Genomic DNA, 57,671 nt, shown 5'->3' with positions numbered 1-57,671 from the left:
ATTAAACGTTATTATTAATAGCAATAATTCCGGTAGTTTATTAGAGGTTTTATCCTCCGGTGCAGCCGAAGAAGCATTAGGAAGAATTAATAATATTTTTGACGCAAATCCAGATTTACTTGAACTATTAACCCAACCGGATGATTTAATTAAAATAGGGATTAATCCAGCTAATATTCAGGTAATTAAAGACTTTTTAAGTGACCCAGGAGTCGCTGCGTCGATGGGTTTACCTGTTTCCTTAGCAGAAGCATTAAGTAACCCTGATTCAACGGTTTTTGATCAATTTTTACTGAATGCTGATCAAGCTCATTATCTATTACCAATTAATGCTAAACAGCCCGTTGTTGGCATTATTGATTTTAACCAAAATCAGCATAATCAGAAAGTTAACGAGATTTTTAACAGTATTAATCCCCTGGTAAAACCCCAAAACTACACCGTTAAAAATAATGATTGGGCAACGGAATTAGTTAAGTATGTCAATCAGTTAAAATCCCAAGGAAAGACCCAAGGAATTGTTAATTTAAGTCTTGATTTATCCCAATTAGATGATATTGGTGTAACAACTCGTTATGAATTAACCAAACAGGAACAACAGGCAATTCAATATGCCAAAGATCACAACGTTTTATTGGTTGTGGCATCAGGAAATACCGGGGGTGTGATGTCAGCTTTAGGAGAAGCTAGTCAGACTTTTGATAATATTATTACCGTTGGATCTATTGATCAATTTGAAGGAAAAACCGACTATTCTGCCTATGGAAAAGGGTTAACAGTAGTTGCCCCTGGTGGAGAATGGCAGGATGATCAAACTGCTTTTGTGGGGACATCCCGTTCTACGGCTTATGTGACTGCTGCTGCGTCTTTAGTTTGGGCTGCAAATCCCGATTTAAGTTGGCAACAAGTTAAAGATTTACTAATAGAAACTAGCCGAGATATTAACAGCGAAGGATGGGATCAACAAACCGGATATGGTGTTATTGATATTAAAGAAGCCATTCGGCGATCGCTAATTACAGAACCCAAAACAACCGAAACTCAAGCCCCTGTTACAGTAATTCCTTTCAGTGGTGAAGGACGAGTTAAAACCCTCGCCAGAGCCGCCGGAGATAACACAGAACAGGCGATTTCTGATTTAGAAACAACTCAAGAAACCCTGGTAAATCAGTGGCAAACCTTATTAGATTTAGGCAACCCAGAACTCACTTTAACTAATTTAGATGCAGAAGTTAAAGCGCAAATTGCCAGTGCTTTTGAACAGTATCAACAAGTTAATACCGATGCTGCTATTTCTGCCGCCCAAGCCCAACAATGGACAGAAGCTTTAGCCTTAGCAACCCAACATTATCAAATTGAAGCCACTCGACTGCAAACTCTCTTACAACAGCAGAAAGAATTACAAAATCAATTAGCAGCTTTGGGGCAACAAAAGTCAGCATTAGAGACAGAAACTCAACAAATGTTGGCTGATATTCAAAAGCAAATTGGAGTAGCAGAATCAGACTTAGCGAAGGCAAAAGCTAAATTAACAAATCCCTTTGCTGATGTGGATGATAATTTACAAATTAATCCTCAACCTTGGCAAAATGCCGCAAATAATGAACAACAATCAGCCTCTAATTTCCGTCAACAGGCAAATGTTCAAAACGCAGCAGCACAAAATTATAATCGTGCGGCAAATAGCATTAATCCGACTCGCTGGCAAGTCGTAGGATCTACAAGTCGTCGTTGCGGGGGAACACAAGAAATTTGGGGATGGGGGAGCGATCCTAATTTATTAAAACAGAAAACTCAATTGCAATTACAAGGGCAAATTTCTGGTCAAAATGTCCAAGTTTTCCAACAGTTAGCTCAACAAGCAGATCAACAAAACGCGGCTTTAAATCAATATGCACAATTCCTTGACAATCAACAAAATCTGAATTTAGGAAATGGCAATACTAATGATGCGAATACTGTTTTACAACTTCTGCAAAAACAGTTATCTGATCAAGAAAATATTGCTAACAATTATCAAAAATTGGCGAATTTAGCCGAGACGAGACGAGCGCAAAATCAAAACAATGCTGATTGGAATAATAGTCAAATAAACCGTTGGCAACAGGTAGGAACTCGACGCACAGGACGCTCTGGAAGCAAGACGGAACCTGTGTATGGATGGGTGCATTATCCTGAACATATTGCTCCCCGCGATCAATCGCAACAATTAGCAAATCAAGCAGCACAGGAACGGGATGTTTATAAACAGTTAGCTTCTCAATCTCAGCAACAAGTCACTGCGCTGCGAGAACAGGTGCGTAAACTTTCAAAAACAGAAATAGTAAAAGATTGGCCTGTTTTGCAACAGGGAATTGAGTATGAAATTACGGCGGATGAACTACGTTTGCAAGCGGAAAAAGATTTATTGGCGTTACATACACCTGTACAACAGCAAAAGTTAGAAACGCTGAATCTACAAATTTACCAAGCGGAAGAACAATTAAAAACGCTGGCAAATCAGAAAATTCCAACGCAACAACAGGCGACGGATTTAACAGAAAATCGCTTGAAAGAAACGCAGACAGAAGTAGAAGCAATTCAAACAGAACGCGCTTCGGCACAAAAGGATTTACAGAATTTCCTAGAAACTGCTGGTTTCTTATTACCTTATCGGGAACGACTCACCGCTATTAAGAAAACAGTGCAACAATTGGAAACTGAAAAACTAGAAGTTGCTCTAAAAATTCAACAGTTAAATGAGGAAAATGCTAAACTTCAACCGTTGAATGTTGAAAACCCCATACCTCCCAATATTGGTGGTGTTTTAAAAAATGAAAATCCGATAATAGACAATGTTGATGATGTTTTACAAAATGAAAATAATGCCAAATATAGAAAAATTTTAAGTCAACAAATTGACTACTGGACGAATCATTTAGAAACTCTAAATCAAGAATTAGATTGGTCAAAATTACAGGAAGATCAGTTAGCTTTAGCGATCGCGGATTCTCCTGAAAGATTAGCAATTTCTGGCTTAATTAAGGAATTGGAAACCGCACCTAATTCAATTAATCCAGAAGCGAAAATCGAAACTCTCAAATCCTATGAAGGCAGTGGTGCGAATTTCTTAGAAGGTTTTGATAATTTGCCTCAACGTCTTGCTGATGCTAAAGCTGAAGACACTCAGACTCAAACAGATTTAGATAAGCTGAATCTGGAATATCGAGAATTGGGTTTACAGAAAGCTAATTTGCAAGATAATCTGATTCCGGCGAAAGAGGGAGAAATTGTTGCGAAGGAGCAACAAATTACGGTTACGGAAAGTGCGATCACACAAACTCAAGACACTTTAAATAACCTGGAAAATCAGCTAACAGAAATCCAAGATTCTTTAGCGCAAAAATCGGTAGAAATTCAGCAACAACAGGGGGTAATTGCTGCTACTCAATCTGAGATTACTAATATTCAAAATCAAGTTGTTGCCAAAAATTCTGAGATTCAGCAACAGCAGTCTGTAGCGCAAGGTAATCAGAATCAAATTAATCAAGCTAATGCTGCTGTTAACTGGTTGGAACAGCAGCGACAAGCGCATCAATCTTATGCTAATTACTGGAATAGTCAGATTGGTGTATTTAATGAAGCTACTTATCTAGCATATAATCCTGATGTTGCCAGGGCTGTAGCTGAACGTTGGTGGGGGAAAAACTCCAGTGGTTGGTATCACTACATGATCCACGGTCGATTTGAAGGACGTCTTCCTAATCCGCAAGCGGCTGCTAATCGTAATGCTGCACAATCTTATGCTAATTCCTACGCACAACAACGAGATGCAGCACAAGTTAATGCAGTACAACTAACTGCTACTTTACGGCCTCAAATTGCGGTAAATCAGCAACAAATTGCTACTTTACAACAACAGAAGCAGTCTTTAACTCAGCAACAACAGGCATTAAATTCTCAACTTGCTAACGAGCAAACTCAACTCCAACAACTGCAACAAGAACAGCAAGCGATTACTCAGCAAGTTAATAATCTGCAATCTCAAATTAACCAAACTCAGAATCAATTAAACGGTTTAAACACTCAACTTGGCAATCAACAACAGCAGCGAGAGAATTTAATTGTACAACTGGCACAACTGAATCAACAAAAATCCGATCTCGAACAAAAGCTAATTGAGAAATATCGGGAGATTGAACTTACTGATAAATACTTTGAGCAAGTAGAAGCAGAAGTAAATCGTCTGCAAAGTCGCTTAGATCTGCTCAACAAAGCGGGAGTTTTAGAGCAAAAATATCAGCAAAATTGGCAGTCTTGGCAAGACGCAACTCAGGCACTAGCAACAGCAACTCAAGCGTTGTTAGATATTCGTAAAGATGGACAACTAGAACGCAATAGCCTAGCACTTTTACAACAAGAATTGAATGAGAATCAGGCAAATTTAGATCGGGAAAAATCTATCCAAAAATCGATTACCGATACCCAACAATCTCTGGAATTTACTAAACTGCAATTAGGGAATCAAAAATTACTGCTACAAAGCTTAATTGACTGTGATAATCCATTAGCTGCCTCCGAGCGAGATTATCTCAATCAAGCCGCCGCACATCAACAAAAAATATGGTATTGGAATGGCAGTTCCTACGTTTATAATAGCGCCGAAGCTAAGGCTTATCGTGCTAGTTTGCAGCAAGCTTCGTTTGTTGCAGATCAGCGTAATCTTGTATGGCAACAAAGACAAGAAACTTCGACAAAAATTAACGAACTTAATCAAAAGATATCTCAGCAACAATCCGAACTGGATCAGAAACAATCTGAACTGACTGCTTTGGGTTCAAAGATTCTCTATTCTCCCTATTCTTTTATAGTACATGAAAGTACTCTTGGATTAAAACGGCTACAAGTTCAAGAAAATACACAGACGCAAATTATCCAAGAGGCAACCACTAAGGCGCAAAATTTAGCGACTGAACTATCGCAAACTGCTCAATTACATTCCACAGCTTTGCGGCAATTGATTGGTTTTGGGATTCTCGCTTCTGAATCTGATGTTGATTTCTTTACTACACAATTAGAGCCACAAGTCAATACCCAATTAGAACATTTAAAAAATGTGAGGAATGACTTAGGAAATGCAATTAATAGCCAAAATCAACAGATTGCTAATTGGGAGAAAACATTAGCTAATACTCAAGATGATGTGAGTAAGCAAGCACTGACAAATCTGATTAATCAAACTAAGACACAATCAAGCAATTTGGAAGCTTTGAAAACATCAAATCAGAGTAATGCTAATGAGTTAAAAGACTTGTTGAATCAGGCAACAGAAGCATTGACACCTTTGCGTCAAAAGCAAGAGTTAGAGATTCGCAAAAAACTTCAGAGTAATGATGGACGATTGGAATCTTTGCAGTCTCAATTAAATTCTGAAAATGCGGCAGATGCGGCGATTAATTCTGGTACGGTTTTAGATCATGTATTATTGGCAGACCAAATTAATCAAGATTTGCGTCTGGGTGCAACGAATTGGACGGAGCAATTCTTAGCAGAAAATCAACAGACTAAGGAATTAGTTACACAGCAACAGGATTTATCTAATTCGGTTGATGAATTGATTGCCTATATTAATAATAATTTGGCCGAACCGGATGGGAATTATAATCGCGCTCAGGCTAATTTAGAAGATGGAATTATGACCCTTGGTGCGGTTGAAATTCGCGCTGATGAATTGGATACTGCTTTTACTTCTACCGAGGATGCAATTGAAAGAATTAAGTTGCGGATTGAGCAAGATGCTAAATTGTGGGAAGAAATTGCTCCGATTGCGATTCGATATGGTGCTGAGTCGCAACAACTTGCCGAATTTACTAACTTAGCTCAAAAACTGCAAGTCGCTAAAGAGAAATTTGATAAAAAACAGCCAGACGCGATCGCATTTGCCACTCAGGAAGTCTTACCAATTGCCCAATCTTTAATTGATCAAACTAATGGTAATCCAGCTTTAGAAACTTATGTCGAAAAAGTCAAAAAATTATTGGCAAAATTCAATGATTTAGCAACAAAACAAGCTGCTAGTGAAGCGAAAGCTGCCGAAGTGCGTCAAGAATGGGAAGATGCAACTAATTATGACGATACGCCCATCAATCAGATTAATTTCGGCAACAAATTAGTAGAATCCCGTCGCGGTCAAGATAACCTAATTTATGTTCGTAACTCCACTGATGGTGGTCAAACTTGGACACAGTGGTTACATACAGGTGGCGGCACTAATTTCGATAGCATCAAGACGGCAGTTGTTGATAATAAACTATTCCAATCAGTACGCGGTACAGACGGTCAAGTTTGGCTCCGCTCTAGTAGCGATGGGGTCAAATGGGCTAATTGGTTCCCTATTGGCGGTTCTATTAATGGCGACTACTCAATGGATGTTGTCGGGAAAAACTTAGTATTTAGCCTTCGCAATTCCGATAATAAAATCTACTCTCGTACTGCGGTTAATGGTACGCAATGGCAGAAGAATTGGGAGCCCGTTGGTTCTACCATGAGCGATATCGTTCAAGATGTAGTTGATGGCAAATTCATTCAGTCCTATCGAGGCTTTGATAACCAGATTTATGTGCGCCAATCTGCTGATGGTGTTAACTGGGAAACTTGGGAACAGATTGATACTGCTATTGCTAAATCTGACTGGCGACAACAGTATTTACAAAACCTACAACAGTCTGATATTCATAACTTAAATCCGGTCACTCGTACTCAATACAAAGACAAGCTAGTAGAAGCAGTACGCGGTAAAGATAACCTGATCTACGGTCGTTATTCTAGCGATGGCGGTAAGACTTGGAGTAATTGGCAATATACCAACGGCGGCATTAATAGTGATGTCCAAATGGTAGTCGCTAATAATGCCCTAATTCAAGTTGCGCGAGGAACTGATAATACTCTCTATGTTCGCCAATCTGCTGATGGGGTTAACTGGAATAAATGGTCAGCCATTACCAGTGGTGTTGATATTGCTAGTGATTTTTCAGTCGATAGTATTGATAACAAAGTGGTATTCAGTGCCCGTGGCTCTAACGGCAAATTCTACAGTCGTACCTTCATCCCTAACGTGCGTTGGACTAACTGGGAAGTGAGTCCACTTAATACGATCAATCCCATTGAACAAAAATTGGTTGACGGTAAGATAATACAGTCTTACAAAGGAGTTGACGATCGCACTTATGTTCGCTATTCCACTGATGGCTTGAAATGGAACAATTGGCAAACTTTGGAAAATGCGATCAATAAAGCCGAAATTAATCAGCAATATTTGGGAGAATTGCAACAAAATAGCGATCAAAATCCTAACCCCGTCACTCGGACTCAATACAAAGACAAGCTAGTAGAAGCAGTACGCGGTAAAAATAACTTGATGTATGGTCGTTATTCGACTGACGGCGGTAAGACTTGGAGTAATTGGCAATACACCAACATTGGCATTAACAGTGATGTCCAAATGGTAGTTGCTAATAATGCCCTAATTCAAGTTGCGCGAGGAACTGATAATACTCTCTATGTTCGCCAATCTGCTAATGGGGTTAACTGGAATAACTGGTCAGCCATTACAAGTGGTGTTGATATTGCTAGTGATTTTTCAGTCGATAATATTGATAACAAAGTGGTATTCAGCGCCCGTGGCTCTAACGGCAAATTCTACAGTCGTACCCTCATCCCTAACGTGCGTTGGACTGATTGGCAAGCGAGTCCTGTTAACACCCTTGACGGCATTTCCCAAGAAGTTGTTGATGGGAAAGTAGTGCAGACATACCAAGGTATTAAGGGTCAAATTTATACCCGTTCCACAGGGGATGGATTGAAGTGGACTGCTTGGGAAAATCACGATGCGATCGCGAAACAATATCAGCAAGAAAAAGAAGCACAACTGCCACTCATAACGCAAGAAACTAGCCTTGCTGCACGTCCGTTATTCCTAGCAGAAAACTCAGAAAATGGTACGGCAATTGACCTATTAAAAGCAGCAACATTAGAAGGTCGCACTTCCAATCAGGAAATTTCTAATCTATTAAATGCAACTCGGGCGGATGTTCTTCTCAATGCAGATTCCGTAGAAGGACGCAACCCTCTGCAAGCGCTATTTGATAAATCGAAAGCAGCCCAAGCCTCTCACGAAGCCCAAGGTCATGCACTTTTAGCGCAAGCCAATTGGTATCAACAACAAGCAGCATATCACTGGGCTGTGAGTCGTAAAAATGGCCCTACTTGGACAGAACAGCGTTGGGTTAAAGGTCGCTCTGGGAGAGGTCATTGGGAAACTGTAACCCACGTTGACTATGACTGGATTGTCTGGCAAAAATATTCACAAATATTCCCTCAATTACGCGCACAGGGATATGCACATTTAGTCGAAGCTGACAAATGGCGCAAGGAAAAAGAACGTATTGAACCTCTGAAAAATCAGTGGGTTGCTGCTAACGATGCGGCGAATACTGCGGAACCTCCTATTGATGAAGCGCGTAATTTCTTTGCCGAATTAGAAGCAGCGCGAGAGTCAATTCCAGGGGATCAAGTTCAACTTGCGAGTTTAGAAAACCTCCTTCCAGAGATTCAGAAACTCTTAGAAGAAGCTGAGGCTGAAGCCGCTGCTCAAAATGCTAAAGTACAGCAAGAATGGGCAGAATATGATACTAATTCTGAGGAGTATCGCGCTGCTATTGCTGACATTTTGCAACGGCGCGGTGAACTGAATACAAAAGCCATTGAAACACAGCAACAATTAGCTGATACTGAAGCTAATGTTGAACGTCAAACTGTAGCTTTAAGTGACGAATTAGAAAGCACTAAACTGCTGACTACGAACCTTGAACAGCAACGTCAGTCGATTGAAAATCAGATTATTACTTTGCAGAATCAAGGTGTAACTGGGGAAGAATTAGATAATTTCAATACTAATTTAGTTCAAATTAATCAATCCTTGAAATTGCTGAATAATAAAGCAGCAGTTCTCACGGCAGAGCAAACTGCTCTCACTCAAAAACGCACGATGTTGACGGCACAAAATGAGGTGATTTTAGCAGAACAGCGATTGCTGGATGCTTATATTAATGACCCGGATGCCGATTACAGCAATTTGCAACAACAATTAGATGATGCTCGTGCTGCTTTGGCGGAAGCGCAACGATTGGCGGAACAAGCAGAAGCGGCTAGTCAGGCTCTTACGGCTTCTTTGCAACAGTTGAAAACCGATTTATTGGCGCAAAATGATCAACATTTGAGGGCTGCTAGAGAACATCAAACAATTTTAAAAGCGTTAGTTGAGGCTACCCAATCGAATGCTAATTACACTTTACAAGCTGCACAAAAACAGCAAGAAGTCAATACTTTAGAGTTCCAAATTATTCAGCGTTTGCAGACAGCAACGGCGGCTGGAAATCAAGAAGCTAAGGCTTTATTGGATGTTGCACAGCGCAATGATATGGCTACGGCTGCGGAGCTTTATTACCGAGATTACAAAGATTTAGCAGGCGATCGCGGTGGTTGTGCTGGCGGTGCTGGTAATGCAAACGATCAGATTTTAGCAGATCGCTATTATGTCGAAATGCTGAATAATCGCGAGTTACAACGTCGCGCCCAAGCTCAAGCTGATGCCTTTGGTGCGGCGAGAAAAACCGCAGAAGCGCAGATGAAAACACTGCAAACACAACAAGAAACAGCCCAACAGTTATTAAATGATTTGAATGCGAAGGTTGCTGAAACTCAGGAGCAACGGGATAATAAAACCCAGGAATTAGCTATTGCCCAAGCCCGTTTAGATGGGATTACTCGCATCCGTGAACAAACGGAGCAAACTTTTATCCAGTTAGTCACTCTGGAAAAATTGAACCTTGCCCAAGCACAATTAGAGCAAGAAATTGCTCAAAATCGGCAAGCGGATATTGACCAAGCGGTGCAAGATCGTCTGGAGCGCGATCGCTTAGAATTGGAACGTAAACGGTTAGAAACTACTGCCAAAATTGAACAACTCAAACAACTGCAAGCTGAGGATGATTTACGACAATCTTTAAATAATGTTCGCGGCGATTTAGGGTTAGCAACCCTAGATCCAACGGAAGATCCCATGCAGTTACAAACTCAATTGGCTGGACTACTTACTTCGCTGAAAGATTTGGAAACTCAGCAACCGGATTTACCTGATAATGTGAAGGCTTTGTTAGCAGAAGCGCGGGGTGATATTAACTTAGCATTGCAAGGGAAAGAAGCGGCGAATATTCAAGAAACTCTGCTAAGTGCAATGGATGGGATGATTGGGCAAATTGAGTCGTATAAGAGTGAGATTAATCGCATTGATTTAGAGGAACAATGGGATAATCAGCTATTGCAAACTGCACAGTCAGATTTGCAAGGTGCTTCTCAACAATTCTTGAAAGAATTGCAGCGGGCGGAGGAATTATCTGGTGAGAAACAGATTATCAATCCGTTGTATGAGGAAGTGTTGAATAAAATCGCTTTAGCTGAACAAGCGGTTGAGATTTCTAGTGATTTGGCGAAGCAAGGAAAGGAAATGCTTGACCAAATTATTGAGCAGCGCATCGAACAACGGAAAATCCGTAAAAAGATGTTCTGGAATAAGATTTTGGGCATTGTCTCAACTGTTTTGTCGCTCCTTGGTACGGTTCTGACTTTTGTACCTGGTGCTAATTTGATAGGTTTGGCTTTGGGTGCGCTCGGTGGTGCTATTAATGTCGTGCAAGCTGCTATTAATGGCGACTGGATGGGGGCGATCTTTAGTGCAGTAATGGCTGGGGCAAGTTTTATTGGTGGTGCGATCGGAAATGGGATCAAAGCAGGTCAGGCAATGGTTATGGGTATGACTAAAGCCGTTGCTCAAAAAGTTTTCACCACTATAAAAGCCTTCCAATCTTTAGCTTCAGGTGCTTTCAATGGCGTGCGAAATCTCTTGTCTGGTGACAAGATTATGGGTTTCCTGCAAATCATGGGTGGACTTGCTGGTGCTGCTACCAGTGGCATTTCTGGCTTCGTTCAAGGTGGATTAAGTGGCCTGAGTGACGTTGGAAAATTTGGCTACAAAGTATTAGAGTCCCTATCTAAAGCTCCCACTTTAATTTATGGAGGGATTAAAGCGATTCAATCAGGAGATTGGGTTGGCGGCATTGGTAACATCATTAAAGGTGTTGTTTCGTTAGGGAAAACTTGGACAAATGATTTTAATGATGGTAGTGAATCTCCTGGGGAGAAAATTGCTAATATTTTAGAGAACATCAGTTCTGTTGGGATTGGTGTGAGCAAGTTTATCACTGGTGGTTTAGAGGGATTGTTAGCTGGTTTAGGGGATATTTTGGATGGGTTGGGGGATGATATTCAGCAGTGGGTTGATAATTTAGTTGCTGGTGGTGAATGTAATTGTCCGTGTCCATGTCCTGAAGAAGATATTGCCGAGTCAGCAGAGATAATTGTTGATGAGATTATTGGGCTAGATTTATCTCCTGCTGAAATAGCAAAGCGGCTTGAAGGTCTTGATCCTGCCTTACAAGCTAAAGTGATAGACGATCTCCATCTCCCAGTAAAGGATCAAATAAGCGTCATTAATCAACTTCCGCTTGCTCAACAGGCTGAGATAGCTCCTCTGCTTCCAAAAGAAACCCAACAAGAACTAGCTGATCGATTTCAAGAAGCAGTTGATAGAGTTACAGAAATTATTGAAAATAAGCATAACTACAATGACTCTACTTCTACAAGCTATCAAGTTGGAATTGGAGCCAATGGAGAACCAATTCTATCGGGTCAAATTAATGAAACTTCTTCTCCTACACAATGGGATGTTTTCTTAGAAATAGTTAATAGGTCTGTTCATGAACAAGAGCTATTGGGACAAATTGGGCAAGAGTTTAAAGATAATTTTCAAGATCCCAAAAAACTGGCAACTCTTGTTGTTAGCGGTGTAGTAGGTTTTGGAACTGGAATAGGTATTGCTAGTGTTGTAGCTGCTATACATACTCAGCCTGAGCTTCTTTGGCTTGCACCTTGGGTAGATCGAACATTATTAACAGTAGGAGGATCTTTCTTTGCTAGCCACCTACAGTTTATAGGTACAGCATGGCAAGAGGCAGGCAGTATTGCTAACGATGCAAGCAAGGAGAATGCTTCAGAAGAAATTATAAATACAAAAATTAATACTGCATCTCTCAACTTTACACAGGCTGGTACTCGGTTTGTTGGCTCTGAGTTGCCAAATATGATTGTTGGAGTTGTTGCGGGGTATGGTGGCTCCGCTAGTGCTTCGTTTAGCTACAAGTGGGGTGGCATTCTCCGACCTGGAACAGCATTAACATTCAAAAACTACGAATACTATAGAAGAGTTTCCAATGAACCTATCACCTTGTATCGAGTTTATGGTGGAGATGCAGGACGCTTTGGTGGTTACTGGTCTAGGAGTCAACCGTTGAATACTCAACAAACTATTCGCGATCTTGCTTTACTTCCAGACTGGGGAAATACTGCAACTAGAGTTATCAAGATTGAACTTCCACCGGACACTCCTTTTTACGAAGGAGTTGCAGCCCCTCAAGGATCATTACCAGGAGGAGGCAATCAAATTTGGGTGGAAAAAGTTGATCCTATGTGGGTTAAAGAGTTTTATCCTCTAAAATGAGAAACTTTTGAACCTACACAAAGAGCGATCGCCCTTCCCCAACCCCACACTCATATCTCATCAAAAACTCAGAGGTAATTATGTCTTCTCAAAACATCCTGCAACAAATCAAAAACTCCCACTCCCTTTTACCAGCGAGTCGCGATCCGCCTTTGCACCCTACGCGATCGCCCTTACCAAAAAATTCAACAAACAGAAACCTGTGCGATGCTATAATTAGAAGATCGATCACCATCAGAACCCCTTACTATAGGACAAGCTCCAACCATAAAATAGAGCCATGTCCACCTCTGACCAAATAATCCACTCACGCTATGCCGATGGTACACCAGTATTTGAGGAACAAGAGCCAAATCGCTTACCGAGTGGTAACAAACCCCTACCCGATATCAACGCTACCGGCCCACATTCACAACTGCGATGGGACATAATTAACAATAGAATCTATCAGGCTCGTGAATTTGATGCTAACGGCTATCCAATCCGCGATATTGACTTCACCATCCCACCTATAGAAACGGCAACTCACGTCCCAATCATGCGCCACCCCCTCATCAACACCTGTGGCAACTCAACGATCCTCAAATCGGCCCGCGATCGGGTTTTAAAACACAAGGTGGCGGCGGTTCTCCCCTAGATTTACCCTAAAAATCGGAGTCAAAACCATGCAAGGCATTACTATTACCGACCAAACCACTGATGGTTTCTTAGCTGTAAACCTGATAGATATCTTACAAGCGATCGCACCCTCTGTTTTAACCAGCCAGTGGCAAATTTCCCACCTAGAATGTCTAGGAACAACAGCAGAAAAACTCCATCAAATCGCCGATACTCAGCAATGGATTTCCGGCGCATTATTGTTACAATTAGCAGCAGGAATTACCCAAGTAATTGACGGCAAATTTCAAGGCAACCGTTTAAATGAAAATCAGCCTTGGTTAACTATCACCGCAGTAGATAGTACAGCTTATGATATTGAAAGCTTAGATGAAAATATCCTTGCTCAAATGCGACAGAAGTTTCAGCAAGTTAGCGAATTGCCAATACTGTTAACTGCCTAATAGGTGCGATCGCCCTTAGCAAAAAATTCAACAAACAGAAACTTTTGCGATCGCCCTTTCCCAAAACCACACGCCCCCTCTGTTTCTGTAAGTTAAACAGAGTGCGATCGCTCCTTTCCCACTTTGACAAAACTATAGCAATTGTAATAGGATAAAGGCTAACTAAATTTAGGGTAATAGCTCATGCCCCAGATTCTCAGAGCCACATACCGTAATGGTACATTCATCTTAAATAATCCCTGCGATCTGACTGAAGGTACAGAAGTGGAATTATTAATCCAATCATCTTATATAACAACAGTCCCTCGGCGTATTGGTTGGGATGAAAAACTTGCGATCATGGCACAAAAAAAAGATGACCAGCTACTTGATGGTGTTAGCACTACCAATTGGGAAATTGAAGAATGGCAATGGTAGTGAATCGGTTCGACGTTTTTTTAGTTAATCTCGATCCCACTGTTGGCAGTGAAATTCAGAAAACTCGACCTTGTGTAGTAATTTCTCCTGATGAGATGAATCATCATATTGCTACAGTCATCGTGGCACCGATGACCACTAAAGGTCAACCTTACCCAACCAGAGTTACTTGTCAGTTTCAAGGGAAAGAAGGATAAATAGTTCTCGACCAAATTAGAACGGTCGATCGAACTAGATTAGTCAAACAGCTAGGACAAATTAGCCTAGATGAACAGCAAGCTGTTTTAAAGATTTTAGCCGAAATGTTTGCTGAGTAGCTCAGCAAACAGACTTTCTCTAAGAAACCGGGTTTCTAAGGGCTGTGTGTGGTAGCTGTAAAAAAGGAGTCTTGTCTTAGTGACGATCGCATATTGACTATTGTCCGCCAAAAATAACAAGCGATCGCCCTTGGCAAAAAATTCAACAAACAGAAACCTTTGCGATATTTGTGATTTCGATGATTTTTGTAGGGCATTATTGTGATGCGATCGCTGTTCTTTAAAGATACGCGATCGCCCTTGGCACGCCGCGAGTCGTCTGCGATGCCAATGGTTATGTAGGGGCAAATGGCAATTTGCCCTCTTATACTTTAGACATTATGCGAGTGGTACATGGTTCACGCAATTCAAAAACATCACACAAACCTGTCATAATTACGGTTACAATCTTGGATCATCCCCTACCCCCTGAATATATCAAAACCCTGGCCATCGCTCGTGGTGTCTCCCAAGCTGAACTGGAGGCGCTACAGTTGGCTGTGGCCGGTTACTCAACGGCCGAAATCGCCCAACAGTTAGAACTGAGTGCGATCGCCGTTCGTAAGCGACTGGGCGAAGTTTATCGCAAATTCAATATTAAAGGCAATGGCCCTGGAAAGTTAGCCCAGTTGAAACACCAACTGATCCTAGAATTTCAATCTACGGTCACCGTCCCTTCATATCAAAGCCAACCCTATCCAGCTTCTAAAATTGACTGGGAACACGCCCCCGACCTCGGTGAATCTTTGGGACGCACGGGCGAGTTAGAACAGTTACAACAGTGGGTAATTAGCGATCGCAACCGTTTAGTTGCGATTGTCGGAATGGCGCAAATTGGCAAAACGGCACTGACAATTAAATTAATCCAACAAATTCACCCTGACTTTGATCTCGTAATTTGGCGTTGTCTGCGTTATGCTCCCCCCTTCGATCAAATTTTGACCGATTTAATTCAAACTCTCTCCGGTGATCAAACCTCCGTTGAAACAGGTGTCAATGGCATTTTTCAATTGATTGAATGTTTTCGCAAACGTCGGTGTTTAATCGTGTTTGATGAAATCGAAAACCTATTTGAAAAAGGACAATTGGCGGGAACTTACCAAGATGATGCTCAAGAATATGGTGAACTATTCCGACAAGTTAGTGAACTCGCTCATTCGAGTTGTTTAATCTTATTAAGTCAAGAAGAACCTCCAGAAATATCACTTCAAGCTGGAATAAATCAGCCTGTAAAAGTTTTACCATTGCCGGGGTTATTAGAAGAAGATGGAAAACAATTAGTTTGTGGGATTCTACCAAATTCTATCTCACAAGAGCAGAAAATTATTCAATTAGTTCAATCCTGTGATGGTCACCCCTTACTATTACGATTAGTAGCCCAAAAAGTTCAAGAGTTATTTAACGAAAATTTAGAAGAATTTTTTGAGTATAATCAACTTTTATTCGGTAATTTTGATAGTTTAGCTTGGTTAGGTAGACATCTCGATCTGGTTTTTTATGATCAATTTGAACGACTATCTGCCGACGAATACCAAGTATTAAATGGGTTAGCACTTTTGTCGAAAAATCCCTCTGCCGAGGAACTACAATCTCAAATTAAAAGTATTAGCGATCCCAATAAATTCTTAACAATTTGGGCATCTTTAGAAAGACGTTCCTTCTTACAAAAAACCTCTGAATCAGGAAAATCAAAAAATACTCTTAATCCTCTTGTTAAGCAATATATAAAGCAAAAAGTTAGAACAAAAATTCATGAATTATTTGCAGACAATCAAGATTATTCTCAACAAAAATCAACTATTTTACAAGCATTTGGCTTACAAAATATTGAGATTAAATCTTACAAAAATAATGGATTTGAACCGCGCGAAAAAGCTGGAAGGTTTTTAAATCAAATTGGATATGAGCAATATATGAAAGGAGAGTTTTTCAGTGCAAAACTGTCTTTAACCTGGGCAATTGAATTACATCCAAATTTAGCGAGTGCTCACTTTAATTTAGGGGCAACTTATGAAAAACTACAGGATATTGATTCGGCTCAAATTCATTATGAACGAGCAATAGAATTTTCCCTAAAAGTTCAATATTCAGCAATTAATAATTTAGCCCGTTTACAAATAAAAAAAGGCAATTATCAAACTGCTATTGAACTCATTGAACCCATTTTATTAAGAGTTGAGCAACCGATGGTTTTAGCCTCACTGTATAAAAATTTAGGCTGGGCTTATTATCAAAAAAACCTTTATTCTCAAGCGGAAATCCTACTTTTAAAAGCATTAGATTTAGATCACCAATCCGTTGCTGCTTATTACCTTTTAGCACAAGTTAAATCTGCTCAAGGGAATAAAAAAGAATCTTTAAAATATTGGCAAGAAGGCTTAAATTGTTCTATGGTCAAAGCCGGATTAAGTGAACCTTGGAAATGGCCAGAAATTGAACATTGGGAATTAGAAGCTCGTCGCCAGTTGCAGATTGAATCTAACTCTTAATCTTGTCTAAATTGGATTAATCATCTTTCTCCCTTTTTAAGATGGTTTAGGGGGGATCTAAGACTCAATTAAAGACCAATAAACTTTCATATTTCCGGCCTTATTTTAGGCTTGAATTCACATTAATATCTCTAATTTCGGTTGAATTTCAGCATCAAATCTAGCTGATTTTAAATCATGAATAGTATCTTCAGCATTTTGTACCCAAAATTTACGTCCAAAACTAACCACCTGATAATGGTCAGGAAATTTACCAATCACTTTAGCAACAACAGGAATATTCGCTTTTCGTTGATCACCGGATGATTGTTCTTCGAGTAAAGCACTAAGGTCTTGAAGTCGAGATAAGTTATAAACATCTTCAAGTGTTAGGTGTAAAAGTACCATGGAATTTGATTCCTCTATTTCCAAATCTTCTAATAAAAGAGCGGGAATTTTATCAATCCGAGGGAGGGTATCCGCCGATTGTAACTCATCAATAATAAGCTGAATTTTATCTTCCTGTTTGTCAGTTTTACCCGTAATTAATACTAAGTCATTTTCATGGGGAAATTCCTTAATCTCTTGATAGGTTCGAGGAAAAATAATCGCTTCCATTTGTCCAGTTAAGTCTTCAATTTGTAAAAATGCCATCCGATCACCTTTTTTAGTGGTATGTAGTTTAATAGCGGTAATTACAACAACCACTTTAACCTTAGATTTTTTACCAGTTAATTCCGATAAAGTTACTCTTTCTTCTACAGAAATCGATCTTAAGATGGATTGTAAAGGATGTTCAGAGACATAAAATCCCAATAATTCTTTTTCAAATTGGAGTTTTTCCTGAACTTTAAAATCCTCAAGTTTTGCTGGTTTTGGTGCATCTTCATGGGTGTTTTTTGTATTAGTTCCACCCCCTAAAATATCGAATATACTTTGTTGACCAACGGCTCGATCTTTGGCTTTACTTTGCGCCCAAGAAATTAATTTATCTAAATGATCAATGGCTTGGCGACGGTTGGGGTTAAGCTTATCTAAGGCGCCACATTTAATTAAGGCTTCTAAGGCGCGACTATTAACCATTTGTAGGTTAATGCGATCGCACAAATCGGGAAAACTCTTAAATTCCCCCCCGTCTTGACGCACTTCTAATAAATGTTCGATCGCACCTTCTCCCACATTTTTAATCGCAGAAAGTCCGAAAATAATACTCTGATCCGAGGGGGTAAAATCCATCCCCGAAAGATTAATGTCTGGCGGGATAACCTTAATTCCCAGAGATTTTTGACAAGATTCAATATATTTTTGAATTTTATCCGTATCCCCACTATTAGCGCTTAATAAAGCCGCCATATATTCAACGGGATAATTAGCTTTTAAATAAGCGGTTTCATAGGTAACATAGGCATAGGCCATGGAATGGGATTTATTGAAGCAATACTCTGCGAATTGAACCATTTGCTCAAATAACTTTTCTGCCAATTTTTGCACGACTCCATTTTTGGTTGCACCGTCAATAAAGAGTTCCCTTTGCTTCTGCATTTCTTCTGCTTTCTTTTTACCCATACAGTTGTGGGCAATAAAATTATTGGCAATAAAATTATGAGTTTCAGGAATGCTTAAATCAAACACTTCTTCTTTGCCTATATACTCAATTCCAACAATTTCATCCCAAAAAACATCCGATTCCGCGATCGCTTTTAATTGGTCATTTTGAAATGCAATCGCAAAATTTTCCACACGATGACGAGATAGACTACGAGAGGGTGTTTTCTGGAAATTTAAACCAGAAGACATAGTACCCCTTGCCACTCCCACAGTCTGATCAATTTTATCCCATGTCATCCTAGTTGCTTTTTTTGCCTGAGCAATTAGTGTAATAACTTCCGGTGGAATTGTATGTTTTGATTGATTCCGAACTTTATCTTTGATCAATAAATAACAAAGTTCTGCTTGCTCTGTTTTATAAGAACTCAATTCAGGCTTAATTAATTCACAAAACTTGAGCATATCTTCTCGTCCGGTAATTTGGACTCGATAAGAAATGTGAGGTTGACCATTATATTTAATAGTTTTCACATTAAAGAGTGAAACAATGCCTAAACGTAGTAGTAGATGTTGAATTTGTTTGATCAAAATCGGAGAAGTTGAAGTATAGTCAGTATGACCAATGCTAGTATCAAAACTTCCATCAGTTGACCATAAAGTTCCTAAGAAAAGTTGTAATTGATTCCGAGATAATGTCAAAACCCATTCGGGAATTTCTTTCTCCCTAGAGTGAGCTAGTTTAATATGATCATCTACCCATTTATTGAAAGAAGAAACAAATCCAATACGAGCATAAGTGACGGATTTTCGCCCCGGATGTACTTGATGATCAATGGGTGCTGGTTTGCCAAAAAGTTCTTTTGCACACGCATTAAAATCATCTATTAATTCTTGATCGCTGTTACAAAAATAACTACAAGCTGGACTCTTTGTGGATAAATGACCGTCTCCAATTAAATACGCGACCAACTTGATTTGAGCATCTGATACTTTACTTTCATTCGTAATAGGGATAGTTTTGGCTAAACCCACGCGATCGCCAATTTTAAAGGATTTTAATGGTTGCCATCCTAAGACTGTATAGAAAAGATGATCGTCAGTGGCTTTAATTTGCTGATTCGTTTTCGTGGTAATTTGCCAAATATCCCGAACTCCATTCGGATGAATTTCCGTGATGGGTTGTTGAATAATTTTTTGAGTATTAAGATTGAGAGAAAAGACTTTTCTACCTAACCAATATTCAGGAGATTGTGCAATTTCTTTTAAGGAAACTAAGTTTCCGGTAGCAGCATCTAAAATTTGCGTAGATCCACTCAAACATCGGCGAAGAATATCAGCTTGACCTAAAGAATAGCCCGCTAAATCTTGAGCTAATCTCATAATTTGTTCTTGAAAACATAAAATTCCATAGGTTTCTTTTAAAATTGGCTCTAACAGGGGATGGTCATAGCTAATTTCATCTCGTCCATGCTTACGATCAATAAATTGGGGAATTAAACCTGCATCTAAGGGCCCAGGACGATACAGCGCTAAAATAGAAGAAATATCATCTAAACAGGAAGGTTTGAGTTTTTTAACAATATCGATCATCCCAGAAGATTCTAACTGGAAAATACCATCTAAATCCCCTTTTTCTAGTAATTTATAGGTTTTTAGCACATCTTCAGGTAACTTTTTATGGGTTTTATAGGCATCTTGGGCTTTTCTTTCAATATCAGAAGGAAGTTTCTCGGGATCAATTTTATAGTGATGTTTTTGTTCAATATAATCAACGGCTTTTTGAATCATGGTTAAATTTTTTAAACCCAAAAAGTCCATTTTTAATAATCCAACTGCCTCTAAATCCTCCATATAATATTGAGTAATGACCGCTCCATCATTATTACGTTGTAGGGGAACAATTTCGTCTAAAGACTGTTTAGAAATTACCACACCCGCCGCATGAACTCCGAAGGTTTTATTAGTTCCTTCAATGCGAATTGCCATATCTAACCATTGTTTAACTTTAATTGTTCCAACTTCTTCCCCGGCATCATTATGAATAGCCACATCTTCATGATCATAAGCTTCTTTGAATTCCGGCGCGGGACTTTGATCGGAAATCATGACGGGCAAACGGGTGGGTTTTCCCCGAGAAACCGGAATTAATTTTGCCATTTTATCCGAATTTTTATAGGAAATTCCTAACACCCTGGCGACATCTTTTAACACTGCTTTAGAAGTCATGCGGTTAAAGGTAATAATTTGGGCTACCTTATCTTCTCCATATTTATCAGTGACATATTTAATCATTTCATCCCGCCTTTCAATGCAGAAATCCGTATCAATATCAGGCATAGATTTCCGTTCAGGATTTAAAAATCTTTCAAATAATAAACCATGATAAACCGGATCAATATTGGTGATTTTTAGGGCATAAGCTACTAATGATCCCGCGGCCGAACCTCGTCCTGGCCCAACGGCAATATTGTTATCTCTGGCAAATTTAATATAATCCCAAACTACTAAAAAGTAAGTAGAAAACCCCATCTGTTGCATCATTTTTAATTCATATTCTAAGCGCTCTTTATAGACAGGTTTAATCTCGCTTCTAGTCTTAGCATTCATTCGTTCTAATAACCCTTTCCAAGTAACTTCTTCCAAGTAGGTATCCGCCGTATGATCGGCAGGAATGGGATAGTCAGGGATACGAGGTTCTCCTAAAATACCCTTATAGGGTTCAACTTTATTTGCAACTTCTACGGTATTATTAATCGCTTCTTGAATGATATCATTTGGTAAGTGATCCAGAAACAATTGCGCCATTTCTTCGGCAGATTTTAAATATTCTGTGCCACTATAGCGCATCCGTTTTTCTTCACTAATTAATTTTTGGGTATTAATACAAAGTAAAGCATCATGGGCTTCCACATCATTACAAGAAATAAAATGTGAATCATTTGTAGCGACAATTTTAATATTTAGTTCTCGACTAATTTTAACAATTTCAACGTTTACCATCCGATCTTCTGGAGAACCATGATCCTGAATTTCTAAATAAAAATCCTCTCCAAATACCCTTTGATACCATTGAGCGACTTCCCTCGCCACATCATAACGTCCTTGTAAAATCGCTTGGGGAATTTCTCCTCCTAAACAAGCACTGGTAACAATTAACCCTTCGTGATATTGTTCTAATAGTTCTTTATTGATACAGGGACGTGCAAAAATGCCTTTTCCTTGAAACCCTTCCAGGTGTGAAATGGTGGTTAATTTAACTAAGTTTTTATAGCCTTGGCTATTTTTAGCTAAGACCACTTGATGATATTTTCTTCGTTTCTTATCCTGAACTTTAACATCACCATTAATCACATACATCTCATTGCCAATAATGGGTTTTATGTTTTTATTGCGGCAGGTTTTAATTAACTCAATTGCCCCATACATAACACCGTGATCGGTAACAGCGATCGCCGGCATTCCTAACTCTACTGCTCGGTCAATTAATTGGGGTAATTGAGATGCCCCATCCAGTAAACTATAATCACTATGAATATGTAAACCTACAAAAGACATGGTTGAGTTCCTTAGTTAAATTAAACTTAAAATTAATTGAGATAAAATGATTGACTTCCGTAATATTAACACAATTTGGGCTTCTGTATTAGTAGAGACTTTGGCTCAATTAGGATTAAAAACTGCTATTCTTTGCCCTGGTTCCCGTTCTACCCCTTTAACAATTGCTTTTGCTCAACATTCTAGCATTGAAACCATCCCAATTTTAGATGAACGTTCCGCTGCTTTTTTTGCTTTAGGAATTGCCAAAAAATCTGCTTTGCCGACGGTTTTGGTTTGCACTTCAGGAACCGCAGGAGCTAATTTTTATCCCGCTATTATAGAAGCCAAAGAAAGTCGAGTTCCTCTATTAATTTTAACCGCAGATCGTCCCCCTGAATTACGAGATTGTCATGCAGGACAAACGATTGATCAAGTTAGATTATATAATAATTATCCCAACTGGCAAGCGGAATTAAGCATCCCCAGTTTAGATTTAGGATTGTTACGTTATTTGCGACAAACCTTAATTTATGCTTGGGAGCGATCGCAATTTCCGATTTCCGGCGTTGTTCATCTGAATATTCCCTTTCGTGATCCTTTACATCCGGTTTTTCAGCCGGAAACAGAAGCATTAAAAGCCATATTTCCTGATGATTTTTTTACCCAAGTTAATCTTTTAAAAACCCCAATTTCCTCTGATTTTGGTGTTGAAAATTATTTTAAACTATGGTATAATTATCACCAAGGAATTATTATTGCCGGAGTAGCTCAACCTCAAAATCCAGAGGTTTATTGTCAAGCGATCGCTGATCTTTCTAAACACTTAAACTATCCCGTTTTAGCCGAGGGATTATCCCCCGTCAGGAATTATTATAACCTCAATCCCTATTTGATTTCAACCTATGATTTAATCCTGAGAAACTCAACCTTAGCAGAAAAACTAGCCCCTGAAGTTGTGATTCAAATTGGAGATTTACCCACCAGTAAAACCCTCAGAACTTGGTTAGACCAGCAACAACCAGATTATTTTATTCTTGATCCGAGTTATCATAACTTAGATGGGTTACATGGAAAAACCACCCATCTTAGGATATCAATAGAACAACTCTCAAAACAAATTAATCAAGCTAAAAATCCAGAACCAACTCATTTAGATAAATCTAAGTTATATGCTCATTCTTGGTATGAATTAGAAGCTAAATCCAGAAATGTAATTGACGAAAAACTAAACCTAATTGAATCATTAATAGAACCTAAAGTTGCTTGGTTACTATCTCAAATTCTACCTAAAAATACACCGATTTTTATTGCTAATAGTATGCCCGTGAGGGATGTAGAATTTTTTTGGTGTCCGAATCATTTAAACATTCAACCCTTTTTTAATCGAGGAGCAAATGGCATTGATGGAACCTTATCAACAGCTTTGGGAATTGCCCATCATCAGCAAAGCAGTATTTTATTAACGGGGGATTTAGCCTTACTTCATGACACAAATGGATTTTTAATCAGAAATAAATTTATCGGACATTTAACTATTATTTTAATTAATAATAATGGTGGTGGGATTTTTGAAATGTTGTCTGTTTCTCGATTTGATCCTCCCTTCGAGGAATATTTTGCCACTCCTCAAAATATTGATTTTGCAAAATTAGCAGCGACCTATAATATTGACTATGAACAAATCCAATCTTGGGAACAACTGCAACAAAAATTAAATCCTCTCCCCCAAACAGGTATTAGAATCTTAGAAATTCCAACTGATCGTAAAACTGATACCCAATGGCGACAACAATATTTAAAACAACTTGCAGAAGGATTAACTTTTTAGAAACCCAGTTTCTGACGTTGCCAAACTCTCCGACGTTTTTGACCCTTTGGAATTGAAGGAAAGTCATCCAGAAAGATAATTTCAGGAATCTGAGCATGAAGACGTTTAAAAAGCGATTCTAGGGATTTAAAAACACCTGCTTGAATCAGATCTTTTTTATTATTTTTGAATTTCAAAGCAACTTCTATCCGATTTAAACTTAACTGCATGACTTGATAATCCTCAATTTCATCAGAAACCATAACAATTTCTCTGCGAAGAAAATCAGGAAAAATTGTTACCCATTCACCATTACTAGACCCATGGGGTAGATAAAAAATATCATCCTGCCGCCCTTCAATATGTTCAATTGCTATTAATACTGACCCACAGGGACAAGGAGTTTTTCGTTCTACTAAAATATCATTCAGACGATAACGAATAATCGGTTGGGTTGTGCGTCTAAAATCGGTTATAATCGGCATAAATCGAGATTTGTCTGGGTCTAAATATTCTTTTTGAATAGCAACAATATCCTCATTTAAGTGTAAAGTTCCATGGTCACAGGTATAACCTAAAAATCCTTCTGTACATTGATAAACTTGATGAATAACTTGATTAAAAACTTTGCTAATATAATTTCGATCTAAAGGGTCAAGCACCTCAGCAACGGAGACTATTTTTTTGGGGGATATTTTTAAAATACCTTGTTTTTGAGCGTCTGCTAACAATCGTAATAAAGAAGCAGGAGCGACTAAAATAGTGGGTTGATAATCATTTAATTGTTGAATATGATCCGTAATTGGTTCTAATAAATCAAAAAATTGAAACTGCAACCGCCGACTTTTTACCGTTTCATATAATCGACTATTTGCTCTCAAAAAAAACGCTATTTTCTCAGGAAACAATATAAAATTGGGTAATAATTTCGCTAGAATTGTTCCTGCCCAAATCCATTGTTCCTGAGAACTAACTAAAAATAATCCTCGATTTCCACTGGTTCCTGTTGATAAACCCACGGTATAACCCCTAAGATTAGGACTAAAATCTCGCGTTTTTTCGGCTTGAAAGGCGATTTCAAATGCTTCTGATGCTGAAATTTTAACGGTATTGAGTTGGTCGAAATTTTCCATCATTTTAGCTTTATCAATTATAGGAAAATTTTGCCAATCTTGAATATCTAAACCTTGATAATACTGTTGATAAAATGGAGATTGAGGTAAAATCACTTTTAAAAAGTTTTGAACCTGTTGATTTTGCCAGGTTAATAATTGTTCTCGACTTTTAAAATGTCTAATATATTTTGTTTTTAAATAGTGATTAAGAATTGTTAATGTACGTTTCATTTTAATAATTCCTTGTTAAGAAAGAGAAATTGACAGACTAAAAAACTATGGGTTCAAGCCAGATTATCTTAGAAATAATAGCAAATTACAACGGAATTTGCAGAGTATAGAGACTTTTCGTGCGAGGATACAAGCTATGCAGTAAAACTACTTACGCACTGCTTGAGTGCAATTAGATCTCAGTAAAGACAATCGCACACTGCTATAATCCTGCTGTGCTATAATTAGAAAATAAAATTAATCTACCCTAGTAATTAATAAAATCATGCTTGAAGATATAGAAATTAATAATTTTAGATGCTTTGAAAGCACTAAAATTTCTGGATTTAAAAAAGTGAATCTAATTGGAGGTAAAAATAACGCTGGAAAGACAGCTTTTTTAGAAGCTTTACTGTTGCATAACTTTCCTCGCCCTAAAAGCATAATTGAACTTAAGAGAATTAGGAGAGAGTCTTCAGAGATTTCAAAATCCAGACCTGAACGCACTTGGGATAATTTTTTTTTAGATCAAAAATATCAGGAGAAAATAAAAATTATTGGCAAGTATTCAGAAAACCTGAAAATCGTAGAGATTTATGTTTCTGATACAATTAACTCTGATTTTTTTGAAGATCAAAAAGATATTAAAAAACTGATTGAATTTATTTCTCAAAATGAATCAGTAACATCACTTAATATTAAAGTTACTCAAAATCAAGAGAGTATATCTGAATCTTCGGTAATTGCAAGCTCAAACGGAATAATTTCAGTAAGTGGTTCAGACTCAACTGATATACCTATTATCCCCTCTGGTTTAAGAATGTCGAATAAAGAGTTAGCTGAATCTTATGATAAAGCTCGCCTGGATGAAAAAGATGGTGAAGTTTTAAAATTATTACAAATTCTTGATTCATCAATTCAAGAAGTTGATAGTTTTTCTATTGGTGAACCTACTTTATATTTAAGAAGTATCAATAAACGTCGCTTACCGATTTCACTGTATGGAGATGCTATTATTAGGGCTACAACTATTATTTTGAAATTAATCAATAACAATCCTAAAATTTTGTTGATTGATGAAATAGAAAATGGCATACATTATACTAATCAACGAGAATTTTGGAGAACCTTATTTCGACTATCAACAGAACTAGATACCCAAATTTTTGCCACAACCCACAGTTTAGAAATGATTCAATCTTTTGGAGATGTAGGCTTAGAAATGGATGAAGAAATCAGTGCTTATTTTGAACTGGCAAGACATCCCAAAACCAACGATATTATAGGAATTAAAAGGGATGTAGAAACCTTAAAATATGCTTTAGAACATGGAAAAGGAGTCAGAGGTGAGTAATCTTTTAATTGTGGAAAGTAAAAATGATAAATTTTTTCTTCAAGCTCTGATTGAGGAATTAAATTATGATATTGAGATTGATCCTCCTATTTTTATTGATGACTATGAATGTTTAGAAGGATTAAGTGAAAAAAGGTTAGTTGAAGCTTTCAAGTCTTTGTTAGCTGATATCCAAAAAAGACAAATTAGTAAAATTGGAATTGTGATCGATATTGATCAATATTCTCAGCAAGAGCGTTTACAATTTATTAATCAATGTTTGCGACAGGTTTTTACTCTAAATAATGAATTTTCTGATATATCACAATTAATAACTATTAATATTCCTGGCTATGATTGTATTGAAATAGCTTGTTATTTTACCCATGTAGAAGGTAAAGGAGAGTTAGAAACTGTCTTAAAACTTATTAAAACCAAAGAATCTCCTTATGCAGATTGTTTAGAGAGTTGGAGAAACTGTTTGGAAAGTAATAATAAATCGATTAGTGATAAAGAATATGATAAATTTTGGATTAGTCTTTATCTACGATTTGATACTTGTTCTTGTTTAGAACGCAAGCAAGCAGAACGAAAATGCAGCATGACAAATTTTAACTATATTATGGAAAATAAAAAAGATATCTGGAATTTTAATCACCCTGTTCTCGATGAGATCAAAAAATTTTTGCACCTTTTCGTTGCTGAGAGTTGATCAAAATGTAAAATCGATTATCCTTCGTCTGATAAATGTTGCTGTAATTTTGTGTAAGTATGGCTGGACATAGTAAGTGGGCGAATATTAAACGCCAAAAAGCGAGAGTAGACGCGGTAAAAGGTAAAGTGTTCGCAAAAATTTCCCGGGAAATTATTGTGGCGGCGCGTCAAGGGGGTGACCCGGCGGGAAACTTTCAATTGCGAACTGCGATTGAAAAGGCAAAAGCCGCTGCAATTCCCAATGATAATATTGAACGAGCGATCGCAAAAGGGGCGGGGAAACTCGGGGCTGGAGCTTCCGAGTTAGAATTTATTCGTTATGAAGGCTATGGAGTTGGCGGCGTGGCGATTTTAATTGAAGGACTCACGGATAACCGCAACCGGACGGCGGCGGATTTGCGAGTGGCTTTTAGTAAAAATGGCGGTAACTTGGGGGAAACTGGATGTGTGAGTTGGATGTTTGACCAGAAAGGTGTTGTTACCTTAACCGGGCCCATTGATGAAGAAAAACTTCTGGAAACCCTAGTAGAAGGGGAAGCCCAATCCTATGAATTAACGCCTGTTAATGATACCGATGGGGCAGAAGTTTATACGGAAATCACGAATTTAGAACAGTTAAGCCAAGTTTTAAGGGAACACAAATTTCATGTTGTTGAGGCGGAATGGCGTTGGATTCCTAATAATATCATTGAAGTTAATGATATTGAAAAAGCTCGATCACTCATGAAGTTAATGAATATTTTAGATGATTTAGATGACGTGCAGAATGTAACGGCAAACTTTGAACTATCTGATGCTTGTTATCAAGCTCTTTATAGCGAATGAAATGCTTGACTCCTTTGATCTTAACTTTAGTTGCGGTTTTGCCCCTATCTATTCAGGGTTTAGCCAGCCCAACTCTTACTTTTTCCCGGGGTTTAGAACTTCCCGTAGTTGATCATAATTTGGCATCAAATACTACAATGTTATTGAGTATTTTTTCTTTAAATGCGATCGTCAGACTGGAGGGTTTAAATTTACCCCATCCCAAAACCATCGGTCAGGCAACAATTCCACTTCAACGATTAGAAGGAAGTCAAGTATTTACCCTACAGCTTGCCATTGGGGGAAAATCCGGTAGCTTTTTATTAGATACGGGGGCATCCACAACCATGATTGCCACCACGGTTGTTCAGGAGTTGGGGTTAACAGGAGAACCGATTCCGAATCAGGGATTAGCCTATGCCGTAGCGGGGGATGATTGTCCGAATATGAATGCTATTTTACACCGTTTACCCCCGTTAGTAATTAATCAAGTTCGAGTGGAAGAATTGCGGGGTTTGGAATTTTCTACAACGGTGATTCCCGAGGAATTATTGGGAGTAGTGGGCATGGATTTTTTAAGGAATTTTGATCTGAAATTAAATCCTAAAACCCGTCAATTACAACTGCTGAATCCTTCGCCTTTACCTGCTGAATTTGTCCCTGAAGCTATCCCCTTAAAAAGTCGTTTGGGAGTGATGTTAGCCTCGGTTAAAATTAATAATCAAGGGCCGTTTACGTTTCTATTAGATACGGGTGCTGATACTATTTTTATTTCTAAACAGTTGGCTAATCAAATAAAAATCGATCATTCCCATCGGCAACCAATTCAAGTTCAGGGTTTTTGTGGGTTAGAAGATGCAGAAGTTTCTCGTTTGGAAAAAGTCACAATTCAGGATTATGATCAAAATAATTTAGAAGCCGTTATTTTATCATCTCCAGTTTTGGATTTACTACAAATTGATGGCATTATTGGTCAAAGTTTTTTAAATCAATACCAACAATATTGGCGGTTTAATTCTCCGAGCAAATCCCAAGACTTTGAAGGAAGTTTATTATTAGTTCCGATAAAATAAGAAACCAGGCTTCTTGAGAAAAACCCGGTTTCTATAATATCGTCTTTAATTACAATCCCAAATCCAGTTTCCAATATTTGAGAGTTCCGGTATTCTCAGGAATAGCATCGATAACTTTTAACTGCCAATTTCCTTGGGCGGAAATATTGATAAATTGTCTCAAATACAGTGTATTTTGTAAGTTATAGGTCGTTTTCAACTGAGTTTTAATCCCTAAAGTTCGATTTTGGAGTAATACCTGATCTCCATCGGGTGCAACTAACCAAACCTCAATATCTCCTAAAAAACTATGTTCAATCTCCACCGTTACCTGGATATCCTGAATCGGACTGGTTTCTGTAATCTCAATTGAACTACTAACCCCCGTAGGGTTATTATCAGGAATCGCCACACTTTGACCATTTTCTTGGGAAATATTCCGAGAAATTTGTTGCTGAACCATGCGTCTATTTTGTGCCATTTCCACAGCCTTAAACGCATTGACTTTGCCATAGCCAAACCATTGAGAATAGCCATTTTTATCATAATTTCCCATCCGAATTCCCAACTGAGGATCAGGATCAGAATCCACAATTTTATCCGCACTTTGTTCAAGAATTCGGCGAACTTCCTGGGCTGTTAAGGTCGGATTTGCTGATAAGATTAAAGCCGCCACCCCAGCCACCACCGGAGTCGCACTCGATGTCCCCCCAAAATAGGGCGTAAAATCCGATTGATCATAACCGGCGGCTCCCATGCGGTCAGTAGTAAAGACCCCCAAACCGGGTAAGGTGCCTTTCAGGACTGGAGGAGTACCGATATAACCCGTTTCCTGTAACCACATCCCCGGAGGAGCATTATTACTCGGAGCACAGACCGAAACTCCAACTCCCCAATTACTATAAGCAGATTTTTTACCCAAACTATTAGAAGCAGAAACCGTAATCACATCGGGATGAACCGCAAATCCCGCCAACCATTTCACCCGACCGCTAATAATATCATTCGGCCAACCGGATTCATCGAGCATTCCGTTTACCGGACGATTGGCGTTTCCAGCGGCAAAAACCACCACACAGCCTTTGCCCTTACGACCCTGGGTGACAGCCTTACTAATCGCTGCTTTTTGTCGGGCTGAGAGGGGAAAATAAATCGCACTCGCCCCCCAACTACAGGAAATCACCGCAGCCCCCTTATCAATGGCCCAATTAAAAATCTGTTCCACCGATTCATCATCCAAAAATCCCGTTGTCCGAATTGGCATGAGGGCACAACCCGGAGCCACCCCGACAATTCCGGTTCCGGTTTCTTCCGCAACAGCGACCCCGGCACAAGCCGTCCCATGATTATCCGTAGGGGCTTCTGGAAGCGGAAGATTATCTTTACCTTTTAGGTCTAGGGGGGCAACAATTTTACCGACTCCTTGGAAATCTGGGTGATTGATGTCCACAGAATCATCACTAATCGCCACCACCACAGAACGAACTCCCCGGGTAACATCCCAGGCTTTTTCGCTGGAAATATGGGAACCAGGTGCGAGTTGGTTGCCCCCATTATGGTTGAGATACCATTGCTTATTGTATAGGGAATCCCGAGGCACATAACAGGGCTGACTTTTAATCACAATATTCGGTTCAGCCAGTAAAACCTGAGTATTACGGGTTAAACGATTCGTAATTTTCAGAGGATTCTCGGAGGAATTAGGTGTCATCTCATAAACAAAACCATGGGGTAAACCGTCGATGGGTTTTAACTCTTTTAATCCAAATTCTGAAGCAATAGACGCTCGTGTTGAGGGATCAATTTCTTCTTTAAACTGAATGGTAAGCTGATTTGTTAAATAGACAACGGAGCCAGGGTCGTTATTGAGTTGGTAAACATGACTCGCAAAGTTAATATCTTGGGAATTGCGAGCCAATTCCATCGCCTCATCCAGTTGCTCAGAGGCGACTTGTAACTCCTCTAAGGAAGGGGGAACACTACTCGCGTGTTGAATGGGAATCGGAGGTTGCGGTAAATCCTTGAGTTGGGTGTTAGGGGAGGATAATTGCACCGTGAAGCGGTCAGAGACTTTATTTAGGATTAATTCTTCGCCCCCCCGTTGCAAAACAAAGCCGATACTCCCGTCGGGAACGCCAATGCCTTGATAGTTTTGTTGTGGAACGTTTGATGAGTTAACTGATGATGTCATATTTAATCTATCCTTTCTCCTTAAAGGTTTAAATCTCGATTAATGTTGCCTTTTGCCCGTTACCCGCTCTATCAATTTACGAGCCCCTCCCCCCAAAAAAATATAACCCTTATCGGTTGAGGCAGGATCAGGTTGTTGGTACAGTATGGGATTGCTCAAGATTAATGATAATATCCATGAAGTTTAATGTTTTTTTTTATCGCGTTCGCGCAATTGAGTCATGGTATCCTCTGGAACTGTTAGCTTCCTTCGACTGACAACCTATCTATCTGTCTCCGTGATGGTAGCTTGGGTTGTCCTGTCGCCGTTTCACGTTAATGCTCAAGAATCTTCTCCAACTGTTGCCCAGGGGAATGTACAGATGGGGGGAGAAACGGAAACTGAGGTTGCGCCACCATCGGGTGATTTGGCTCCCCTCAATCCTAATGATATTCGTCCTTTGTCCCTTGATAGTAGTTTTTTGAGTATTGAGGGCGGAAAACGGCTGATGCAAGAAGCTGATAGTGCCGTTTCTAGTGAAAATTATGCCGAGGCAGAAAAAAAATTCCAGGAAGCTCGTCAAGTTTTTAACCAGTTATCCAATTTTTATCAACAGTTAGCAGGTAGTTTTTCTGGCGTCGATAACCGCATTGCCGATAATTTTAGGAATTCAGCCCGGGACACAGCACAAATGCGCGATACCGCCACCTATCAGTTAGCCTTACTCCACCGAGCTAAAAACCAACCGGAATTGGCCGTCCCTCTATTAATTCAAATTATCCGCTCCCAAGCCCCCACCAGGGACTTAGGCAAAAAAGCTTATCAACAATTACTAGAATTAGGATTTGTGACCGACCCCTTTCCTCGGGCGGGTAACACAACGACTCCACCCACTACGGCGCAATAAGAGAACAGGGGGAGCAGGGGAGGCAGGGGAGGCAGGGGGAGCAGGGGAGGCAGGGGGAGCAGGGGGAGCAGGGGAGGCAGGGGAGGCAGGGGGGCAGGGGAGGCAGGGGAGGCAGGGGAGGAAATCATTAACTTCTAACTTCTGACTTCTGACTCCTGTTTCCTCTAAAATATTTGAAATACTATGGTCTGGGAATGGCGATGATTACACTCAATCAAGTTGAAGCAATGATTAAGTCAGAATTACCGAATGCGGTGGTTCAAGTTCGAGATTTGGGCGGGGGTGACCATTTACAAGCGATTGTGGTATCAGCCGAATTTGAAGGCAAGACTTTAGTAAAACAACACCAAATGGTTTACAAAGCCGTTAAAGAAGCCATGGCAACCGAAGCTATTCACGCTTTAGCATTAAAGACCTATACCCCTCAAGAGTGGGAAAAAGCCAGCACTGAATTCTGATCTAGCTTAATACCCAAATTCTCGGAAATCAGTTAGACTCAAATCTGGGATTCTATGATCGTTTTGCCGATCAATTAACCTATCCAAACCTACCTTATTCTATTAATAAACCATGACAACAGACGCACAGGAAAAAATTAAAGATCTGATCACGAAAAACAAAATCTTTGTTTTTATGAAGGGAACAAAGCTCATGCCAATGTGCGGTTTTTCCAATAATGTTGTGCAGATTTTAAATACTTTGGGGGTTCCTTTTGAAACCCTAGATGTTTTAGAAGATTATGAAATTCGCCAAGGGATTAAAGAGTATTCCAACTGGCCAACGATTCCCCAGGTCTATATCAACGGTGAGTTTATTGGCGGTTCTGATGTGCTGATTGAACTGTATCAAAAAGGTGAGTTACAGCAACTGGTAGAAGTGGCAATTGCTTCATAAAACGGTGTTGGGTATCGGGTTTCGGGTGTTGGGTTGCAGTTGATTTCTGCCTAACCCTCTATCCCTGATATTCCCGCTTTCCCAACCCTTTCTGGACTTCTGCCCTAATAATAATCTACTTGACGTTGAGGCATCGGCATTTCAAAATTCGAGGGGTCGTAAATGTATCGAGTCGCTTCTTCCTCCAAACGACTAACTAAATAGGGTTCTAAGGTATTTGTATGTCTGAGGGCGGCTAAGTAACCGTCTAAATATAACCTGAGATCATCATAACGATAACCTCGATTCCACATCTCGACGAGGGCGTCGGTGAGTTTCTGATAATGGCGAATCGTTAAGGTGTCCTGAAGCATGGTTTGAATGGGGGTTAAGGGGTAATTACTCGATTGAACTAAAAGGTCAGGCCGGATTCCGGGAACTAAGACTCGTCTATTTTCATGTTAACTCTTTCCATCTTAACTTCAGATCAAAATTACCCCGGTTGGCTTTGATACTTTTGACTATTAAGGTGATGGGGAGGTAACAGTAGCTACAAAATCAGAAAGATTACCCTGTTACGCTTGAACTCAACATTGAAGAAGGAAGCTCGCATTCGTGGGATCTGCTTGTATTTCAATTATTGAGGGAAACCCGCATTTACGGTCGCTCTTGGGTTGGCATTTACAGCACGTTGGTTACTTGGTTCATCAGGCTGCTGATTTGCACAATGCAAGGGATATCTTCTATGCTCATCAACCCAATTTAGTGATTTTGGACGCTGAATTACCAGAGGGAAATAGTTTAGAGTTTTGCCAATGGCTTCAGCAGCAACGACAATCTTTAATTCTGATGTTATCGGCTCGCACAACGGAATCCGATATTGTCCGGGGTTTGAGGGCGGGCGCTGACGACTATTTAACCAAACCCTTTGGAATGCAGGAATTTTTGGCGAGGACAGAATCCTTAATGCGTCGTAGTCGCACCATTGTTCCGCCAACCATCTTGGATTATGGATCTCTCAAAATTGACTTGGTACAGCGTCGTGTGCGCCTACAGAGTCAATTGATTGAACTCACTCCCCAGGAATATAGTCTGCTCTATGTTCTCGCCCAGGCTTGTGGAGAACCTTTGAGTCGTTCAGAACTGTTGCGACGGGCTTGGCCAGATGCTATTGACAATCCTCGCACGATTGATACCCATGTTCTTTCGTTACGGAAAAAGTTAGAAACTGACCCCCGTCAACCGAATTTAATCCAAACGGTTCGGAATATTGGTTATCGTCTCAATTTGGAAGTTCTGAAAGCAGAAACGGTTCGCGCTGTTAGACTCAATGGCAAATATCCACCCATTCGCGGAGTCAAAACAGAGAGTAGTGCTTGATCTGATGGAGATCAGGGAATAATCAAAATCTAATCCTTTATTTTGATTATTCCCTCTTTTCACGGGATTATGTCAATTCAGCGTGAGGGCGGTGGAAATTGTCCAAATATCTACTAGGCCTAATAATAAACTACAGCCCAATAAAATAAAATACATCCAGGGTTGAGCCAACGGACGGACATCGGTTGTATCAATTCCTGTTTTTTCTTGGACTATTCCCACAAACTTGGCAAACCCAGCCATTCGCATTGGGAGTAAATAACCTTCCCCCGTCTGACTGACAAAATAATAAACCAGTCCTCCTTGTCCGGTGGTTCTGGGTTTCAAGGCTTTGATCTGATTCCAGGGTAATGACCAACCCCGACGAAATATCGGAGTAATCAAAGAAGAATAGCTTACTTTAATTCCCTCATGATCCACGATTACCCTTTCTGTTAAAAGTGCTAATAAGGCGATCGCTCCGATCCCAATCCCTAGCCAAAGTAACATCGGAGAGATGGGGGAATTGACAGCTTTTGACAAAAAAGGTAAGGGGATCATCAATACCGTATATAAACTTAACAGCGTGATTCTAATAATTGGAGATAGGCGAAATACAATTGGACTAGATAACGCTACGGATTCTACTGTTTCAATATTCATTTTAAACAGCTTTTAAATTGATTAATCTCCAGAAATTCCACCGCGATATTTTAACTCGCAGTGGAATCTCTCCGGTGAGTTTTGAGATGCTTTTATTATCGTTTTTTGGTAAATTAATCAACAGAAGTTAAAGCCGGAGTTGTTAAAGGTTCCTGTTTAACTGTACGCTTACTGGCAAAATTTCTGGGTTGAGTATTTAGAGTCAAAGGTTTATCCTCATAGCTGATAGACTGTTGATCAATCTGGAGCCGATCACAAGGAATATTATCAGCAATAATTGCACTGGCCATACTTCCGGTATGGATTTCCAAAGTTGCTTGCGGAATCGCTTCAAAAACTAAGCGTTGTCCTGGAAATACCACCCGCTCAAAGTACCAATTAGGAACATTGGTGATCCGAGCGATCTGAATATGGCTGGTAGCATTAACATAGCAGCACAAAATTCGACCAGAACTATTTGACGGTAGGGGATCAAGAATTTGAGCCATATCGGGATTTGGGGGCTTTGAGGTAAACGTTTTATTGATTACTTGCTACGTTAACATTTGTTGATCCCAGTTGGTTGTAACCCCGACTACCAATCCGTTATTATACTCATCCAGTTTATCGAAAAATAGGGAATAGGGAATAGGGAATGGGCAATGGGCAATAGGAAGATATAGAATTTTTAATCAACTAGCTACCAAACGAATTTCTCAGAGTTGCGACCCTAAAGGGCAGAAAATTCGTTATAGTGTTAAGGAATATTAAACAAAGTCGATATAACTTCACCCATTTCAGTCCAACTCCCGCCCGACACACAACAGTATCATGGAAGATAAAATCCTTTACGTCCGCCTTCCCTGTAACCCGATTTTCCCGATTGGGGTGGTTTACCTGTCCGACCACGTTCACAAGCTATTTCCCACCGTCCAACAGCGCATTTTTGACTTAGGTGCTGTCCCTCCCTTGGACTATGCCGCCGCCTTGGATGCTTGTGTAGATGAGTTTCAACCCACATTATTAGTCTTTTCTTGGCGAGATATTCAAATTTATGCCCCCGTGGGGGGACGGGGTGGAAATCCGCTACAAAATGCCTTTGAATTTTATTATGCTAAAAACCCTTTAATTAAATTACGAGGGGCTTTAGGAGGATTACGTTTAGCAACATCCTACTATACGGAACTTTGGCAGAATTTAGGATTAATTAAACGGGGATTATCCCGTTCTCAACGTTATAATTCCCAGGCGCGGGTTGTGGTTGGGGGCGGGGCGGTGAGTGTTTTTTATGAACAGTTAGGAAAGAGTTTACCTAAAGGAAGTATTGTTTCGGTTGGGGAAGGAGAAAGTTTATTAGAAAGGCTATTAAGAGGACAGGATTTAGCCGATGAACGCTGTTATATTGTTGGAGAAACGACACCCCGCGATCGCTTAATTCATGAACAACCCATGAATTTTGAAAAAACCGCCTGTGATTACAATTATATTGAAACCATTTGGCCGGAATTTCAATATTATTTTCAAGATCAAGACTTTTATATTGGAGTCCAGACAAAACGGGGTTGTCCCCATAATTGTTGTTATTGTATCTATACGGTTATTGAGGGCAAACAAGTTAGAATTAATCCCGCCGATGAAGTGGTGGCGGAAATGCAGCAACTGTATCAACGGGGAATTAGAAACTTTTGGTTTACCGATGCCCAATTTATTCCCGCCCGTAAGTTTATTAATGATGCGGTGGAATTATTGCAAAAAATCCTTGATTCTGGGATGACGGATATTCACTGGGCGGCCTATATTCGGGCGGATAATTTAACCCCAGAATTATGTGATTTAATGGCTAAAACCGGGATGAATTATTTTGAAATTGGGATTACCAGTGGTTCGCAAGAATTAGTCAGAAAAATGCGAATGGGGTATAATTTGCGGGTAGTTTTAGAAAATTGTCGGGATTTAAAAGCTGCTGGGTTTAACGATTTGGTTTCGGTGAATTATTCCTTTAATGTGATTGATGAAACCTTTGAAACCATCCGTCAAACCATTGCTTACCATCGGGAATTAGAGGCTATTTTTGGGGCGGATAAAGTCGAACCTGCGATTTTCTTTATCGGGTTGCAACCCCATACCCATTTAGAAGAATATGCCTTTGATAAAAAGATGTTAAAACCCGGGTATGATCCCATGAGTTTAATGCCTTGGACAGCCAGAAAATTGCTCTGGAATCCCGAACCTTTAGGATCATTTTTTGGCGAAATCTGTTTAGAAGCCTGGAAGCGCAACCCCAATGATTTCGGACGGACGGTGATGGATATTTTAGAAGAAAAGTTAGGACGAGCACCTTTAGAAGAAGCCTTAAATGCGCCATTGGGTCAGGGAAAAGAGTTAGCAAGTATTCGTTAATTTTAGGTTGAATTGGGGGTGCGGTTATGGTAGCGATCGCACTTTCCGCTATAATTAAATCCCCCAATTGTAGGGGCGGGTTCGAGACAATCTCTGTTAATTAGCAGAAATCTTGCTAAACCCGCCCCGAATGCGATCGCAATACCCAAAGAAACCGGGTTTCTAATTAAGTTAATTGCCATAAATCAAGATATCTTGAGAAACCCGGTTTCTGTTAGTGGGCGAGGACGCTGACCATACCTCCCCTGCGATGCTAAAATCATTGTGCTAGAATCCATCATTAAATCAATCAAAATCGAAAGTAATCCTTAGCCACAACACAGTTGAGGCTTTTAGATAGACAACCTCTATACAGAATCAAAATTTAATTTAGAGTAAACTGTCTCTATCCAAATCTTGATCCCTATCCTGATCTTGCTAGTTCAAGAGGAGGAAGATGGATTTAGACTCACCCTTGAGTCAGTACCCTTGAGTCAGTTTTGAGTCAACTTTTTAATTTTTCCGAAGTTATAAGTCTCACGCTAAAATTAGCATAACTGATAAGCAACAGGTGATGGGAATTAGCTATGTTTGAACGCTTCACAGAAAAAGCCATTAAAGTCATCATGTTAGCCCAGGAGGAAGCACGTCGCCTGGGGCATAACTTCGTGGGAACTGAACAGATCCTCCTGGGTCTGATCGGGGAAGGGACGGGTGTTGCAGCCAAAGTCCTGAAATCAATGGGAGTCAATCTCAAAGATGCCCGGATCGAGGTCGAAAAAATTATTGGTCGGGGTTCGGGGTTTGTCGCCGTCGAGATTCCTTTTACCCCTCGGGCCAAAAGAGTTCTGGAATTGTCCCTGGAAGAAGCACGCCAACTGGGACATAACTATATTGGCACGGAACACCTACTTCTCGGTCTGATCAGGGAAGGGGAAGGGGTGGCCGCTCGAGTTTTGGAAAACTTGGGGGTTGACCTCTCGAAGGTTCGGACTCAAGTGATTCGGATGTTGGGCGAAACGGCGGAAGTGGCTGCTGGAGGTAGTAACAGCCGCACCAAAACCCCAACCTTAGATGAGTTTGGATCAAATCTGACCCAAATGGCCGCCGAAGGCAAACTTGATCCGGTGGTTGGTCGTCAAAAAGAAATCGAACGGGTGATCCAAATTCTGGGTCGTCGTACCAAAAATAACCCGGTGTTAATTGGGGAACCGGGGGTGGGTAAAACCGCGATCGCGGAAGGGTTAGCCCAACGCATTGCTACGAACGATATTCCCGATATTTTAGAAGATAAACGGGTGGTCACCTTAGATATTGGGTTGCTAGTCGCCGGAACCAAATATCGCGGGGAATTTGAAGAACGGCTGAAAAAAATCATGGATGAGATCCGGTCTGCGGGTAACGTCATCCTGGTCATTGATGAAGTCCACACCCTGATCGGGGCCGGGGCAGCCGAAGGGGCGATCGATGCGGCCAATATCCTCAAACCCGCCTTAGCTCGGGGCGAGTTGCAGTGTATCGGGGCAACCACCTTAGATGAATACCGCAAACACATTGAACGGGATGCGGCCCTCGAACGTCGGTTCCAACCGGTGATGGTGGGTGAACCCTCGGTTTCTGAAACCATTGAAATTCTATTTGGGTTGCGCGAGCGCTATGAGCAACACCATAAACTGAAAATTTCCGATGAGGCCCTCGAAGCAGCCGCTAAACTCTCTGATCGGTATATTAGCGATCGCTATTTACCCGATAAAGCGATTGACTTAATGGATGAAGCGGGTTCCCGCGTACGTTTAATCAATTCCCAACTGCCTCCGGCAGCCAAGGAATTGGACAAAGAACTGCGCCAAGTCCTGAAGGAAAAAGACGAGGCGGTGCGTTCCCAAGACTTCGACCGGGCGGGAGAATTGCGCGATCGGGAAATGGAAATTAAGGCTCAAATTCGTACTATTAGTCAAACGAAGAAAGCCGAAACCACCCGGGGCGAAGACGATAGCCCCGTTGTCACCGAAGAAGACATCGCCCAAATTGTGGCCAGTTGGACAGGGGTTCCGGTGAACAAACTCACCGAGTCCGAGTCGGAGAAACTACTGAATATGGAAGGAACCCTGCACCAACGCTTAATTGGTCAGGATGAAGCCGTTAAAGCCGTATCCCGTGCTATTCGTCGTGCCCGGGTGGGTCTGAAGAACCCCAACCGACCGATCGCTAGTTTTATCTTCTCTGGGCCGACTGGGGTGGGTAAAACCGAATTAACTAAAGCCTTAGCGTCCTATTTCTTCGGGTCTGAAGAAGCGATGATCCGCTTGGATATGTCCGAATACATGGAACGTCACACGGTTTCTAAGTTAATTGGGTCGCCTCCAGGCTATGTGGGCTACAACGAAGGCGGACAACTCACCGAAGCGGTGCGTCGGCGTCCCTATACGGTGGTGCTATTCGATGAAATTGAAAAAGCCCACCCCGACGTCTTCAATATGTTGCTGCAAATCTTAGAAGATGGTCGTTTGACCGATGCGAAAGGTCGGACGGTGGACTTCAAGAATACCTTGATCATCATGACTTCTAATATTGGATCGAAGGTGATCGAAAAAGGTGGCGGTGGTTTAGGCTTCGAGTTCTCGGAAAACGAAAATGATGCCCAATACAACCGTATCCGCAACTTGGTGAATGAAGAACTCAAACAATATTTCCGTCCTGAGTTCCTCAACCGTTTGGATGAAATTATTGTCTTCCGTCAGTTGAACAAGGAAGAAGTCAAGGAAATTGCGGTGATCATGTTAAAAGAAGTCTTCGGACGCTTGATCGAAAAAGGCATTACCTTGGAAGTGACGGACAAGTTCAAAGAGCGGTTAGTCGAAGAAGGTTACAACCCCAGCTATGGGGCGCGTCCTCTGCGTCGAGCCATTATGCGGTTACTCGAAGATAGTTTAGCAGAAGAAATTCTGTCTGGACGGATCAAAGAAGGGGATACGGCTATGGTTGATGTGGATGAAAATGCTCAAGTGGTGGTGTTCCAAAGTACCACCAGTCGGGAATTGTTACCCCAAGGCGCTGAGTCTTAATTGACTTGAATTATATCTTTTCTTAAACCCCTCGCCTAAGCATCGAGGGGCTTTTTTTGTTGTTGGGCTTTAGCCCAATTTTCTAGTATATAGCAGTCGCAGCAGATGTTAGGAAGTTCTTAATTGCTTCTGCTATAAAATCGTTAAATAAGTTTCTGTCGGACTGATAGGTAAAGCCTTCAAGGTTTGATTTTGTAAGTCGATTTCTAACCCCAAAGCTTCTAAAGGTATGACTCCTAAAAGAGCATCTTTACCTCCTGGTAATTCTAAGCACTCGAAGGTTCCTTCCCGCTCAAACATTGATATTTTGGCATCTTGGAAAATTCGGGCTTTACCAATACCCATGGCGGTGGCTACGTCCACTTCTTTTAGGAGTTTTAGCCCCAGTTTGGCGATCGCATCTTGTGGTAAACATAAGGTAGTTGCACCCGTGTCTACTAATACATTTTTGAGGGTAATTGAGCGAATTTGCTCTAGTAATATTGTCCCATCTTCTGCTCGAATTTGGTCGGCGCGGTTAGTAATTGTTAGAGTGGTGAAAACTTTTCCCATTGCATTGTGGCTTTGAATTGGCATATTTGTCTCCTACTTAAGAGTTGGAGTTATTGCGTTTTTTAATTGTAACTTATTTTGATGGCGATCGCGTAGGATCAAGAAACCGGGTTTCTAGGGTTTAAAATAGGAATTGTATTGCAGTTGGTATGAAAACAGTGTTGGAATATCCCCTATTGCTTTTAGTTGATGGTCATTCGTTGGCGTTTCGCTCCTATTATGCCTTTGGAAAAAGTCGCCAGGGGGGGTTACGAACTTCGACGGGTATTCCCACCAGTGTTTGTTTTGGATTTTTTAAGTCCTTATTGGATGTGATGGCGAGTCATAAACCTGATTATTTAGCGGTCGCATTTGACTTAAAACAGCCCACTTTTCGCCATGAAGCTGATGAAAATTACAAAGCAGATCGGACGGAAACCCCTCAAGATTTTATTGAGGATGTGGAGAATTTAAAACTATTATTACAAGCCTTTGATCTGACCATTATTACCGCCCCTGGTTATGAAGCCGATGATATTTTAGGGACGTTATCTTATAGAGGAAGTCGGGAAAACTATCGAGTTAAAATTCTATCGGGGGATCAGGATTTATTCCAGTTAATTGATATCGAAAAAAATATTAGTGTTTTACATTTAGAACCGGGTAAAGGTAGCAACCCTACGGAATTTTTAGCCGAACAGGTTTATCAGAAGTTGCAAATTTATCCCCATCAAGTCATTGATTATAAAGCATTATGTGGGGATAAATCCGATAATATTCCGGGGGTAAAAGGCATTGGGAAAACCACGGCGGTTAAGTTATTAGGAGAATATGGGTCTTTAGAAAATATCTATACAAATATTGAAGATATTAAAGGAGCGACTCGCAAGAAATTAGAGGAAGGAAAACCGGATGCGGATCATTCTCAAACCTTAGCGCGAATTATTCAAGATGTTCCCTTAGAAGTGGGTTTAGAAGATTTTAAATTACAAGGGTTTGATCAAGCTAAAATTCAACCGATTTTAGAACATTTACAATTACAAACTTTTTTAGATAAAGTTAATCAAATTCAAAAACAATTTAAAGGAAATATTCCAGTACAAACATCAGAAATTTCAGTTGATACCGACGAAGATGCCAGTTTTTTTACCCGGGAAGAAACCGAAATTGATCAACAACAAAAAATAGCCAATCATCCCTTATCTCAACTTCAACTGCGTTTAATTCAAACCCCAGAAGCCCTAAAACAATTAGTTGATATTTTACAAGATCATACTGATACTAATTATCCCGTGGCTTGGGATACGGAAACCACCTCTTTAGAGCCTAGAAAAGCGGAATTAGTCGGAATAGGTTGTTGTTGGGGAACAGCACCAACAGAGGTGGCTTATATTCCTTTAAATCATACCCAAGGAACCAATTTAGATAAAGCCGAAACCTTAAATATTTTACGTCCAATTTTAGAAAGCGATCGCTATCCGAAAACCTTTCAAAATGCCAAATATGATCGATTAATTTTTAGAGTTCAGGGAATAGAATTAAAAGGCGTGGTTTTTGATCCGATGTTAGCAAGTTACGTCTTAAATCCTGAAAACACGCATAATTTAATTGATTTAACTCGTAATTATTTAGGTTCAGAATTAATCGCCCCAAGTTACACGGAATTAGTTCCTAAAGGAAAAACCATTGCTGATATTAATATTGCTCAAGTGGCCGAATATTGCGGAATGCAGGTGTATGTTACCTTTCAATTAGTCGATAAAATTAAAGCAAAATTGAGCGATAAACCCCAATTAATGAAACTTTTAATAGAAGTTGAACAGCCCTTAGAACCGGTTTTAGCCGATATGGAATATTGGGGTGTACATCTGGATATTGACTATTTACACACCTTAGCCGAACAATTAGATAAACAGTTAGAAATTACCGAAACTCAAGCCTATGAAGTGGCGGGAGAACAATTTAATTTAGCTTCTCCCAAGCAACTGAGTAAACTGTTATTTGAAACCCTAGAATTAAGTACAAAAAAAACCCGACAAATTAAAACCGGATATTCAACGGATGTGAATGTTTTAGAAAAATTACAAGGAGATCATCCGATTATTGATATTATATTAGAACATCGAACCCTAGCCAAACTCAAGTCCACTTATGTCGATGCTTTACCCACATTAGTCGATGCAAACCAACGCATTCATACCAGTTTTAACCAAACTATTACCGCCACGGGACGGCTATCTTCTTCTAATCCTAATTTACAAAATATTCCGATTAAAACCGAATTTTCGAGTAAAATTAGAAAAGCCTTTATTACTCAACCCAACTGGCTATTAGTTGCAGCCGACTATTCTCAAATTGAACTGAGAATTTTAGCTCATTTAAGTCAAGAACCGATTTTATTAGAAGCCTATCAAAATAATCAAGATGTTCATACTGTTACCGCTAAATTATTATTTGAAAAAGAAACTGTTACCCCAGAAGAAAGACGGTTAGGAAAAACCATTAATTTTGGGGTAATTTATGGAATGGGGGCGCAAAGGTTCGCCCGGGAAGCTAAAGTTAGTAGTGCGGAGGGTAAGATATTTATTGAACGATTTAACCAACGGTATTCTCGGGTTTTTGACTATTTAGAACGGGTCAAAAAACAAGCCATTGCTCAAGGATATGTCGAAACAATATTAGGACGAAGACGCTATTTTAATTTTCAAGGCGAGAGTCTACAAACCTTAAAAGGAGTTGATATTAATGAAATTGATTTAACCCAATTGAAGAAAAAAATAGGTCAAAATGATTCCCAACTCTTGAGATCCGCCGCTAATGCCCCCATTCAGGGTTCTAGTGCTGATATTATTAAAATGGCGATGGTACAAGTCCATCAACTTTTAAACCCCTATAAATCTCAATTAGTGTTACAAGTTCATGATGAATTAGTCTTTGAAATTCCCGAAACAGAATGGGAAGAACTTCAACCCAAAATTAAGACTATTATGGAACAAGTGCTGCCCTTAAGTGTGCCTTTGGTTGTGGATATTCATGCTGGACAGAATTGGAAGGAAGCCAAATAAATTCAATACAGGACTGACGCATCACCTCTAAAACAATCCTAAATGATTAGCAGCAAAACCCCTACAATCAAACATTATAACCTATTGAAAACTGCTACATCCGTAGGAATAATTCATGAATTACCCCTACGGATAGGATTATATTCCGAAATTTACGGAAGTAATGAAGTAGGAATTGTTGTTAGGTGTTAGCCCTTATATCTTGGGAATAAGGTCTAATCACCCAATCACAACTTTTAAAACCATGAAAAAACCCGCTAAAAAACCTTGGCAAGTTGCCTTTCTTCTCTATTTTATGTTATTATTTTTAATCGTAATTACAGCCAATGGGGGAAATTTACCCTACGATTTATTAGGGAAAATTCCTAATTATGATATTTATGGACATTTTATTTTATATGGAATAGCCTCTTTTTTAAGCCATTTAGCCTTGGGAGGAAAAAAGATTGTAATTGATCGGATTTTCATTCCCCTAGGGCCGTTTTTATTAACCCTGATAACCATTGCTGAAGAAATTTCACAAATTCATTTACCCCATCGTACCTTCAGTATCATTGATTTGAATGCCAGTTTAATTGGGATTATTCTATTTTATTATCTAGCAGAATTATGGATTTTTTATCATACAAAAAGACTGCGGGAATAAAATTACCCTTGCTTATTCAACTTAATTGTGAGAAAATTCAAAACATCCCAACCGGGGAATTTAGTTTTATTAAAATAGCATTATCCCTTAACCCTATGACCCATTCTAGCCCGATTAACAATATTCCTGAGTCTACTTGGAGTCGCCCCATTGGTTTAGGGTGGGAAAAACCGTATACCGTCCGCTACGCCAGTAATTTAGATGATGGCCCTTGGCACGGAATGCCTCTGGGGGGGTTGGGTGCAGGTTGTATTGGGAGGTCTTCTCGGGGGGATTTTAACCTTTGGCATTTGGACGGGGGAGAACATATTTTTCAGACACTTCCCGCTTGTCAATTTAGCGTTTATGAAGAAATAAACGGTCAGAAAAAAGCATATTCCTTATCAACAGAATCCCCAGAAGATGGTAGTTTATCGGCTTGGAATTGGTATCCTAAAACCACAAATTCTGGAGAACCAACGGGAACCTATCATGCTTTATATCCTCGCAGTTGGTTTGTCTATGAAAATGTCTTTTCCGCCCAATTAACTTGTGAACAATTCTCTCCCGTTTGGGCAAAAAATTATCAAGAAAGTAGTTATCCGATCGCAATTTTTGAATGGACTGCCCACAACCCCACGGATGAACCGATTACCTTAAGTATATTATTAACTTGGGAAAATACTATTGGCTGGTTTACTAATACTTTATCCAGTCCTGAAGTAAAGGTTAGAGATGATGGAAGTCCGGTATATGAATATGAACCAAATTGGGGAAATAGTGTCGGATGTTGTAATCATTTAGTTGAAGACTTTCATCGGATTGGGTGTTTGATGACTCGCCTCAGTGTCAATGAAGAAATCCAAGAAGGAGACGGACAAATTGCGATCGCAACGATTACAAATCCCGCCGTTGAAGTGTATGATCAAACCCGTTGGAATTCGACCGGAAATGGGGAAGATATTTGGCAATGTTTCTCAGAAGATGGCACACTTTTAGATCAAGAAAGTGATCAACCCGCCAAAGAAGGCGAACGAATTGCGGTGGCTTTAGCGGTTAAATTTACCATTAGACCAGGGAAAACCAGAAAGATTCCCTTTTATTTAGCTTGGGATTTACCGATTACTCAATTTGCATCGGGAGTTAATTATTATCGTCGTTATACTGACTTTTTTGGTCGGAATGGTCGCAATGCTTGGTCAATGATTCGTACAGCGATGAAACATTCTGACACCTGGCGAGAAAATATTCAAGCATGGCAAAACCCCATTTTACAGCGTCAAGATTTACCGAATTGGTTTAAAATGGCACTATTTAATGAGTTATATTTACTCACCGATGGGGGCGCAATTTGGAGCGCGGCGGATGAGCGAGATCCCATGGGACAATTTGGGGTTTTAGAATGTTTAGATTATCGCTGGTATGAAAGTTTAGATGTGCGATTATACGGATCATTTTCTCTATTAATGTTGTGGCCGGAGTTGGAAAAATCTATCTTAATTGCCTATGCCCGGGCTGTTTCTCAAGGGGATGATACCCCCCGAATTATTGGTTATAATCAGGCTTCAGCTATTAGAAAAGCCGCAGGTGCAACCCCCCATGATTTAGGTGCGCCCAATGAACATCCCTGGGAGAAAACAAACTACACCAGTTATCAAGATTGTAATTTATGGAAGGATTTACCCTGTGATTTTGTACTACAAGTTTATCGAGATTTTCTATTAACAGGGGCAACGGATTTTGAGTTTTTAAGCGATTGTTGGCCAGCAATGGTTGAAACCCTCAATTATCTCAAAACTTTTGATTTAGATCAAGATTCAATTCCCGAAAATAGTGGCGCACCGGATCAAACTTTTGATGATTGGAAATTACAGGGAATTAGTGCTTATTGTGGGGGCTTATGGTTAGCGGCATTAGAAGCCATGATTGCCATGGGAAGACTCTTAGAAAAAGAAGCGGTTACACCCCATCCTAATACGGTTATTCCTATCTATAAAACATGGTTAGAAACGGCAAAACCCTTGTATCAAAAAACCCTCTGGAATGGTGAATATTATCGTTTAGATAGTGGGAGCGGTTCCGATGTGGTAATGACTGATCAACTCTGTGGTCAATTTTATGCTAAACTATTAGGATTACCCGATATTGTTCCGCCAGATTGTACGATTTCCGCCTTAAAAACCGTTTATAATTCCTGTTTTAAAAAGTTTCATAACGGACAATTTGGAGCCGCCAACGGGGTTAGACCCAATGGAGAAGCGGTTAATCCCAAAGATACTCATCCCTTAGAAGTTTGGACAGGAATTAATTTTGGTTTAGCTGCCTTTTTTCTGCAAATGGGAATGGAAGCCGAAGCCTGGGAATTAACCGAAGTTGTGGTTAAACAAATTTATGATAATGGCTTACAATTTCGTACCCCCGAAGCCATAACCGCCGCCGGAACTTTTCGCGCCAGTCACTATTTAAGGGCGATGGCAATTTGGGCAATTTATAATCAATATAACAATCCTAATTGAGTTTAAAAAACTGTAGGGGTTTGGTCTCCAAACCCTATTCGGCGTTGGGTTTAGAGACCAAACCCCTACGATAAATAAATCTTTTTCGAGATGAGGTTTTTCTATGATTCAAGCTATCCCCAAAACCGTAACCTTTGATGAGTTTATTAATTGGTATCCAGAAAGTTCAGGATGTCACTATGAATTACATAATGGAGCTATTATAGAAATGCCTAAACCCACGGGCAAACATTCACGAATTGCTGGTTTTTTGATAGCTGAACTTAACTTTGAAATCAGACGGCTCCAACTTCCCTATTTCATTCCTAAAGAATGTGTGATTAAATCTGTCCGTGATCAGTCTGGGTATGAACCAGATTTGATTATTATTGATGAAAAACGGGTTAATAATAATTCTCGCTGGGAAAAAGAATCGATTATTACTCAAGGTAATTCCATCCCTTTAGTTGTGGAGGTAGTTTCAACTAATTGGAGTGATGATTATGCGTTAAAACTAGAAGAATATGAAATCTTGGGGATTGATGAATACTGGATTGTGGATTATTTGGGGCTGGGGGGAAGACGATTTATTGGTAATCCCAAACAACCGACTCTTTCTGTCTACCAGCTTAGGGAAGGAGAGTATCAAGTCCAACAATTTCGAGACCATCAACGGATTGAATCGCTAATTTTTCCAGAATTAAGTTTAACTGCTTCGCAGATTTTTCAGGCGGGTCAGCTTTAAATAAAATTATGAAAATGTTGTGCCAAAATATGATAAGTTAAAAAAAGTATTTTGGCGATCGCAACTTGAAACAGAAACAACCCTCTAGTTACAAAAAATTAATTCCCTATATTCGTACCCAAGGTCAAACGATTACTAAAGCCTTAATTTGTACGATTGCGTTTACCGTATTTTGGCCGTTATTAGCCTGGTTAGCCGGACAAATGGCGGGTTATATTGCTAGGGGAGATGTGAACGCTATTGCTCAATTAGCAGGAGTAGCTGCGGTGGTTTTCTTCGTCCGAGGAACGGTACAATATGGTCAAGATACCCTAATGGCGAGAGCCGCCCTCACGATTTCTTTAGAATTAAGAAAACAAGTTTATCGTCATTTACAACAACTGAATATTGGGTATTTTGAAACCGCCAAAACCGGGGATCTTTCCTATCGCCTCACGGAAGATATTGACCGCATTGGGGAAGTGATTAATAAATTTTTTCATCAATTTATTCCCTGTATTTTGCAGTTAATTGTGGTTTTGGGATATATGATTTATCTCAACTGGCAATTAACCTTAGCAACTCTAATTATAGCCCCATTTATGGCGGTCTTAATTGGTTGGTTTGGGGAAAAATTATTAACCTTTACTCGCCATAGTCAAAACCGAGTTTCTAATTTAGCCTCTTTATTAACGGAAGTCTTTAGTGGTATTCGCTTAGTCCAAGCCTTTGCCGCCGAAGAATATGAAATTCATCGCTTTAGTCTTGAAGCCGAACAAAACCGCAAAGCTAAATATTTAGCCGAACAAATTAAGGCTTTACAATTTGTAGTCGTGGGCTTTTTAGAAGCCATGAGTGTGATTTTATTATTCTTTTTGGGGGGATGGCAAATTTCCCAAGGGAATTTAACGGGAGGGGGATTTATTAGCTATATTGCGGCGGTAGCATTATTAATTGATCCGATCTCATTAACTACCAGTAATTATAGTGATTTTAAACAGGGTCAGGCTTCGTGCGATCGCATTTTTGAACTATTAGACGTACAACCGACGGTTTTAGAAAAACCCGATGCTTTTGTTTTACCCCATGTCACCGGAAAAGTTGAATATGCTAACGTAAGTTTTACCTATCCTAAAACCGATTTTTCCCAAAGCTCAGAGGAGAATAAACCTGTTTTAGAAAATTTGAATCTATTCGTTAAATCGGGGGAAATGGTCGCCTTAGTGGGGCCATCAGGAGCCGGAAAAACGACTTTAGTAACCCTATTACCTCGATTTTATGATCGCCAATCAGGAACCATTAAAATTGATGATATTGATATTCAGGATGTCACCTTAAAAAGCCTCCGCCGACAAATTGGCATTGTCCCCCAAGATATTACTTTATTCTCAGGAACTATCGCCCAAAATATTGCCTTTGGTCAATCCTATTATGAATTAAACGACGTGGAAAATGCCGCTAAAATTGCTAATGCCCATGCCTTTATTATGCAGTTTCCTAATGGATATCAAACCCTAGTGGGGGAAAGGGGCGTTAATTTATCGGGGGGACAAAGACAACGAATTGCGATCGCCAGAGCCGTATTATTAGACCCTAGAATTTTAATCTTAGATGAAGCCACATCCGCCTTAGATTCCGAGTCAGAAGCCCTAGTTCAAGAAGCCTTAGAACGATTAATGCAGGATCGAACCGTATTTATTATTGCCCACCGTTTAGCCACCGTCAGACGGGCGACTCGCATTCTTGTCTTAGAACAGGGTAAAATTGTGGAATCAGGAACCCATCAAGATCTCTTAGAAAAAGGCGATCGCTATGCTCAATTTTATGCTCAACAATTTGATTCATCAATTTAAAATAGGAGCCATAAATGGAACAAAATCCTGCGCCGGATGATTCAAAGTTTAAGAATCAAGTACAAAAATTACATCAAATTACCGTTGGCACGCGATGGCTGGTAATTGGACTTTTGTGGATAACCGTTGCACCCTTAAGTTTGTGGGGACTGCGGGAAGAAATCGCCCTTTGGCAAATCTATTTTACCTGGAGTGCGGTGCGCTATGGTTTAGCCTATAACCGTTTTGCGGCGATGGGTTTAGGGTTATGTATTGGTACAACAACAGCCACATTAGTTTGGCATAGTCGTAACATTTTATTCGGGGTTTCTCCTGCCTATCAAAAACGTTTAGAACAGCAGATTTTTAAAATCTTGAAACAGGGGCCAAGTCATCCGCTTTGGAAGTGGATTATGGTGACAGAGAATCACTAATCGCCTCTGTATCAAATTAAATCAGTAATTCCTATTCCTTTTATTTAAAACTTTGAACCAACCAGTTAAACTTCGCTTGAGCTAGGGCTAGAAATTCCTGTGTTTGTGAACTTAATTCATCGGGTTCCGGTTCATATTCCATCAGATCTTCGTAACCCAAACGCCGAATTGTTCCTCGCATCCGACTAGCTAAACACAGGGATAAACCTTGATAAAATCGGGCAGCAAATTTAGAATCACTGTGTATTTTACTATTAAGTTCAAATCGAGAAATAGCTAAAACCCGAGTAGTTTCTAAGGCTTTAACCGTTGCCAAAGGAGGCCGACTATCAATAAAAGAAATTTCTCCCACCACTTCCCCCTTTGTAATTTGGGCTAATTCTCGATCTTCATTCGTACCGATCACCACACTTAACAATCCACTTAATACAAAATATAACGCATTAATCGGACGGCCTTCATAAATTAGCCTTTCCCCGGGGGGAATTTTTTCTACCTTGGCTTTATGGACAACCCAATGTAGATCATCATCGCTTAATCCACCGATAAGAAACAGTGCTTTTTCTGTTTTGTGAGTCATTTTTTAATGATATTTATAGTGGCTTTTATGAAGTAGATACAACCCGTTTTTTCTCAGAAAATAGTCTACCAACTTAACATAAAATGTTAAGGTAACGCGAGATAATCCCACGGAACAATTCTATCATTACTTTCCCTAGATCGCGACTATCAGATAATAAATTTATGGCACATCTTCTGATCTCTAAGGTCTTGTGAATCGGAGAAATAGCCATAAATTCCCTTAAACGGTCTAAAGAAGAATCCGTTCCATTATAATCTTAGATTAGAGTTTTGTCTAAACTTTAATCGGAATTGTCAAAGATTAGTTTTCCCCTTTTGTTGTACCAACTCATATTCTATGAAAAGTAGTGATTCCTCGGATCAATTGCCCTCTACCGATACCCCGAATGCTCAACCCCTACCTTCGATTAACGTATTGACCATGTTTCGGTTAGGTCTGTTTCAAATGGGGTTAGGGATTATGTCTTTGTTGACCCTGGGGGTAATTAACCGGATCATGATTGATGAGTTAAAAGTTCCGGCGCTGGTGGCAGCAGGGGCGATCGCTATGCACCAATTTGTTTCTCCTGCTAGGGTATGGTTTGGTCAGATGTCCGATGCAAAACCCCTATGGGGATATCATCGCAGTAGTTATGTTTGGATTGGGTTAATTTTATTTACCAGTATGGCATTTTTAGCCCTGCAAGTAGTTTGGCCATTAGGTGCAAGTATTCAAAGCAATGGATTCACTGGAATTGCCTATTTATGGGCGGGTTTATTGGCATTAATTTTTGCCGGATATGGTTTAGCTTTAAGCGCGAGTTCCACCCCCTTTACTGCCCTATTATTTGATATTTCCGATGAAAATAATCGCTCTAAATTAGTCAGTATTGTTTGGTCAATGCTAATGGTAGGAATTGTGATTGGGGCGATTATTAGTTCTAAAATTCTCCATCGTCCCGAACTCTGTGGTGCAGATCTTTTAGTTGATAATCCCATCACCACACCAACCACTACAAATTTAACCCAATTACAAACCTCTGTTAATCTGTTATTTATTGTTATCCCATTAATAGTCATTGGTTTATCTTTTCTGGCAACAATTGGTATTGAACGCAAGTTTTCTCGCTACAAATTGCGCTCAATTATTGTTGAACGAGAAGATCAAATTACCTTTAGTCGTGCCCTTAAAGTTCTCACCGCCAGCCGACAAACCGGATTATTTTTTAGCTTTTTATTGGTGATGACTGTTAGTTTATTTATGCAGGATGCTGTATTAGAACCCTATGGCGGTGAAGTGTTTGGAATGTGTGTCTCTGAAACCACCAAATTAAATGCGTTTTTTGGCATCGGAACTTTAATTGGGATTGCCTCAACGGGATTTTTAATTATTCCTCGGTTTGGTAAAAAAAATACGGTCAAAATTGGGTGTGTTGGAGTCGCAATTTGTTTATTGTTTTTTATTGTGGCGGGGTTTTATGCTAATGCTGGATTTTTAAAAGGAGCGTTATTATTGTTTGGTTTAAATTCGGGTATTTTGACGGCAGGGGCGATTAATTTAATGTTAGATTTAACCTTAGCTGAAACCGCCGGAACGTTTATTGGAGCCTGGGGTTTGGCACAGGCCATGGCGCGGGGGTTAGCCACGGTTTTAGGGGGAGCTATTTTAGATTTAGGACGGGCAATATTTCAGGTTCCTTTCCTAGCCTATGGTTCAGTTTTTGCGGTACAAGCTGTTGGTATGATTCTGGCAATTGTATTATTAAATCGGGTGAATATTCGAGAATTCAACGAAACAGCCAAACAAGCGATCGCCAATGTATTACAACAGGAAATGGATTAATCAGTTAACAGTTGTTAGTTAACTGTTAACTAACAACTGTTAACTGATAACTGTTAACTGATTACTGTTAACTGATGACTGATTTTTACCATAACCCTCGTACTGGTTTCTCTCCTCCTACCTGGCGACAGTTACCATAGAGGACTTTACAAACATCGTTAATTTTATCTTGATGGAGCAGAGGAGTTTTAAACCCTTGGAATAATGGCCCTATAATGATTGCCTCATATTCTTGTTTCGTCATTTTTTCAATCGAAATTTGGGACAAGGTTAAATCAGGCGTTAAACTGGAAACTTTTTGTCCGGCTTCAATAGTGAGCGGGTTAGGATTATTCAGATCATTTTTTGATAATAATTTAATTTTACCTTCTAAAACCCGAATCGTTCCCGTACTAACATTGGTTTGATTATTTTTATCGACATTTAACACATAAGTTGTCCCTTGAACTCCGGTGGCAAACCCTAAAATACAACCATTAGCAGGGCCAGAAGCAATTAAAACCCCTTCTTGGACTTCCGCACATTGACCAACCGTAATCTTAGAATTTTCTCCCATTCTGCCATTAGCACCCGTATTAAAATCAATTTGAGCGCGGGCTTTTTCGGTTCTAATTTCCTGTCCTAATGTCGCTTTTTCGTTGACTTCAGCCACTTGATCTTCAATAAATACTTGATTATTATTACCAATAATATCCGTCAAAATAGCCAGATTAATTTGCGCTAAAGCTGGAAAATTAACTAAAGAAAGTCCTCCAATTAAGCCCACAATTTTGCATAGCTCTAACAGCCGATTATGATGATTAACTTCTGGTTTTAAATCCAACTTGAACTTCATTTTTCTAGTCCTTGATTCAAAAATACATTACTTTTAGTCAACCATCCATAGCCTTTAAATTAACCCCTTCACCCGATTAAGAATAAAAGGAGCAATATCATTGACCGATAGAATATGTTGGGCTGCCCCTAAAGCGATCGCCTCTGCGGGCATTCCAAAGACTACACAACTATCCTGATTTTGGGCAATCGTTAATCCACCCTGATCGGAAATAGCTTTCATTCCATCGGCTCCATCCCGGCCCATTCCGGTTAACAAAACTCCCATCGCACTGGCTCCATAACAGTCAGCAACAGACTTTAAAGTAGTTGTCACCGCCGGACGATGACCCGCCAGTGGAGGGGCATTAGAATAGGCAAAGCGACCCGTATGGCTAAATTCTAAATGGTGTCCGTCTGGGGCAAAATAAACCGATCCCGCCTGGGGAAGTTCACCGACCATGGCGATTTTAATGGATAAATGACATTCCCCATTTAACCAACTGACTAACCCGGGCAGAAATCCTTCACTAATATGCTGAACACAAACAATAGGAACGGGAAAATTACTGGGAAATTGTGTCAAAATTGTATGTAAAGCTTGGGGGCCACCCGTAGAAGCACCAATTGCCAGAATTTTAATTGTTTGAGAAGATGCACCGAAAACCCTTGAGGGTTCTACTACAACTTTGGGCTGGGGTGAGGACAAAAGAGTTTTACTGATTAGTGGAGGTGAGGTGATCGACAAATAGTTATTGCTGACATTGGGTTGGGATTTACGATGTTTAGTAAAAACTTTGACACCCGCAAGCACTTTGATTTTTTGAATTAATTCCTGTCCGATCAATTCATAATCGGAGGCTAAACCCGTTTTCGGTTTAGGAAACACATCAACGGCCCCAGCATTTAACAGTTGAAAAACATTTTGAGTATCATCGGATTGAACCGAAGCGCTGATCACCAAAATCGGACGAGGATAAAGTACCATGACTTCCTGGATAAATTCCAGTCCGTTCATTTGGGGCATATGAAAATCTGTACAAACAACATCCGGTTGGACAGTGGGAACTAATGTTAATGCTTCCTTACCTGTTCGAGCAGTTCCCACAATAGTAATGTCTGGAGATGTCGATAAAATTCGTTTCAGAATAATTAAAGCAACGGCGGAATCTTCAACTAGGAGAACTCGAATTGGCATTTTACAGTGAGTAACTTGTTAGATGTGGGATAACTACTATTAAAATTAAGAATATCTGATTAAGACGGTGCAAGGGTTTGTACTAAAATTTGATGGAAATTCGCACTGCAATTATTTTTTATTAGATTAACTTTTAATGAAATCTTGATGATCAACAGTAGCAATTCCCTGTTGTAATATAGTTAAAACCTGCGCCATATTTCCAGTTAATAATGATTGTTCATCTAACCATAAACCCGGAAATATTTCACTTTTTAGGATGCCTTCTGAATCTGCTAAAAGTTTAATATATTGTCCTTCTCTTAATCTAAACCAGTCTAATTGTTGTTCATAAACTCGCCAAATTAAATATTCTTGGACATGATTACGACGATAAACCTTTAACTTTTGATGATAGTCAATAGAAGCACTAGAAGCGGCAATTTCAACAATTAATTCCGGCGCACCTTCGACATAATCATCTTCACTAATTATAGATTGTCCCCCCTGTTCAATTCTTAATAAAGCATCCGGTTGAAGTTCATTATCATTATCCAGACGAACAGTTGTATTATCTGCTAAACCGACGCCTGGTGTTGCGGCTTCATAAGTTCCCAACCAAGTCATAATAGAAGCATGGGGTTTTCCATGACTTTTGTAACGTAATGCAGCCGCCATATAGACAATTCCTTCAATTAATTCTGCTTTTTTTACATCAGACATCGCTGCACAACGACGTTCAAATTCAATCCGAGTCAATTGATCACCGTTTTCTAACGGTAGATTTATTAAGGAGGATACCATACTATCAGAGATAAGTATTCACAATATAAACAAGTTTAGCATATTTTAGAAAAATCCTTACGTCTTTTGATACAAAATTTAATTATTTTGCTATAATTAGATTGATTCAATTTTTTCTATATCCTCCAGGCAAGAAATGAATTTAACAGAAATGTACCATTTTACATAATCAATACTGATCAGTTTAAACCCACTAAAGCCACTTTTTAAGTTATTATTATTCTTGTAGGTATAGATTAAAGCTATTTAACAATGAGTCCTCAACACAAAATTCCTCGTCAACCCGGAATTTATGGAATTATTAATCAATTGACAAAAAAATTTTATATCGGTCAAACAGCCAATTTATATAATGCTTATAAAAATCATGCTCGTGCTTTTGAAAATAATGGCAATCCTGGCAATCGATACCTAGTTAAAGATGTTATTAAGTATGGCAAAGAAAATTTTGTTTTCCAAGTTTTTGAAATTATTCCCTCAGAAGAAATAGTTGATAATCAATATTTGAATGATTTAAAAGATATTTATCTTACTTGCGTTTATTTTGGAGTCTATAACCATAGCCATCGCAAGCGGTTAAAAGCTAAAGGAATTCACTTTACATTCGATCAAGAAACAGGATTATATTCGTGGTCAAGAAATCCTGAGACAGAAAACACTAAAAAAGTAAATCCTGATAAAATTCCTTCACAATTAGTAGAAAAACAAAAAAAATTAGAACTTCCTATTACTCCAGAAGCTAGAGAAAAATTAGTTAATTCTTTGCAAACTTCTAAAGGAGGATGGACAAGAAAAGACCTAGAAATAATAGGTGTAGATTGGCCTCCTCCGAGTGGATGGAAAGCTGCTTTTATCAAGTATGGTGAAAATTGGAAAAACTTCTTATAAATTTTTTATAGGAAGTTTATGAAATAAATTAATCCTAATTGATTTACAGATGTTACCGAATACGTTGGGACGATTTTTCCCTCGTTTCTAGGTTCTACCTAGAAATGATATTAAGGAGGCTCTGCCTCCTGATATAATTTGAGGCAGAGCCTCAAAATTAGCATTCCAATGCAGAGCATTGGAACGAGGAAAAATCAAGGCGTTTGTACTAAAATCTGATTGCGATTTGGATCACCAATCCCCGGACGACGACCATCAATATGAGGTTGAATTAATTCGGGCAAGCTATCAGGAGAACCCCATTTACTCACCAATTGCTGTAATAATAAATCCTGATCCGCCCTTAACCCATCTAAATCCGTTCCCCGATTAATAATAGCAAACCAAACTAAACCTCGGTCACGGGTTGGTAGAACACCCGCTAACGCACTCACATCCGATAAAGTTCCAGTTTTCACTGGAGTAGAAACGGGAATTTTGCGATCTTCTAATGTACCTTGAGTGTCTATCCCGGCAATCGGAAATAAATCAGCAACGGTAATATTAGTATCTTGTAAATATCGGGCTAAGGCCATAAACATTCCTACAACTGCCCTGGGAGAAATTTGATTTTCCGGTTCTAAACCCGAACCATTAATTAACCGAATTTCATCGATAGGAACTCCCGCCGCTTGTGATGCTAATTGTCTAACATTCGCAGCCCCGCCTATATTGGCAGCTAAAATTTCAGCCATGAGATTATTACTATAAATATTCATTTGTTTGATAATTTCAACTAAAGCCAAAGACTGATGACGAATAATTGGGGTTGAATTTACCGCCCCAGGTTGAGCAATAATATTTCCTGAAATCACAACTTGAGGTTTAGCTGTTCCGGGTGCCATCCGAGAATGCTGACCAATAATTTCTTCCTTCCAAGATTGAGAATTGAATGCCTCTTTTAATAATTGACCCACTTTCAGCGGCTCAACTTCATAATTCATATAAAAACGATCCGTAATAATTAAATTCCCCGCGACCCCACGAATTCCCATTTGATTTAAACTATTTCCCAAAGCGATCGCTTCTTCCCAAATAAAAAACGGATCACCGTTTCCCGTAACTACTAAATCCCCCTGTACCACCCCCCCAACAATCGGCCCAGTCACCCCTAGAATCGTCTCAAACCGATGTTCAGGGGGAAAAACCTGTAAACACGCCAAAGAAGTGGCTATCTTCGTTAGAGAAGCCGCAGGCAGGGGTGTAGTCCCGGAATTCTTTGCCAAAGGAACCCAACTTGACTGAACCCAAACCCCTTGGACATCCTTAGAAAGTCCCTTAGCCGCTAACCGATTCAAATATTGCTGCACCACCGCTTCCGCCACGGGATCAGGCTGTTGGGGAAACACCACCTGGGATAACTCCGTTTCCAAATTCTCCAATACAGAAGTATTGAGTCCCGCCCGATCCATCCCCGCCATTTGCAACCAA

At 39.7% G+C, this 57,671-nt stretch carries 37 protein-coding genes and 1 pseudogene (2 of these 38 running past the window's edge); 25 read left to right on the top strand and 13 right to left on the bottom strand.

Features of this window, described 5'->3' with window-relative positions; genetic code table 11:
* The 6 genes and pseudogenes from AC2D3N_RS05795 to AC2D3N_RS05770 form a co-directional block, all read left to right on the top strand.
* A protein-coding gene (locus AC2D3N_RS05795; RefSeq protein ID WP_484693065.1) for a DUF8189 domain-containing protein crosses the window boundary here: on the top strand, positions 1-12,652 show its 3' portion. The gene continues 662 nt to the left of window position 1, outside the view; only the last 12,652 of its 13,314 coding nucleotides appear in the window; its start codon lies off the left edge, out of view; the stop codon is at positions 12,650-12,652.
* A 280-nt stretch (positions 12,653-12,932) separates the two neighbouring features.
* The gene (locus AC2D3N_RS05790) at positions 12,933-13,289 is read left to right on the top strand and encodes a hypothetical protein (protein WP_484693064.1); all 357 of its coding nucleotides are present in this window, start codon (positions 12,933-12,935) and stop codon (positions 13,287-13,289) included.
* A 28-nt stretch (positions 13,290-13,317) separates the two neighbouring features.
* Positions 13,318-13,713, top strand: a complete 396-nt coding sequence (locus tag AC2D3N_RS05785; RefSeq protein WP_484693063.1) for a hypothetical protein — start codon at positions 13,318-13,320, stop codon at positions 13,711-13,713.
* Between the two features lie 183 nt (positions 13,714-13,896).
* Positions 13,897-14,130 (top strand): antitoxin family protein, encoded by a 234-nt coding sequence (locus AC2D3N_RS05780; RefSeq protein ID WP_079677134.1) that lies wholly within the window; start codon positions 13,897-13,899, stop codon positions 14,128-14,130.
* Positions 14,118-14,447 (top strand): annotated as a pseudogene (locus tag AC2D3N_RS05775) (type II toxin-antitoxin system PemK/MazF family toxin). The gene AC2D3N_RS05780 and the pseudogene AC2D3N_RS05775 overlap by 13 nt, the downstream one beginning before the upstream one ends.
* Positions 14,448-14,836: 389 nt before the next feature.
* Positions 14,837-16,915, top strand: a complete 2,079-nt coding sequence (locus AC2D3N_RS05770; RefSeq protein ID WP_159451507.1) for an NB-ARC domain-containing protein — start codon at positions 14,837-14,839, stop codon at positions 16,913-16,915.
* A gap of 117 nt (positions 16,916-17,032) precedes the next feature.
* Here AC2D3N_RS05770 and dnaE read toward each other — a convergent pair whose 3' ends face one another.
* Entirely contained in the window at positions 17,033-21,997 is a 4,965-nt protein-coding gene (dnaE, locus tag AC2D3N_RS05765) for a DNA polymerase III subunit alpha (protein ID WP_484693062.1), read from the bottom strand.
* A 46-nt stretch (positions 21,998-22,043) separates the two neighbouring features.
* Between dnaE and menD the strand changes: the two genes are divergently transcribed.
* Entirely contained in the window at positions 22,044-23,807 is a 1,764-nt protein-coding gene (menD, locus tag AC2D3N_RS05760; RefSeq protein WP_484693061.1) for a 2-succinyl-5-enolpyruvyl-6-hydroxy-3-cyclohexene-1-carboxylic-acid synthase, read from the top strand.
* Here the strand turns inward: menD and AC2D3N_RS05755 are convergent.
* On the bottom strand, positions 23,804-25,132 hold the full coding sequence (locus AC2D3N_RS05755; RefSeq protein ID WP_484693060.1) for a F390 synthetase-related protein: 1,329 nt from the start codon (positions 25,130-25,132) through the stop codon (positions 23,804-23,806). The genes menD and AC2D3N_RS05755 overlap by 4 nt on opposite strands.
* A gap of 265 nt (positions 25,133-25,397) precedes the next feature.
* Between AC2D3N_RS05755 and AC2D3N_RS05750 the strand changes: the two genes are divergently transcribed.
* From AC2D3N_RS05750 to AC2D3N_RS05735, 4 genes are read left to right on the top strand one after another with little or no spacing between them, the layout of a single operon-like run.
* Complete coding sequence (locus AC2D3N_RS05750; RefSeq protein ID WP_484693059.1) at positions 25,398-26,465, top strand: AAA family ATPase; 1,068 nt, start codon at positions 25,398-25,400, stop codon at positions 26,463-26,465.
* On the top strand, positions 26,440-27,156 hold the full coding sequence (locus AC2D3N_RS05745; protein ID WP_484693058.1) for a DUF3226 domain-containing protein: 717 nt from the start codon (positions 26,440-26,442) through the stop codon (positions 27,154-27,156). Before AC2D3N_RS05750 ends, AC2D3N_RS05745 begins: the two co-directional genes overlap by 26 nt.
* 59 nt (positions 27,157-27,215) lie before the next feature.
* A complete protein-coding gene (locus AC2D3N_RS05740) occupies positions 27,216-27,983 on the top strand; it encodes a YebC/PmpR family DNA-binding transcriptional regulator (RefSeq protein WP_079677127.1) in 768 nt (255 codons plus the stop codon).
* On the top strand, positions 27,980-29,035 hold the full coding sequence (locus AC2D3N_RS05735; RefSeq protein ID WP_484693057.1) for a retroviral-like aspartic protease family protein: 1,056 nt from the start codon (positions 27,980-27,982) through the stop codon (positions 29,033-29,035). The genes AC2D3N_RS05740 and AC2D3N_RS05735 overlap by 4 nt, the downstream gene beginning before the upstream one ends.
* 49 nt (positions 29,036-29,084) lie before the next feature.
* Here the strand turns inward: AC2D3N_RS05735 and AC2D3N_RS05730 are convergent, their stop codons facing one another.
* The gene (locus AC2D3N_RS05730) at positions 29,085-31,205 is read right to left on the bottom strand and encodes a S8 family serine peptidase (protein WP_079677125.1); all 2,121 of its coding nucleotides are present in this window, start codon (positions 31,203-31,205) and stop codon (positions 29,085-29,087) included.
* A 280-nt stretch (positions 31,206-31,485) separates the two neighbouring features.
* Between AC2D3N_RS05730 and AC2D3N_RS05725 the strand changes: the two genes are divergently transcribed.
* From AC2D3N_RS05725 to grxD, 3 genes are all read left to right on the top strand, one after another.
* Positions 31,486-32,091, top strand: coding sequence for a hypothetical protein (locus tag AC2D3N_RS05725; protein ID WP_484693056.1), 606 nt, complete (start codon positions 31,486-31,488; stop codon positions 32,089-32,091).
* 200 nt (positions 32,092-32,291) lie between these two features.
* Entirely contained in the window at positions 32,292-32,549 is a 258-nt protein-coding gene (locus AC2D3N_RS05720) for a BolA family protein (RefSeq protein WP_079677113.1), read from the top strand.
* Positions 32,550-32,661: 112 nt separating this feature from the next.
* Positions 32,662-32,985, top strand: a complete 324-nt coding sequence (gene grxD, locus AC2D3N_RS05715; RefSeq protein ID WP_079677112.1) for a Grx4 family monothiol glutaredoxin — start codon at positions 32,662-32,664, stop codon at positions 32,983-32,985.
* 104 nt (positions 32,986-33,089) lie between these two features.
* On the opposite strand, the gene AC2D3N_RS05710 is transcribed toward grxD, so the two are convergent.
* Entirely contained in the window at positions 33,090-33,338 is a 249-nt protein-coding gene (locus AC2D3N_RS05710; protein WP_079677111.1) for a DUF6761 family protein, read from the bottom strand.
* Positions 33,339-33,579: 241 nt separating this feature from the next.
* On the opposite strand from AC2D3N_RS05710, the gene AC2D3N_RS05705 reads away from it, so the two are divergent.
* Positions 33,580-34,344, top strand: a complete 765-nt coding sequence (locus AC2D3N_RS05705; RefSeq protein WP_079677110.1) for a response regulator transcription factor — start codon at positions 33,580-33,582, stop codon at positions 34,342-34,344.
* Between the two features lie 72 nt (positions 34,345-34,416).
* On the opposite strand, the gene AC2D3N_RS05700 is transcribed toward AC2D3N_RS05705, so the two are convergent.
* Positions 34,417-34,986: a hypothetical protein gene (locus tag AC2D3N_RS05700; protein WP_484693055.1), complete on the bottom strand. Its 570-nt coding sequence runs from the start codon at positions 34,984-34,986 to the stop codon at positions 34,417-34,419.
* A 113-nt stretch (positions 34,987-35,099) separates the two neighbouring features.
* A complete protein-coding gene (locus tag AC2D3N_RS05695) occupies positions 35,100-35,474 on the bottom strand; it encodes a DUF1830 domain-containing protein (RefSeq protein WP_079677108.1) in 375 nt (124 codons plus the stop codon).
* A gap of 322 nt (positions 35,475-35,796) precedes the next feature.
* Here AC2D3N_RS05695 and AC2D3N_RS05690 point away from each other — a divergent pair, with 322 nt between their 5' ends.
* Positions 35,797-37,365, top strand: a complete 1,569-nt coding sequence (locus tag AC2D3N_RS05690) for a photosystem II high light acclimation radical SAM protein (protein WP_079677107.1) — start codon at positions 35,797-35,799, stop codon at positions 37,363-37,365.
* 2 nt (positions 37,366-37,367) lie between these two features.
* Here AC2D3N_RS05690 and AC2D3N_RS05685 read toward each other — a convergent pair whose 3' ends face one another.
* Complete coding sequence (locus AC2D3N_RS05685) at positions 37,368-37,547, bottom strand: hypothetical protein (protein ID WP_079677106.1); 180 nt, start codon at positions 37,545-37,547, stop codon at positions 37,368-37,370.
* Positions 37,548-37,931: 384 nt separating this feature from the next.
* On the opposite strand from AC2D3N_RS05685, the gene AC2D3N_RS05680 reads away from it, so the two are divergent.
* Positions 37,932-40,409 carry an ATP-dependent Clp protease ATP-binding subunit gene (locus AC2D3N_RS05680; RefSeq protein WP_484693054.1) on the top strand — a complete coding sequence of 826 codons (2,478 nt, stop codon included), beginning with the start codon at positions 37,932-37,934 and terminating at the stop codon, positions 40,407-40,409.
* A 132-nt stretch (positions 40,410-40,541) separates the two neighbouring features.
* Here the strand turns inward: AC2D3N_RS05680 and AC2D3N_RS05675 are convergent, their stop codons facing one another.
* Positions 40,542-40,985 (bottom strand): retroviral-like aspartic protease family protein, encoded by a 444-nt coding sequence (locus tag AC2D3N_RS05675; RefSeq protein WP_484693053.1) that lies wholly within the window; start codon positions 40,983-40,985, stop codon positions 40,542-40,544.
* A gap of 125 nt (positions 40,986-41,110) precedes the next feature.
* On the opposite strand from AC2D3N_RS05675, the gene polA reads away from it, so the two are divergent.
* The 6 genes from polA (at position 41,111) to AC2D3N_RS05645 (ending at position 50,115) form a co-directional block, all read left to right on the top strand.
* The gene (gene polA / locus AC2D3N_RS05670; protein ID WP_484693052.1) at positions 41,111-44,005 is read left to right on the top strand and encodes a DNA polymerase I; all 2,895 of its coding nucleotides are present in this window, start codon (positions 41,111-41,113) and stop codon (positions 44,003-44,005) included.
* A gap of 244 nt (positions 44,006-44,249) precedes the next feature.
* Positions 44,250-44,651, top strand: coding sequence for a VanZ family protein (locus tag AC2D3N_RS05665; protein ID WP_484693051.1), 402 nt, complete (start codon positions 44,250-44,252; stop codon positions 44,649-44,651).
* Positions 44,652-44,746: 95 nt separating this feature from the next.
* Complete coding sequence (locus AC2D3N_RS05660; protein ID WP_484693050.1) at positions 44,747-47,146, top strand: GH116 family glycosyl hydrolase; 2,400 nt, start codon at positions 44,747-44,749, stop codon at positions 47,144-47,146.
* 103 nt (positions 47,147-47,249) lie between these two features.
* Positions 47,250-47,870 carry a Uma2 family endonuclease gene (locus tag AC2D3N_RS05655; RefSeq protein WP_484693049.1) on the top strand — a complete coding sequence of 207 codons (621 nt, stop codon included), beginning with the start codon at positions 47,250-47,252 and terminating at the stop codon, positions 47,868-47,870.
* Positions 47,871-47,935: 65 nt separating this feature from the next.
* Complete coding sequence (locus AC2D3N_RS05650; protein WP_079679215.1) at positions 47,936-49,702, top strand: ABC transporter ATP-binding protein; 1,767 nt, start codon at positions 47,936-47,938, stop codon at positions 49,700-49,702.
* Positions 49,703-49,716: 14 nt separating this feature from the next.
* The gene (locus tag AC2D3N_RS05645; RefSeq protein WP_079679213.1) at positions 49,717-50,115 is read left to right on the top strand and encodes a hypothetical protein; all 399 of its coding nucleotides are present in this window, start codon (positions 49,717-49,719) and stop codon (positions 50,113-50,115) included.
* 40 nt (positions 50,116-50,155) lie between these two features.
* On the opposite strand, the gene AC2D3N_RS05640 is transcribed toward AC2D3N_RS05645, so the two are convergent.
* Positions 50,156-50,695: a cyclic nucleotide-binding domain-containing protein gene (locus tag AC2D3N_RS05640; RefSeq protein ID WP_079679212.1), complete on the bottom strand. Its 540-nt coding sequence runs from the start codon at positions 50,693-50,695 to the stop codon at positions 50,156-50,158.
* 339 nt (positions 50,696-51,034) lie between these two features.
* Here AC2D3N_RS05640 and AC2D3N_RS05635 point away from each other — a divergent pair, with 339 nt between their 5' ends.
* Positions 51,035-52,519 (top strand): BCD family MFS transporter, encoded by a 1,485-nt coding sequence (locus AC2D3N_RS05635; RefSeq protein ID WP_484693048.1) that lies wholly within the window; start codon positions 51,035-51,037, stop codon positions 52,517-52,519.
* A gap of 85 nt (positions 52,520-52,604) precedes the next feature.
* Here AC2D3N_RS05635 and AC2D3N_RS05630 read toward each other — a convergent pair whose 3' ends face one another.
* The 3 genes from AC2D3N_RS05630 to AC2D3N_RS05620 all read right to left on the bottom strand — a co-directional run bounded on the left by AC2D3N_RS05630 (position 52,605) and on the right by AC2D3N_RS05620 (position 55,313).
* Positions 52,605-53,354, bottom strand: a complete 750-nt coding sequence (locus AC2D3N_RS05630) for a hypothetical protein (protein WP_484693047.1) — start codon at positions 53,352-53,354, stop codon at positions 52,605-52,607.
* Between the two features lie 54 nt (positions 53,355-53,408).
* A complete protein-coding gene (gene cheB, locus AC2D3N_RS05625; RefSeq protein WP_079679207.1) occupies positions 53,409-54,530 on the bottom strand; it encodes a chemotaxis-specific protein-glutamate methyltransferase CheB in 1,122 nt (373 codons plus the stop codon).
* A gap of 126 nt (positions 54,531-54,656) precedes the next feature.
* Positions 54,657-55,313, bottom strand: coding sequence for a Uma2 family endonuclease (locus tag AC2D3N_RS05620; protein WP_079679205.1), 657 nt, complete (start codon positions 55,311-55,313; stop codon positions 54,657-54,659).
* Between the two features lie 252 nt (positions 55,314-55,565).
* Here AC2D3N_RS05620 and AC2D3N_RS05615 point away from each other — a divergent pair, with 252 nt between their 5' ends.
* On the top strand, positions 55,566-56,201 hold the full coding sequence (locus tag AC2D3N_RS05615; RefSeq protein WP_079679204.1) for a GIY-YIG nuclease family protein: 636 nt from the start codon (positions 55,566-55,568) through the stop codon (positions 56,199-56,201).
* A 194-nt stretch (positions 56,202-56,395) separates the two neighbouring features.
* On the opposite strand, the gene AC2D3N_RS05610 is transcribed toward AC2D3N_RS05615, so the two are convergent.
* Positions 56,396-57,671: the 3' portion of a D-alanyl-D-alanine carboxypeptidase gene (locus AC2D3N_RS05610; protein WP_484693046.1), read on the bottom strand. 35 nt of this gene lie beyond the right edge of the window; the window shows 1,276 of its 1,311 coding nt (coding positions 36-1,311); its start codon lies off the right edge, out of view; the stop codon is at positions 56,396-56,398.

Source organism: Planktothrix sp. PLAVEN19ND, from assembly GCF_057220675.1.
The sequence above is the reverse complement of the archived record's forward strand: the minus strand, read 5'-3'. Positions and strand labels throughout refer to the sequence as shown.

Bases quoted from the DNA above. Each gene is read 5' to 3' on its own strand.
- AC2D3N_RS05790 (WP_484693064.1), top strand. From the start codon at position 12,933: ATGTCCACCTCTGACCAAATAATCCACTCACGCTATGCCGATGGTACA.
- AC2D3N_RS05785 (WP_484693063.1), top strand. From the start codon at position 13,318: ATGCAAGGCATTACTATTACCGACCAAACCACTGATGGTTTCTTAGCT.
- AC2D3N_RS05780 (WP_079677134.1), top strand. From the start codon at position 13,897: ATGCCCCAGATTCTCAGAGCCACATACCGTAATGGTACATTCATCTTA.
- dnaE (WP_484693062.1), bottom strand. From the start codon at position 21,997: ATGTCTTTTGTAGGTTTACATATTCATAGTGATTATAGTTTACTGGAT.
- menD (WP_484693061.1), top strand. From the start codon at position 22,044: ATGATTGACTTCCGTAATATTAACACAATTTGGGCTTCTGTATTAGTA.
- AC2D3N_RS05755 (WP_484693060.1), bottom strand. From the start codon at position 25,132: ATGAAACGTACATTAACAATTCTTAATCACTATTTAAAAACAAAATAT.
- AC2D3N_RS05750 (WP_484693059.1), top strand. From the start codon at position 25,398: ATGCTTGAAGATATAGAAATTAATAATTTTAGATGCTTTGAAAGCACT.
- AC2D3N_RS05745 (WP_484693058.1), top strand. From the start codon at position 26,440: ATGGAAAAGGAGTCAGAGGTGAGTAATCTTTTAATTGTGGAAAGTAAA.
- AC2D3N_RS05740 (WP_079677127.1), top strand. From the start codon at position 27,216: ATGGCTGGACATAGTAAGTGGGCGAATATTAAACGCCAAAAAGCGAGA.
- AC2D3N_RS05735 (WP_484693057.1), top strand. From the start codon at position 27,980: ATGAAATGCTTGACTCCTTTGATCTTAACTTTAGTTGCGGTTTTGCCC.
- AC2D3N_RS05730 (WP_079677125.1), bottom strand. From the start codon at position 31,205: ATGACATCATCAGTTAACTCATCAAACGTTCCACAACAAAACTATCAA.
- AC2D3N_RS05725 (WP_484693056.1), top strand. From the start codon at position 31,486: ATGGTAGCTTGGGTTGTCCTGTCGCCGTTTCACGTTAATGCTCAAGAA.
- AC2D3N_RS05720 (WP_079677113.1), top strand. From the start codon at position 32,292: ATGATTACACTCAATCAAGTTGAAGCAATGATTAAGTCAGAATTACCG.
- grxD (WP_079677112.1), top strand. From the start codon at position 32,662: ATGACAACAGACGCACAGGAAAAAATTAAAGATCTGATCACGAAAAAC.
- AC2D3N_RS05710 (WP_079677111.1), bottom strand. From the start codon at position 33,338: ATGCTTCAGGACACCTTAACGATTCGCCATTATCAGAAACTCACCGAC.
- AC2D3N_RS05700 (WP_484693055.1), bottom strand. From the start codon at position 34,986: ATGAATATTGAAACAGTAGAATCCGTAGCGTTATCTAGTCCAATTGTA.
- AC2D3N_RS05695 (WP_079677108.1), bottom strand. From the start codon at position 35,474: ATGGCTCAAATTCTTGATCCCCTACCGTCAAATAGTTCTGGTCGAATT.
- AC2D3N_RS05690 (WP_079677107.1), top strand. From the start codon at position 35,797: ATGGAAGATAAAATCCTTTACGTCCGCCTTCCCTGTAACCCGATTTTC.
- AC2D3N_RS05685 (WP_079677106.1), bottom strand. From the start codon at position 37,547: ATGGCAATTAACTTAATTAGAAACCCGGTTTCTTTGGGTATTGCGATC.
- AC2D3N_RS05680 (WP_484693054.1), top strand. From the start codon at position 37,932: ATGTTTGAACGCTTCACAGAAAAAGCCATTAAAGTCATCATGTTAGCC.
- AC2D3N_RS05675 (WP_484693053.1), bottom strand. From the start codon at position 40,985: ATGCCAATTCAAAGCCACAATGCAATGGGAAAAGTTTTCACCACTCTA.
- polA (WP_484693052.1), top strand. From the start codon at position 41,111: ATGAAAACAGTGTTGGAATATCCCCTATTGCTTTTAGTTGATGGTCAT.
- AC2D3N_RS05665 (WP_484693051.1), top strand. From the start codon at position 44,250: ATGAAAAAACCCGCTAAAAAACCTTGGCAAGTTGCCTTTCTTCTCTAT.
- AC2D3N_RS05660 (WP_484693050.1), top strand. From the start codon at position 44,747: ATGACCCATTCTAGCCCGATTAACAATATTCCTGAGTCTACTTGGAGT.
- AC2D3N_RS05655 (WP_484693049.1), top strand. From the start codon at position 47,250: ATGATTCAAGCTATCCCCAAAACCGTAACCTTTGATGAGTTTATTAAT.
- AC2D3N_RS05645 (WP_079679213.1), top strand. From the start codon at position 49,717: ATGGAACAAAATCCTGCGCCGGATGATTCAAAGTTTAAGAATCAAGTA.
- AC2D3N_RS05640 (WP_079679212.1), bottom strand. From the start codon at position 50,695: ATGACTCACAAAACAGAAAAAGCACTGTTTCTTATCGGTGGATTAAGC.
- AC2D3N_RS05635 (WP_484693048.1), top strand. From the start codon at position 51,035: ATGAAAAGTAGTGATTCCTCGGATCAATTGCCCTCTACCGATACCCCG.
- AC2D3N_RS05630 (WP_484693047.1), bottom strand. From the start codon at position 53,354: ATGAAGTTCAAGTTGGATTTAAAACCAGAAGTTAATCATCATAATCGG.
- cheB (WP_079679207.1), bottom strand. From the start codon at position 54,530: ATGCCAATTCGAGTTCTCCTAGTTGAAGATTCCGCCGTTGCTTTAATT.
- AC2D3N_RS05620 (WP_079679205.1), bottom strand. From the start codon at position 55,313: ATGGTATCCTCCTTAATAAATCTACCGTTAGAAAACGGTGATCAATTG.
- AC2D3N_RS05615 (WP_079679204.1), top strand. From the start codon at position 55,566: ATGAGTCCTCAACACAAAATTCCTCGTCAACCCGGAATTTATGGAATT.